Annotated in this window: 46 protein-coding genes and 1 pseudogene (1 of these 47 cut by a window edge); 30 read left to right on the top strand and 17 right to left on the bottom strand. The window is 49.7% G+C overall.

The genetic code is table 11. The annotated features are described in order from the left end of the window. The 3 genes from FIM25_RS10850 to FIM25_RS10860 all read right to left on the bottom strand — a co-directional run. Window positions 1-212, bottom strand: the beginning of a protein-coding gene (locus tag FIM25_RS10850) for a methyl-accepting chemotaxis protein (RefSeq protein ID WP_179953310.1). The gene continues 1,864 nt to the left of window position 1, outside the view; 212 of the gene's 2,076 nt are visible here — the first part of the coding sequence; it begins with the start codon at window positions 210-212; the stop codon falls past the left edge of the window. 622 nt (window positions 213-834) lie between these two features. Next, the gene (locus FIM25_RS10855; RefSeq protein WP_139449164.1) at window positions 835-1,671 is read right to left on the bottom strand and encodes an ExeA family protein; all 837 of its coding nucleotides are present in this window, start codon (window positions 1,669-1,671) and stop codon (window positions 835-837) included. Between the two features lies 1 nt (window position 1,672). Continuing rightward, window positions 1,673-2,878, bottom strand: a complete 1,206-nt coding sequence (locus FIM25_RS10860) for a DDE-type integrase/transposase/recombinase (RefSeq protein WP_139449167.1) — start codon at window positions 2,876-2,878, stop codon at window positions 1,673-1,675. Window positions 2,879-3,742: 864 nt separating this feature from the next. On the opposite strand from FIM25_RS10860, the gene FIM25_RS10870 reads away from it, so the two are divergent. From FIM25_RS10870 to FIM25_RS10885, 4 genes are read left to right on the top strand one after another with little or no spacing between them, the layout of a single operon-like run. Continuing rightward, complete coding sequence (locus FIM25_RS10870) at window positions 3,743-4,096, top strand: hydrogenase maturation nickel metallochaperone HypA/HybF (protein ID WP_139449171.1); 354 nt, start codon at window positions 3,743-3,745, stop codon at window positions 4,094-4,096. A gap of 22 nt (window positions 4,097-4,118) precedes the next feature. Beyond that, on the top strand, window positions 4,119-4,538 hold the full coding sequence (locus FIM25_RS10875) for a hypothetical protein (RefSeq protein ID WP_139449173.1): 420 nt from the start codon (window positions 4,119-4,121) through the stop codon (window positions 4,536-4,538). Further along, window positions 4,535-5,047: a 2-amino-4-hydroxy-6-hydroxymethyldihydropteridine diphosphokinase gene (gene folK / locus FIM25_RS10880; RefSeq protein ID WP_139449175.1), complete on the top strand. Its 513-nt coding sequence runs from the start codon at window positions 4,535-4,537 to the stop codon at window positions 5,045-5,047. The genes FIM25_RS10875 and folK overlap by 4 nt, the downstream gene beginning before the upstream one ends. Next, window positions 5,023-5,265: a YHS domain-containing protein gene (locus tag FIM25_RS10885; protein ID WP_139449177.1), complete on the top strand. Its 243-nt coding sequence runs from the start codon at window positions 5,023-5,025 to the stop codon at window positions 5,263-5,265. The genes folK and FIM25_RS10885 overlap by 25 nt, the downstream gene beginning before the upstream one ends. Before the next feature lie 167 nt (window positions 5,266-5,432). Here FIM25_RS10885 and FIM25_RS10890 read toward each other — a convergent pair whose 3' ends face one another. The 8 genes from FIM25_RS10890 to FIM25_RS10925 all read right to left on the bottom strand — a co-directional run bounded on the left by FIM25_RS10890 (window position 5,433) and on the right by FIM25_RS10925 (window position 17,917). Next, window positions 5,433-6,677 carry a DEAD/DEAH box helicase gene (locus FIM25_RS10890; protein WP_139449179.1) on the bottom strand — a complete coding sequence of 415 codons (1,245 nt, stop codon included), beginning with the start codon at window positions 6,675-6,677 and terminating at the stop codon, window positions 5,433-5,435. 107 nt (window positions 6,678-6,784) lie between these two features. Continuing rightward, the gene (locus FIM25_RS10895; RefSeq protein WP_139449181.1) at window positions 6,785-8,989 is read right to left on the bottom strand and encodes a GGDEF/EAL domain-containing response regulator; all 2,205 of its coding nucleotides are present in this window, start codon (window positions 8,987-8,989) and stop codon (window positions 6,785-6,787) included. Window positions 8,990-8,998: 9 nt separating this feature from the next. Further along, window positions 8,999-11,323, bottom strand: coding sequence for an ATP-binding protein (locus FIM25_RS10900; protein WP_139449184.1), 2,325 nt, complete (start codon window positions 11,321-11,323; stop codon window positions 8,999-9,001). Further along, on the bottom strand, window positions 11,320-12,486 hold the full coding sequence (locus FIM25_RS10905) for a type 1 periplasmic-binding domain-containing protein (protein WP_139449186.1): 1,167 nt from the start codon (window positions 12,484-12,486) through the stop codon (window positions 11,320-11,322). The genes FIM25_RS10900 and FIM25_RS10905 overlap by 4 nt, the downstream gene beginning before the upstream one ends. A 152-nt stretch (window positions 12,487-12,638) precedes the next feature. After that, on the bottom strand, window positions 12,639-13,571 hold the full coding sequence (locus FIM25_RS10910; RefSeq protein WP_139449188.1) for a phospholipase A: 933 nt from the start codon (window positions 13,569-13,571) through the stop codon (window positions 12,639-12,641). A gap of 100 nt (window positions 13,572-13,671) precedes the next feature. After that, the gene (locus tag FIM25_RS10915; RefSeq protein WP_179953311.1) at window positions 13,672-14,814 is read right to left on the bottom strand and encodes a response regulator; all 1,143 of its coding nucleotides are present in this window, start codon (window positions 14,812-14,814) and stop codon (window positions 13,672-13,674) included. Window positions 14,815-14,824: 10 nt separating this feature from the next. Then, window positions 14,825-16,654, bottom strand: coding sequence for a sensor histidine kinase (locus tag FIM25_RS10920; RefSeq protein WP_139449192.1), 1,830 nt, complete (start codon window positions 16,652-16,654; stop codon window positions 14,825-14,827). A gap of 9 nt (window positions 16,655-16,663) precedes the next feature. Next, a complete protein-coding gene (locus tag FIM25_RS10925) occupies window positions 16,664-17,917 on the bottom strand; it encodes an ABC transporter substrate-binding protein (protein ID WP_246052157.1) in 1,254 nt (417 codons plus the stop codon). 252 nt (window positions 17,918-18,169) lie between these two features. Here FIM25_RS10925 and FIM25_RS10930 point away from each other — a divergent pair, with 252 nt between their 5' ends. Next, on the top strand, window positions 18,170-18,535 hold the full coding sequence (locus tag FIM25_RS10930) for an ArsR/SmtB family transcription factor (protein ID WP_139449196.1): 366 nt from the start codon (window positions 18,170-18,172) through the stop codon (window positions 18,533-18,535). Between the two features lie 136 nt (window positions 18,536-18,671). After that, the gene (locus FIM25_RS10935) at window positions 18,672-19,829 is read left to right on the top strand and encodes an SO_0444 family Cu/Zn efflux transporter (protein ID WP_218961385.1); all 1,158 of its coding nucleotides are present in this window, start codon (window positions 18,672-18,674) and stop codon (window positions 19,827-19,829) included. Window positions 19,830-19,846: 17 nt separating this feature from the next. Here the strand turns inward: FIM25_RS10935 and FIM25_RS10940 are convergent, their stop codons facing one another. Continuing rightward, complete coding sequence (locus FIM25_RS10940; RefSeq protein WP_139449200.1) at window positions 19,847-20,491, bottom strand: diacylglycerol/polyprenol kinase family protein; 645 nt, start codon at window positions 20,489-20,491, stop codon at window positions 19,847-19,849. A gap of 76 nt (window positions 20,492-20,567) precedes the next feature. Beyond that, the gene (locus FIM25_RS10945) at window positions 20,568-21,404 is read right to left on the bottom strand and encodes a choline utilization transcriptional activator (protein ID WP_139449203.1); all 837 of its coding nucleotides are present in this window, start codon (window positions 21,402-21,404) and stop codon (window positions 20,568-20,570) included. Between the two features lie 409 nt (window positions 21,405-21,813). On the opposite strand from FIM25_RS10945, the gene FIM25_RS10950 reads away from it, so the two are divergent. The 23 genes from FIM25_RS10950 to FIM25_RS11060 all read left to right on the top strand — a co-directional run bounded on the left by FIM25_RS10950 (window position 21,814) and on the right by FIM25_RS11060 (window position 43,606). Beyond that, a complete protein-coding gene (locus tag FIM25_RS10950) occupies window positions 21,814-22,896 on the top strand; it encodes a hypothetical protein (protein ID WP_139449205.1) in 1,083 nt (360 codons plus the stop codon). Window position 22,897: 1 nt separating this feature from the next. Next, window positions 22,898-23,164, top strand: coding sequence for a hypothetical protein (locus tag FIM25_RS10955; protein ID WP_139449208.1), 267 nt, complete (start codon window positions 22,898-22,900; stop codon window positions 23,162-23,164). A gap of 153 nt (window positions 23,165-23,317) precedes the next feature. After that, window positions 23,318-25,786, top strand: coding sequence for a CehA/McbA family metallohydrolase (locus tag FIM25_RS10960; protein ID WP_139449210.1), 2,469 nt, complete (start codon window positions 23,318-23,320; stop codon window positions 25,784-25,786). A 508-nt stretch (window positions 25,787-26,294) separates the two neighbouring features. Next, a complete protein-coding gene (locus tag FIM25_RS17895; RefSeq protein ID WP_139449212.1) occupies window positions 26,295-26,921 on the top strand; it encodes a BMC-T shell protein in 627 nt (208 codons plus the stop codon). Between the two features lie 67 nt (window positions 26,922-26,988). Next, entirely contained in the window at window positions 26,989-28,485 is a 1,497-nt protein-coding gene (locus FIM25_RS10970) for an aldehyde dehydrogenase family protein (RefSeq protein ID WP_139449214.1), read from the top strand. Window positions 28,486-28,531: 46 nt separating this feature from the next. After that, entirely contained in the window at window positions 28,532-31,072 is a 2,541-nt protein-coding gene (cutC, locus tag FIM25_RS10975) for a choline trimethylamine-lyase (protein ID WP_139449216.1), read from the top strand. A gap of 181 nt (window positions 31,073-31,253) precedes the next feature. After that, window positions 31,254-32,183, top strand: a complete 930-nt coding sequence (gene cutD, locus FIM25_RS10980; protein WP_218961386.1) for a choline TMA-lyase-activating enzyme — start codon at window positions 31,254-31,256, stop codon at window positions 32,181-32,183. A gap of 76 nt (window positions 32,184-32,259) precedes the next feature. Continuing rightward, complete coding sequence (locus tag FIM25_RS17900) at window positions 32,260-32,895, top strand: BMC domain-containing protein (protein WP_139449220.1); 636 nt, start codon at window positions 32,260-32,262, stop codon at window positions 32,893-32,895. 4 nt (window positions 32,896-32,899) lie between these two features. Further along, window positions 32,900-34,348 carry an acetaldehyde dehydrogenase (acetylating) gene (locus FIM25_RS10990; protein ID WP_139449223.1) on the top strand — a complete coding sequence of 483 codons (1,449 nt, stop codon included), beginning with the start codon at window positions 32,900-32,902 and terminating at the stop codon, window positions 34,346-34,348. Between the two features lie 128 nt (window positions 34,349-34,476). Further along, window positions 34,477-34,761 carry an ethanolamine utilization microcompartment protein EutM gene (eutM, locus tag FIM25_RS10995; RefSeq protein ID WP_139449226.1) on the top strand — a complete coding sequence of 95 codons (285 nt, stop codon included), beginning with the start codon at window positions 34,477-34,479 and terminating at the stop codon, window positions 34,759-34,761. Window positions 34,762-34,767: 6 nt separating this feature from the next. Next, a complete protein-coding gene (locus FIM25_RS11000; protein ID WP_139449229.1) occupies window positions 34,768-35,517 on the top strand; it encodes a hypothetical protein in 750 nt (249 codons plus the stop codon). A gap of 13 nt (window positions 35,518-35,530) precedes the next feature. After that, complete coding sequence (locus FIM25_RS11005; protein ID WP_139449266.1) at window positions 35,531-36,226, top strand: phosphate propanoyltransferase; 696 nt, start codon at window positions 35,531-35,533, stop codon at window positions 36,224-36,226. Beyond that, the gene (gene eutJ, locus FIM25_RS11010) at window positions 36,223-37,050 is read left to right on the top strand and encodes an ethanolamine utilization protein EutJ (protein WP_218961387.1); all 828 of its coding nucleotides are present in this window, start codon (window positions 36,223-36,225) and stop codon (window positions 37,048-37,050) included. The genes FIM25_RS11005 and eutJ overlap by 4 nt, the downstream gene beginning before the upstream one ends. A gap of 10 nt (window positions 37,051-37,060) precedes the next feature. Next, a complete protein-coding gene (locus FIM25_RS11015) occupies window positions 37,061-37,651 on the top strand; it encodes a hypothetical protein (RefSeq protein WP_139449231.1) in 591 nt (196 codons plus the stop codon). 15 nt (window positions 37,652-37,666) lie between these two features. Further along, window positions 37,667-37,933 (top strand): EutN/CcmL family microcompartment protein, encoded by a 267-nt coding sequence (locus FIM25_RS11020; RefSeq protein ID WP_139449234.1) that lies wholly within the window; start codon window positions 37,667-37,669, stop codon window positions 37,931-37,933. A 9-nt stretch (window positions 37,934-37,942) separates the two neighbouring features. Next, window positions 37,943-38,491 (top strand): BMC domain-containing protein, encoded by a 549-nt coding sequence (locus FIM25_RS11025; protein ID WP_139449237.1) that lies wholly within the window; start codon window positions 37,943-37,945, stop codon window positions 38,489-38,491. Between the two features lie 4 nt (window positions 38,492-38,495). Continuing rightward, a complete protein-coding gene (locus FIM25_RS11030) occupies window positions 38,496-38,903 on the top strand; it encodes a hypothetical protein (protein ID WP_139449239.1) in 408 nt (135 codons plus the stop codon). Between the two features lie 53 nt (window positions 38,904-38,956). After that, window positions 38,957-39,235 carry an ethanolamine utilization microcompartment protein EutM gene (gene eutM, locus FIM25_RS11035; RefSeq protein ID WP_139449242.1) on the top strand — a complete coding sequence of 93 codons (279 nt, stop codon included), beginning with the start codon at window positions 38,957-38,959 and terminating at the stop codon, window positions 39,233-39,235. Window positions 39,236-39,383: 148 nt separating this feature from the next. Next, complete coding sequence (locus FIM25_RS11040) at window positions 39,384-40,493, top strand: 1-propanol dehydrogenase PduQ (RefSeq protein ID WP_139449268.1); 1,110 nt, start codon at window positions 39,384-39,386, stop codon at window positions 40,491-40,493. Between the two features lie 83 nt (window positions 40,494-40,576). Continuing rightward, window positions 40,577-41,902 carry a 4Fe-4S dicluster domain-containing protein gene (locus FIM25_RS11045; RefSeq protein ID WP_139449244.1) on the top strand — a complete coding sequence of 442 codons (1,326 nt, stop codon included), beginning with the start codon at window positions 40,577-40,579 and terminating at the stop codon, window positions 41,900-41,902. A gap of 95 nt (window positions 41,903-41,997) precedes the next feature. Next, complete coding sequence (locus FIM25_RS11050) at window positions 41,998-42,549, top strand: BMC domain-containing protein (protein WP_139449246.1); 552 nt, start codon at window positions 41,998-42,000, stop codon at window positions 42,547-42,549. A gap of 247 nt (window positions 42,550-42,796) precedes the next feature. After that, on the top strand, window positions 42,797-43,153 hold the full coding sequence (locus FIM25_RS11055) for a BMC domain-containing protein (protein ID WP_281279323.1): 357 nt from the start codon (window positions 42,797-42,799) through the stop codon (window positions 43,151-43,153). Window positions 43,154-43,171: 18 nt separating this feature from the next. Then, window positions 43,172-43,606, top strand: a complete 435-nt coding sequence (locus tag FIM25_RS11060; RefSeq protein ID WP_218961389.1) for a EutP/PduV family microcompartment system protein — start codon at window positions 43,172-43,174, stop codon at window positions 43,604-43,606. A gap of 40 nt (window positions 43,607-43,646) precedes the next feature. On the opposite strand, the gene FIM25_RS11065 is transcribed toward FIM25_RS11060, so the two are convergent. From FIM25_RS11065 to FIM25_RS11075, 3 genes are all read right to left on the bottom strand, one after another. After that, on the bottom strand, window positions 43,647-47,684 hold the full coding sequence (locus FIM25_RS11065) for an ATP-binding protein (protein WP_179953312.1): 4,038 nt from the start codon (window positions 47,682-47,684) through the stop codon (window positions 43,647-43,649). Between the two features lie 85 nt (window positions 47,685-47,769). After that, window positions 47,770-48,147, bottom strand: a complete 378-nt coding sequence (locus FIM25_RS11070; protein ID WP_139449252.1) for a hypothetical protein — start codon at window positions 48,145-48,147, stop codon at window positions 47,770-47,772. Window positions 48,148-48,150: 3 nt separating this feature from the next. Further along, window positions 48,151-50,589, bottom strand: a complete 2,439-nt coding sequence (locus FIM25_RS11075; RefSeq protein WP_179953313.1) for a tetratricopeptide repeat protein — start codon at window positions 50,587-50,589, stop codon at window positions 48,151-48,153. A 114-nt stretch (window positions 50,590-50,703) separates the two neighbouring features. Between FIM25_RS11075 and FIM25_RS11080 the strand changes: the two genes are divergently transcribed. After that, entirely contained in the window at window positions 50,704-51,033 is a 330-nt protein-coding gene (locus FIM25_RS11080; RefSeq protein WP_139449257.1) for a EutP/PduV family microcompartment system protein, read from the top strand. Between the two features lie 94 nt (window positions 51,034-51,127). Here the strand turns inward: FIM25_RS11080 and FIM25_RS17325 are convergent. Next, a pseudogene (locus tag FIM25_RS17325) lies at window positions 51,128-51,363 on the bottom strand (IS701 family transposase); the annotation flags it as partial.

The following is a 51,363-nucleotide window of genomic DNA, read 5'->3' on the forward strand; positions in this document are numbered from 1 at the left end:
ATGGTTTCTGCGGCATTCAGGGGTTCTTCCAGCTGGGCGCGGACTTCTCCCCCATGGCGGTGGGCAGCTTCCATGGCAAGGTTTTCCGCATTTTCCTGCAGCTGACCCGAGGCCATATGACTGATTATCCATATGGTGATGGCAAAGGCAAGGACAGCTACAGAACATACGGCAAGGAGCAGTTTCGTTTTCAGGCGCATCCGGGAAAACATGATGATACCTCTTTGGTGAAGGTTTTTGTTAAAAAATTCATTTCCGGGATTCCATGAGAAAAAATCTGTGGGCAGGGATCTTTGAAAGAATACTGTTATGATCACAATGTATTTGAAATATAGATCATAAAGCCCTTCCATGAAACCTTTTTTTAAAAGAATAAGGCTATCCGGACAAAGGGAGTCCGGATAGTCTTATGGAGGGATGGAAAAAGGGCATGGGGAGAGAATCCGGAGATTATCTGTTATTATCCCCGGACGGGGGGACTGAGTGCGGGGGAGAGCGACTCAGCTACAAAGGCATTCAACCATAATTTTATTTGAAAAAGATTGGGAATCTGTCAGAAATACATTTTTTTGTCAGTTACTCTGGTTCGGTAACAGTTTATCTCTGTTATGTTCATGGATTTTCTACAGACTGCCTTTGTTTTTATTATTATGATAGAGTTAATGAGAGGTGGTGTTGATTCTCATACACAAATCCACAAAAATTCTCACAAACAAATACCCGACAAAAATGTGACCGGAAGGGGCTATCCCCTTCCGGTCTTTCATTGTAGACAGCAGTCTACCGCACCGAGTTATCCCTTAACGCTGGAGTCCCCTCGCAGTCGCCTCCGTTTCACTCGGATCTGTTGAACCAGTCGGCGCCGTAAAACAACTCCGCCGAGATGGTTTTTTCTTCCCTGATATATGCCTCTTCCAGAGCCATGGTAGCCATATTCATAACAGCCCTGCGATTGCCCCTTGTACTGGCGGCAATAAGATCCATAGCCTCTGAACCAAAAAGATCCGGCGGTGCGCCTGCGCTCTCAAGGCGTTTTTGGATAAAATGACGGGTGTCTATTTCATCCATAGGCCGCATACTCATAATGCCGGTTAGCCTTGAACGGATAGGCAGCATGGAAGAAAGCTCCAGACGTTTTGCAAGATTTTCATCCCCCACCAGAATAAGGGATGCCGCTGCAGCCTGCCTTGAGGTCTGGAACAAAAAAGCACTGAGATCCCAGAAGGAGTCCATTTCCATGCGCTGGGCATCATCCATGATGATAACCGGGTGAAGGGGCCTTGCGGCAGTAACCATAGCTTCAATATGCTGCTGTATCCTTGCCACCATGGGCAGCCCCCTTGCACGGATATCCACACCCAGGGCCTCGGCGATGATCCTTGCAAGGCCGTTTCTGGGGTATCCCGCATAGGGGATGAAGATGGTTCTGTAGCTGTTTTTATCCAGCGAGTTCAAAAGGGCATGGGCAAGGGTTGTCTTCCCCGATCCTGAAGGCCCGCAAAGGGCAAGGCTTTTGCCTGTATTCAGAAGCCGATGGATGGTTTCCATCTGCTGCTGATCTTTTTTCGGCATGAAAGATTTTTTATGGGCATCGGTGTCGGCAAAGGGGTGTCTTTTCCATTGGAAAAAATCCTGAATGGGGAGTTTTGCCGGTGGATTTGTGTATGTCATCTTATCTCCTTGTACTCAGGGCGTTGAGGGCGGCATCCACTTTCTTTGCGGGTGTCATGTCCGGGCCATACCATACAGTTTCAAGATCCCATGGCATGAACCAGACTTCCACACGGGTTCCGGGCAAAGCCTTTGGAACATCGTAGCTTCGCTTTTTGAGGCGGATGGTGTTATTCAGATAGACCCTGCACTGGCGGCTCATGCGGAACAGGGATTCAATTTCTATCGTTTCGGGAATGAGGGTACAGGCACTGGCTGAGCTTAGTTTTTTGTTCAATGGAGAGGTTTTCAGTGATCCGTGAGGCTGCCTGTTATAGTTGCCCAACCAGGCACTGAAGGCCTGGTTCAGGCCCTCCAGGGTATTGGCTGGCGGCGTATCTCCATCAAGAAAGCCATCCCGGACGGTTCGGAAGAAGCGCTCCACCTTCCCCCTCCCCCTTGGTTTGCCGGGAGGCGTGTGGATGAGATGTATCCCCAATCTGGCACAGACGGTTTTTAAGTGGGTACTCGCATAGCAGGCCCCGTTGTCCGTATAAAAACGGATGGGTTTTCCATGTCTTCGAATGGCCTCCATCAGAGACATCATCATGATTTCAGTATCTTCTGATGTATAGAAACCGGCATGGACCACAAATCGGCTGGCATCGTCAATAATGGCGTGCAGATAGGTTTTTCGTTTTTTACCCTGGATAATGACCTTGGGACCATGCAGGAAGTCCGCCATCCAGAGCTGGCCAAAGACTTCATATTCAAAGGCTTTGGCAGGAAGGGGCGTGATATGGGGATCCCGCTGAAGATTGGCTGTTTGGGCAAAACGATAAAGACTTGCCCTGGAAGGAGTTTTTGTATCCCAGAGCTTTTCCTGAATGAGCTGCTCCAGCATACGGGAGAGGACCCATCTGGGATGCTTTTCCCGAAGCTCAAAAAGCCTGTCTTCAATTTTTTTGGGGATAGACGTGTGGGTGCCCTTGTTTTTGCGTTCACTGTTATCAAGGGCTGGCAAACCGCCTTTACGGTAGCGGTAAAGCCATTTTTTAAGGGTTTCAGGAGAAAAGGAAACAGTCTTCCCGTCCGGCTGGCGGAAGCTCTGATCCGCAAGCCGCAAAAGGGCGTTTTCAAGGGGTTCATCCAGCTCATTTCTGTGCAGAATTGGGCTGATGATGCCAAATCGCCAGACCCCGATATCCATTTTATCCCAGTTTTTCATTGAGACCTCCATGTGAAAGGTTAAACATGGAGGCTACGTACAAAACTGGCTTAAAAAACGAAATGTTAGAATTGTGTTGGTGGCTGTTCCGGCCAGCGTTTCGGGTAAAAGCAGTGCGAAAAATCCCGGGTAAAAAACCGCCAGAGGTGGATCGGAGCCTTGTCAGGGGATAGCCCCCAATCAGCGATCCGGCCTTCCTGATTCAGCCAGCTCAGGAAGGAATCTGAAAAAAATAAAGACTGCGGGCCGTTGGCCAGGTAAATTTCAATTCTTTGGCAATGGCAGCAAGCGTACTTCCCGTTTTGAAGAGCTCATTGCAACGCATGATCGTGTCCCAGGAGTGACGGATGATGGGGATCAGCGGGAAGGACGGAAAAGAAAAGGTTTTCTGCAAACAAAAATGATTGTTGCAGTAATAACGCTGGATTTTAATGGTTGCATTTGAATCGAACGGGGAGTTTCTTTCGTAGGTGCCGTAGCGGATGACAAGAGTGCTGTGACATCGGCGGCAGTGGACGGTATTTTCAAGGATAAATTCTATGTTGGCGCTGGGGCCTGTTTCTGATAATGTCATTTTTTAAATAAGAGGGGTTGGGGGTTATGGTTTTTTTGTCGAAATACTCATAACACAACCCCCCCTCTTATCCCCCCCAAAGGGGGGGAGGAGGATAAAAAAAGGCATAGGGCGGTTCCTGCTGTCCGGATGTCTTTTTTATTTTGAGCCTCCGATTTTCTCAAAAAGGCTTAAATTGTGATTCTCACGGAATGTAAGCAAGCTTGAGAATTCTGGGGCAAAAAGGTGGATATTTAAGAGAGAATCTACAGGTGGAGAAAAGTCCGGATACAGAAAAAAAGGTGAAAAATATGCATGAATTGCCGGTGATGATTAAAATTTTGTCTGTGGTATGCAGACATGCACAGAAAAATGGAGTTCGGGAAATAAGGAGTATCACCTTAGGTGTTGGGATTTTATCGGATCTTGAGCCGGAGTGGATGCAGAAGTATTTTGACAGGATATCCCAGGAAACCGTGGCGGCCGGTGCAAAGCTCCATGTGCGGCGTATTCCTGCCCTCTTTCAATGTGCCATATGTCAGGATACTTACGTCTGGGAGGACAGAAAACAGCCCATTCCAGCCTGTCCCGGATGCGGCAGATTGGGAGAAGGTCGCCTTATTGCCGGTTCAGGTTATCAGGTGCTGGAAATGGAAGCCATTTAGATAAAAAGGGAAAATGATGGTCATGCAGTGTTTTAAAAATAAAGGTGCGGATAAAATTATTTTATGTCTGCTTTTACTGTTTGTCGCCGTTGCCTGTGGACTTAAGGCTCCGCCCATGCCGCCCGGCGAGAATATGCCTGAGGCTCCTCTATCCTTTAAAGTAAGGCCGGAGACGGGGAGCTTTGTCTTATCCTGGGAAATTGAGGGACAAAGACCAGCAGGTTTCAGGATTTACAGGGCAGCCATGCGGGAAGACGGATGCAGAGACTGCCCCCTTTCCTATACCCTGCTGGCTGTGCTGGGACCTGAAGCCCGGCGTTATGCCGACAAAGCAGATACGGCCCGCGTTTTTGTTTATGAGATCCGTCCCTTCATGAGGGGTGGGGCCGAAGGCCCTCCTGCCCGTTTGCAGACCCATGCAGGGGAGGAAGATCATCCGTGAATGCAGCATGGATTTCTCTGGGAGCCAATCTAGGAGACCCTGTGATCAGTCTCCGGCAGGCTCTTGAAAAAATGCGGATTTTTGACGGAATGCAGCTGGATGCGGTTTCTGATTTTTATAAAAGTGCGCCCGTGGATTATGAAGACCAGCCGGTTTTTGTCAATGCGGTGGCACGTATTCGGACCTGTCTTGAACCTGAACAACTTTTGGAAAATCTTTTTCATCTGCAAAAGCAGGGGGGACAGGGGGAAAAGGCATTTCGCTATGGTCCCCGTTTTCTGGATCTGGACCTTCTTTTATACGAAAACCGGGTCTGCAGGGATGAAAACCTTGAACTCCCCCATCCCCGAATGCACCTGCGTCGTTTTGTTCTTAAGCCCCTTTGTGATATAAATCCTGATATGCGGCATCCTCTGTTGCATGAAACCATGGCGGATCTGTTGAAAAAGCTACCGGAAAACTCCCAGTGGGTGGAAAGGATACCATGCCCGGAATTATTGTTACCCTGATTCTGATTTATATTTTATGGAGACTTATAGTTGGTTTTTCACCCAAGGTCTCCGATGAGGTTCATGAGGAGCTTGTTCAGGATCCTGTATGTGGTTTGTATCTCCCGAAAAGTGAAGCTCTGCTGGTGAAAAAGGGGGGGCATGAAGTGCATTTCTGCAGTGATAAATGCAAGGATCTGTTTCTCATAGAAGAGAAAAAAAATGATGAAAATCTTTGACTTGAAAAAATAACGAGCATGGAATTAATGAGTCTGATTACCATTATATTTCAGCCATAACAACCTGCCCCAGGAAAATTTTAGGGGCAGGTTTCAGGTTTACCAGCCTGTATTAGTGAAGGGTGCCCCTGCAACACAGGATCATCAAATACTTGTGGTCAGGCCCGTCATCTGTTTTTTGATTTTTTGTTTTTTATTCTTTTTTTTGCATCAAAGGCTTCCTGGGTCGCAATGAGTTCCTCAAGGGACTGTTCCTGGGAAAACAAAAGGGTTTCGGTGTAGGTTGCCTTGTCCATGAAAAGCTGGGGAACGGGTTTTCCTATGAGCCTTTCAATGGATTCCAGCATCTCTTTTTCCTCCTGACTGCAAAAGGAAATGGCCAGCCCCTTGTTCACTCCTCTGCCTGTACGGCCCACCCTGTGTACGTAGTTTTCCGCCACATCCGGAAGATCGTAATTTATGACAACTTGCACATCGGGAATGTCTATGCCCCTTGCGGACACATCCGTTGCTATGAGCATTCGGCAGCGACCTGTTCTGAAGGATTGCATGGCATCCATACGCTCCTTCTGATCTTTATCTCCATGGATGAAAAGGGCAGGTATATCAACCCTGTCCATGGCCTTTGCCACCCTTTCTGCCCTGACCTTTGTACGGACAAAGACCATTATTTTTTCTTCGGGATGCTCTTTTACGTAGCGCTCCAGAAAAAAGCGCTTGTCGTCCATTTCAACAAACATCACATGGTGGGAGACATTTTTGGAAACGGGATCTTCCGGGGAAATCTGTATGCGGATGGCCGAACTTTTGACCTGCGAAAAGGCCAGTTTCTTAATTTCCGGACCGATGGTGGCGGAAAAGAAAAGGGTCTGGTGTTTATGGGTTAGTTTTTTCTTGATTGCTTCAATGTCGCCTATGAAACCCAGATCCAGCATCCGATCCGCCTCGTCCAGTACCAGGGTGCGGATACGTTCCAGATCCAGAAAGCCCTGCTTGATCAGATCAAACATCCGGCCCGGAGTGGCCACCAGAATGTCGATGCCGTCCTGAAGTTTTTTAACCTGAAGATCCTGCTCCACTCCGCCGTAAAGGGCAAAGGCCTTCACCTTGGTATGGCGGGACAGTTTTTCAAAAACATCGCCTATCTGGGCGGCCAGCTCCCTTGTTGGAACCAGAACAAGGCAGCTGATGCCATAACTGCGTTTGCTGGATTTTTTTCTGTGAATGCCGTCAATCAGGGGAATGGCAAAGGCTGCGGTTTTACCGGTTCCTGTCTGGGCTATGGCCAGCACATCCTCACCCTTCTGTATGGAGGGAATGGCCTTGAACTGGATGTCCGTGGGGCGTTTGAATCCCAGGGATTCCAGGTTGGCTTTGATTTCATCGGATATGTAATACTGTTCAAATTTCATGCTTTTTCCTTGGGATGTCTAGCAAAATGCCCTTAACGGGCCGGATACAGAGAAAGAAGGGATGCCATTTTCAGGTCATGATGACAAGGTATTTATGCTTACCTGTTCTATCTCCTCTGTATTTCCTGCTTTTTCAAAAGTTCTTCAAAAGCTTCCGCAGGCACGGGGCGGGAAAAAAGATAGCCCTGACCTTCGGTACATCCCATTTCAAGAAGGGCTTTGCGCTGACTTTCATCTTCTATGCCTTCCCCTATGGTCTGCAGAGAGAGTTTTTCCGCCAGCTGGAGGACCGTTGCCGCAATGCCCTGATTGTCCAGACGGCACCCGGGGCCGCTGATAAAGGCTTTGTCTATTTTCAGGCGGTTGATGTGGAGCTGGTGCAGAACACTTAAGGATGAGTAGCCGGTACCAAAGTCATCCATGGCTATGGAAACACCTGCCTGACATACGGCCCCAAGGGTGGGCTTGATGCGTTCCAGACTTTCTATGGCAACGGATTCCGTGAGCTCAATTTCCACACGGGCAGGCTCAACCCTGCAGTCTTCCATGGCCTGAAAAAGTTTTGTTGCAAAATCCGGTTCCCTGAACTGGGTCTGGGAAACATTGACGGAAATTCTGAAGTCTTCGGATGCAATGTTCCCAAGATTTTTGAGAAAGCGGAATGCTGTACGCATGACCCATTCTCCTATGGGAACCATCAGCCCCGACTGTTCCGCAAGGGGAATGAAACGGTCCGGCGGGATAAAATCTCCGTTGTCACTTCGCCATCTGAGCAGGGCTTCTGCTGCGGTGATTCTGCCGGTTTTCAGGTTCACAATGGGCTGGTACATGAGAAAAAGTCTCTCCGATGTGAAGGCCTGACGGAGCTGGCTGAGCATCTGCATGCGATCCCTTGCCGCAGTAACATGCTCAGGATCATAAAAGACCACCTTGCCCCGGTTAAACCTTTTGGCCTGTTTCAGAGAAACGCCCGCATTTTTAAGGATGGTGGCGGAGGAAATGCTGTTATCCGGCAGGGGAATCAGGCTGGATGTGGCCGAAAGCCTCAGGGACTCTTCTCCTATGATGAAAGGGGGAAGAAATACGTCCCTTAAGCGGTCTGCATGGATTTCCTTTTTAGGTCCCAGAAGGCCGAAAACATCACTGCTTATGCGGGCTATGAATACTTTTGCCGAGAAGTATTCCAGCAGTCTCTGGCTGATTGCCTGAAGTACAGCATCCCCGAAGTTTTGATCCAGTATGCTGTTTATGTCTGCAAAACCGTCAATATCCAGTAATGCCAACATTCTTGATTCAGCATGGCCTTTATCGATTTCCATAAGAAAACGGGCGCGGTTGGCTATGCCCAGGAGTGGATCTTCAAATGCTGTCTGGCGGATTTTCTGATAAAGACGGGCTTTTTCAAAGCCCGTAAGAATGTGTTGACAGAGAATGTCAATCAGTTGCTGCTGGAGTTTTTCCATGGGCAGGGTTTTGTCCACAAATACGGCCATGGGCCTTGTACGGGAATCATGGAGGTAAAGGCAAAGACCGTTATTGAGCTGATGTTGCCGGAGATGCAGGGTCTCTTCTATACTGTTACGGATTCTTTCGTCATTAATACAACCAAGATTTTTTCCGGTAAAGGCCCCGTACCGCCCCAGTCCTGCCAGAATGACGGGTTTTTCCCCTTCCATGATGCAGACCAGTCCGCTTGCGGGTATGGAGAGCATGGTGCAGATTTCTGTGATGACATCCTGTGCGAAATGAGTAAGGCCCTGGGCAGGTTCCCACCTTGCTGTGGCATCCAGAATCATACCCAGACAATGGCGGCTGATTTCCAGTTGCTGAATCTGATGAAAGGCCCGGATGGCTGAGGTCATGGATGTGAAAAGCCGGGTGCGGGTCAGTTCAGCCTTGGTTTTGTAATCATTTATATCGTAGCGGAGAATGGTGTCAATTTCAGGGGCGTATCCCGGCTGACCCGTCCGCAGAATGATTCTCAGGCAGGTGTTTTTTATATCTTTGCGTATGGCATGGACAAGGCGCAGGCCCGCATCTTCTGTTTCCATAACCACGTCCAGAAGAATTACGGCAATATCTTTTTCCCGTATAAGGATGGTTCTGGCTTCTTCTCCGGAATAGGCATGGAAGAATTTCAGACGGCGGCCTTCTACTTCCATATCCTTTAATGCCAGCAGGGTTACCTGATGGACATCGGGCTCATCGTCTGCAATGAGAACGGACCAGTACGATGGGGCAATCTGTTCCGTCATATCTGTTTCATCGAGAAATGTGAGGGGTTCATGATCCGATGTATAGGAATCTGACATGGTTTGTCCTTATGATTGCATGGGTTCCGTAGATGGGGATAGTTTCTGAACTGGTGCAGTAAGGGGAAGGCTAATTATAAAAGAGCTTCCCCTTTGCCTGTGTGCATCAAGTTCAATATGGCCACCGAGCAGTTCCTGAACCAGATTGAAAACTATGTGCAGCCCAAGGCCTGAGCCACCCTGTCCCAGTCTTGTGGTGAAGAAGGGATCGAAAATTCTGGTTTTGTTTTCTTCGGGAATTCCACAGCCGTTGTCTTCTATATTTATCAGAACCTGTTTTTTCTCATTCCTTTGTGCATGGATGATAATATTACCGGCACTCTCCCCATCGAAAGCATGGATGAGTGCATTGGTGATGAGATTCATCAGTATCTGCCCCAGAGGGCCCGGATAACTGTCCATGGAAATTCCCTCTGGCACAGAGACTTCCAGTCTGTGGGGGGTTTTTTTTATGGCAGGGCCCATGGTGATAATGATTTCGTCTATAATTTCTTTTAGTTCAAAGTTTCTTCGCTGATAGCTGGACTGGTCTACGGCCACTTGTTTGAAACTGTTTACAAGGTCTGCGGTCCTTTCAAGATTTCTGTCCAGAAGAGTACTGGCTTCTTCAACGGTTTCAAGAAAGTTATTGAGATCGGAACGGGTGAGGCCGGTCTGAAGTTTTCTCACAAATCGCCTTTGTGCATCCATGAGGGTACTGGATACGGTTACGGCATTACCTATGGGGGTGTTTAGCTCATGGGAAACACCCGCCACAAGGGCTCCAAGGGCAGACATTTTTTCTGATCTGAGTAGTTCGTTCTGGGTTTTCTTGAGATTTTCCAGTGCCGCATGAAGATCTCTTGTTCTTTCTGCCACACGGCTTTCAAGGAAAAGGTTGAGCTGGGCCAGACGGCTGCGCTCTTCCGCAAGAGCCATTTCAGCTCTTTTTCTGTCGCTGATATCTACTCCGGAAACAAGAATATGGCGTTTTCCGCTGATCTGTATGGGGCTTGCATTGACCAGTACGGTCAGGGTCTGGCCTCTGGCTGTCTGCTGCTTGGCTTCAAAGCTGTCCTCAATACCGGAAATGGCAAGGTTCATGGCCAGCATCAGGCGGTTTCTGTCTTCGGAGCGTTTCCACCATGGAGTGTCCACCAATGGGGTTCCTTCCACATCAGCGGCGGTCATTCCCATGGCATCCATGGCTCTTTGATTCACCAGGTCAACAATGCCTTCGGATGATACAAGTCCAGCCTGAAAGTAGCCATGGTCAAAGATCATACGGAAGCGTGCTTCGCTGTTTCGCATTTCCCGCAGAAGATTATTAAAGGATACAATAAGACTGTCCAGCTCACTATAGCCCTGTCCTTCAGGGATTTCAAGCCATCCCTCTTTTTCATGGGTGAGGGTCCGGGCCTGTTTGGACAGGGCATTAAGGGGTGAGGCTACCTGACGCAGTAGAAGTAAAAGCAGCAGAAGAAGGGCAAGGGCCGTAGTACTGCCAAAGGTCATGAGAATACCAAGGGTTTCTTTTTCAGAATCGGTCTGGGAAGAAATGGCAAGAATCAGGGAAAGGTTTTCCCGGGTATCGGGCAGCGTTCGCTGGGCGTAATGGAGGTGGTTTTTTTTGCTTACTTGAGAAAGGGGAAGGTTCATGGTGGGCCATGGCACTGGTTTTTCCATGGCAGAAAGAAGAATACTTTTGTTCCATACCAGAGCCAGTCCCTGAAGACCTGCTTCATGACGCCATCTTTCTATTAACGTTGGGTTTTCCGTCAGCCTGACACCTCCCCGGAGCATGGCCATAACCCGTCCGGTAACAGGATCCAGAAGGTGGGTACTGTAAACGAGATAATATTGGGTTGAATCTTTTGTTAAAGACAGAATAGCCCATGCATTATGGGAAAAATCATCCCTGTGGGTAATGGCGATGTCTGAGGCTTCACCGAAAAGATCAAGGCTGACATCGGCCCAGCGGGGAGTACCGGGCTTTGAGACGAATAGAATTTCAAGCAAGCCTGTGGTATCAATGCGTCTGGTGGCAAGGAGCAGGGCTTCTGCCTTTTCCCGTTCTGATTTCCTGACGGTAGTGAGCAGGGCGGTATTCAGGCTGAGGGCCTGTATTCTGTCTTCAATCATGCGACGTTGCAGACCCATGAGATGGCTGACCATCTGGGCGCTCTGGTCAAAGGTTCGCTCCCTCTCCCGCCTTTCACCTTTTTTCCCGGTCTCTATGGCAAGGTAGATGTTGAGGGAGCCTGTTATTATAAAGATCAGGCCCACCAGAACAATGATTTTATAGGAGACACCTGAAAAGAAGGCAGACCATGGGGTATGACTTGAAGGGCTCATGGCAGTTCTCCTTGCAATCCGGAATAGCGGAATGCCTGACGGCTTATTTCGTTAAGGGTTACCCTTGACATGTCTGTGTCCACAAGTTGCATTCTGCCGGAATATATACGGGGGATATAGTGGCCCTGTCCCTGAATATCCAGGGCAATGGCATCTGCCATGGCCACACCGCTGTCATCATTTATCCGCATGAGGGTAACATCCAGCTCTCCTTTTTCAAGGGCATCCAGCTCGGCCTGTCCGCCGCCCCAGCCATTGAGATGAATCTGCTTTTCTATGCCCATTTCCTTAAGGGCATCCGCAGCACCCAGGGCAATGTCCGTTGTGGTGGCATATATTCTTGTCAGATCCGGATGGCGGTCTATGGCTTCAAGGGTTGCCAGTCTGGCTTTTTTTCTGTTGATACCCGTAAAAAAAATATCTTTCGGTTTCAGACCGTGGGCAGCATTGAAGTTGATGTAGGTATCTCCCCTCAATTTACTCAGATATCCATGGTCTGGATTCAGGACCACATAGGAACCTGGGGTTTTTCGGCCATGTTCCGCAAGCATGCGTGTGCCTTCCACATGATCAAATCCCACATATAAAAGGGGGGGAGAAATGTCCCATCGTTTAATGGGGGTTGTGATGTTCTGCAGAATAATTTTTGGTTTTGGGCGGGAAAGGATTCTCTCTATTATTTTATTGTGTTCCGGTGAGGGAAGGGTACAGATAAGATAATCCGGGTTCATTTGCAGCATGTCCCGGATCAGATGCATATCCTCATGGGAAACATAGGGCTTGTTATCATAGCGGAGCCTCACATGAAGAATATAGGGAATTTTATGTTCATGCATCCGCAGGGTAAAGGCCTTGATGTTTCTTGTCCAGTAGTCAGAGGTTTCAAAGCCGGGGTAAATGATGCCAATGCGTACCGGTTCAGGGATATGGAAGGATTCTGGCAGTGGTATGGCAGGGCTTTCTACCCGCTTGGAAAAAAATGCGTTTTTATCCTTTTGTTCTGGATGTTTTTCCATGAAGGCTTCCATGGTCCAATAGCCAGAAACAGTATCTGCAAGGGTGGACAGAGGCCAGAGAAGTAGGGCTGTAAGGATCGGGAAAAGCAGGATAGTAAAAAGGGCTGAGCCGGAATAGCTATGTCCGTTCAGGGGGGATTCATCCATCTCTTCTCCTTTAAGTCATGGGGGATACCAGTCATTCAGTTTCCGGTCAGGCACGGTGTTTGGGTGCCAAGGCCTTTATAAAACGGAGGGCAGCCGTGATGCAGGTCTGGTTTTTCAGTTTTTCTGCCGGAGTGGGTAGCGGTTTTGAAGGATCAGAGCCAGTCCGTCAGAAGAATGCCTATTCCTATGCGGTTGACGGAGGTGTTGTAGTCCAGCATGCTTTCTCCGTAGCCATTGAAAAACTGAAGATACAGTTTCAGATGCTCATGCAGGGGAAAGGTCCAGTCGGCCTGAACAGCCCCCTTGTTTTCATTTCTCCGGAGGTTGTTTCTGAAAAGAAGGGAAAGATTCTGGTCATTGCCGAATTTGTATGCCAGACGCAGATCACCGTAACCGAGGTAATGGTGAATATCTGGATTATCATCCCCATAGGGGTCATCGGGGTATTGTTTTTTATCTTCGGGGATACGGTACCATGGGCGTATGGCAACCACAAAGTTGTCACCGATGGTCCAGATGCTGTTGAGGATGATACGGTTCCAGCTTCTGGACTTGATACCGCTTTGGCCGTTGGACTGATGATTCAGGGAAAGTACCAGTTGGGAAAGACGGATGCTGCCCATCTGTTGATTAAGGGTGTATGAAAGAAGCACCTCAGGTTCATGGTTGGTTTCCCGGAAGGGGCTGGAGGCATTTTTGTTGTAGGCCTGCCACCATGACCGGTTTGTATAGGCAAAGGCCAGATTCCCCCGTTCGTCCCAGAAATTACGGAAAATATAGGTTTTCAGGCTTAGCTGGAAATGAACTTCGGATTTTTCCACATCCGTTCCGGGTTCCGCAAAGATCCCGTTGGGAGAACTGTTCCATGTGAATGGAAGCAGATAGTTGGGCTTATGGGGGGTGATGGAAAAGGGGTTGGAGGTGGTTTTCATCTCCTGTTTTCGCCTCTGATCCAGAACATTGGCAGGCGACGGTATGGCAGTGTTCAGCTCTTCAGTGTTATGGGGCAGTATGTCTGCGGTGGCAGAAAAGGTGATTGTCCAGATCAAAAGAAAAGAAAAGAAAAGATGCTTCAAATTTTGCATGTTTATTCCTGAGGGTGAAAAGATTTTTAAACCTGTTCGGGTGCTGTTTTTCTGAATACCTGCGCAATGATAAGGTTATCTGCTCTTAATGGCAGAAGGGTCAGTTTCTTTGCTGCAGTGGAAAGTACAGTTCAAAGAGGCTTCCCTGTCCTGGAGTGCTTTCAATGCGGATGAAACCTTTGTGGGCTCTGATCATGCCCAGCACGGCGGCAAGGCCCATTCCTCTTCCAATTATGTGTGTTGAAAAAAATGGGTCAAAAATATTCTCAATGTTATTTTCAGAAATGCCTTTACCAGTATCTTGGATTTCCATACAGGCATAATTCATTTTTCCAGGAAGCAGATCAAGGGGAAAACGATTTTTCCCAGAGATATCCGGTCCTGATTTCATGGCAGTTCTTATGTGCATGGTACCATTTCCGTCCATGGCTTCACAGGCATTGATAAAAAGCTCGCTTAGTATCTGCTGAATCCCGTAGCAGTCTCCCATAATGGGAAGAGCTTGCTGGAGAAATACCGTTTCCATCTGGATATTTTCTGGCATGGAGCCTTTAAATTCTGTGAGAAAACGCCTGCAGCATTTATTTAAATCCATTTGGGTGTGATTGTTCTGGGTTTTTCCTGTGTAGGTCAGAATCATCCGGCTGAAGTGGGAGGCTTTTTCCACGGAAGCCATGGCCGACTCTATGGATTCAAGGGCCTTAGGATTGTTTTTGGAATAAACCGCTGCCAGCTCAAGGTTGCCCAGAACGGAATGGAGGTGGTTATTGAATTTATGAGCAATGGCGCCAGCCATACGCACAAGCCCTTCGGCTTTGAAAAGCTGACGGTTCAGGGCAGCACTTTTTTTGAGTTTTTTTCTGGCATGAAAGAGACTCAGGTGGGTGTGGATGCGGGCCAGCACTTCTGCCTCGTGAAAGGGCTTTGTGATGTAATCCACAGCACCAGCACTGAAGGCTTTTAGCTTATCTTCCAGAGCATCCAGCGCTGTGATGAAAATCAGGGGAATTTCCTCGTTGGCAGAATCGGAGCGGATACGTCTGCAAACCTCAAAACCATCCATTTCCGGCATCATGATATCCATGAGAATAAGAGCCGGTGGCCTGGCTGCAATGGCCTTCAGTGCCATGGGACCGCTGCTTACAGGTCTGGCTTCATAACCCTTGGTTTTCAAAATGGCTGTGAGTACGCGCAGATTGTCCGTATTGTCATCCACAATAAGAATGTCGCTGGGTTGTGCCATGGAGGTCCTTTCATGAAGACATTCTGGATTTAAGAAGAAAAAGCATGCGTTCATAATCAAAGTTTTCGGCCATATTTTCAAGTTCTCTGCCAAAGTTTCTGTCATGCTGTTCCAGATGAAAGATCAGATGCTGAATGTGGTCGAATTCGGCTTTTTCTATGGCGCTTTCAAGGGTGTGAAGGAGAGTTTCCGGTATTCTGGGCTGTATTGTATTGTCCTGCAGGATTTTCGCCGGAAGCGGATCTGTCTGTGACCGTAACGGTGAAGCTTCCGGTGTATGGGCTTCTACGTGACAGGGAATCAGGGGCAGGTGGAAGGAAAAGGTGCTGCCCTTTTCCTTTTCGCTGTGAACTTCAAATTCCCCTTGCATCAGTCCGATAAGGTTGTGGCAGATGGAAAGGCCAAGGCCTGCTCCTCCTGCATTCCTTTCGATATCCTTCAGGCGGTTGAATGGTTTAAACAGGGAGGGTATTTCTTCCTCTGTAATGCCGCAGCCTGTATCCTCAACGCAAAATAAAATGTGGTGGGGGTATTTTCTGTCCGGTTTAATGGATAAAGAGACATGACCGCTTCGGGTACTTTTGATGGCATTGTCCAGAAGGTTGATCAGCACCTGACTCAGCCGCAGACGGTCCATAATTATATAGCGTGGGAGGGCAGGGCTGCGGCATGCTTCCAGCTTCAGCCCCTTCTCCCGGGCCTTTGGTAGAAACATGGTTTCCATATCCGATATGAGGCAATCAAGGTCTGTCTTACCTTCACTGAGCTGTACCCGGCCTGTTTCCAGCCCCACCGTTGTAAGTACCTGATTGATGAGGTTCAGCAGATGTTCTCCGTTGCGGAGTATGGAGGCGAGCTGCTGATGCTCATTGACGGAACGGGTTTGTCTGAGTGCAAGGCGGGAAAAACCGATTATGGCATTTAAAGGCGTTCTGAATTCATGACTCATGCTGGCAAGGAAAAGTCCCTTGGCTTTGCTGGCAGATTCTGCTTCATCTTTGGCTTCGGAAAGCTCTTCTAACTTCTGTTTCAGAGTTTCATGCATGGCTTTAAGGTCTGCTGAGGTTTCATTTATGGCCATGCTGATCTCATTGAGCTCATCTTTTCCCGTAACGGGGATTTCTGCGGGAAAATTTCCTCTGCCAACCTCAAACATGGCATCCTTCCAGATTTTGAGATAGCGGTTCAACTGACTGAGAAAAAGGGTAAGGATGATACAGGCGACAAGGGAGATGGAAAAACTTAGCAGTATAATATTCTTCATGGTGTTGCGGGTCTGAGTTCTGATTTCCACCTCTACCATGGAAATAAGGTCTGAAAGTTTGGTTTCAAATTCCGCAGCCAGAAACAATGCCGCAGCATCCACACTTTTTTTGGCTTCCAGAACGCCATAGTCTTTTGAGTCAAGAACCTGATAGATGAGACCGTCTCTGGAATATTCTTTTCGGGTGAGAAGAACACCAAGGTCATGGTCCGCCCGGTCCAGCCACTGGCGGGTGCTTTGCCAGAAAGCCATGAGGCTTTCCGGTGTGGCCCGAAGAGCCTCGGTTTTCAGCAGGCTGCGGAGGTGGGTCGAATAATGAAGGTCTTTGAGCCTGCTGTCCAGTATCTGACCTGCTTCCTGCCATGCCGTATAACTGATATCTAAGGTTTCTGTTACCAGAAGTTCTGTTGTGAGGCCTCTCAAGTCCATTAGTGCTGTCATGGCTTGTGTGCATACGGCTTCTGCTTTTTTGAGGTGTTGGGTCTTGAAAAGAAAATAGGATGAAAACCCGGAAATACCCATGAATCCGGATATGACAATGCCAAGGATAAGAAAGAGGCGTGTTTTGAGTTTCATGGTACAGCCTCACTCTCCGGGCGCTTGTTTCTGTAAGAGATGTAGCTGTTCAAGGGTTTCTTCGAGATTGTCAGGGTTCATCATGAAGCGGGCGAGAATATCCGTAACGGGTTGCAGAATTTCACCGGGAGCTGTTTCCCAGAAGCGTGGCAGAACCATGGGCTTTTGATTATCAAGCTGTTTAAGAAACTTTTGCCTGAATTCGGGAAGGTGGCTTGTGTCCACATGGCTGTTGGCGGAAAATGTGTTCAGGGCCTTTGAAAATTCAAGGCTGCCTTCAGGACCCATCCACCAGTCTGCAATTATCGTGGCCTTATCTCTCTGTGGATTGTTGGCGGCAACAAAAATGGCACCGGTTTCCATCATGAGGGAGACTCTGGCATCCGGGTTGTGGGACGGCAGAATAAAGACACCGATATTTTCTTCGGCTACGCCCTGGGCCATGAGAATGGCAGAAGGATACCAGGAACCGCAGAGCACCATGCCAAAGGCTTCTTCCTTCCAGAGGTGACCACCATTGGTGAACATGCGGGTGGAAGTAGAGGTAAAATATTCTTTTTTAATCATGTCCTGCCAGATGGTCATGGCTTTTCTGACCTTTTGATCCTTAAAACAGTTTCTGCAGAATTGCAGATAATAATCCGGATCTTCACCCATGAGGAGCTGGGAAAACCATATGGTAGCATACCAGGAATGCTGCAGGGAGGATAGAATCGGGGTGATGCCGTTTTTTTTGAGGGTTTCACAGATTTTGATGAAATCTTCCCAGGTTTCGGGTATTTCAAGGTCAAGTCTTTCAAATATTTTTTTATTGTACCAGATGGGCCAGTACTCGATGCTGTAGGGAAAACCATATACCTTGTTTTCATGGGTATAGCTTTGGCGTATGGACGGCGGATAATACTCTGCATGGCGCTCCCACAATTCTGAGAGGTCTGTCACCAGATTTTTTTCCACAAGATCTCTGACCCTGTCTCCATGCCACCAGCTAAAAAGCGCCGGGGCTTCCCTTGTGGGCAGGTTGGCCACTGTTCGGCTGATAAAAAGATCTGTAGTATGGGATGATACAGCCGTAAAACGGATTCCCGTTGCTTTTTCTGCTTTTTTGGCCTGGGACTCAAAAGCCCTGTGAAATTTTGGCAGCGTTCCCTTGTCGTGGGTGAGCAGGAGAGGTGGGAGATCTTCCTGTTCAGGGGATTTCAAAAAAAAAGCAAAGGAGAAGACGATGAAGGTAAGGATTATGAATGTGGTAATTCGTATCATTTTATACACCAGAAGCTCCTTTGGCTATTGAATGATTATTTATATTTAGGGTAGTTTGCCTTTAACTTGCAAGTTTTTTTGTCATTTTGACAGGCCTGATGCTTTAAAAAAGAGCTTTGTTGTTCATTTTGTCTGTCCGCATTGATGCTTTGACCTGAATATTCTGATACGGTAAAATTTATTTTAAGCTTGCCCATTGCATGCCTGAATGAATAAAAGACCCAAGAGTATAATAGAGACAATGGAGAATCCATGGAAGATCCGACGGAAGACCTGTGCAGTGAACCCTGCTCCTACGGAAAAGATATCCGGTATGTAGCTTCACAGATGCTCCCGGATGAAACACGGATGCGCATGGCAGAGCTGTTCAAGGCCATGGGAGATCCCGGCCGGGTGCGTATTCTCGAAGCACTTCGTTTGTCTGAATTCTGTGTGATGCATCTTGCAGAGCTTCTGGATATGAGTTCTTCCGCAGTTTCCCACCAGTTGAGGGTTCTGCGTGCGGCACGCATTGTAAAATTTCGTAAGGAGGGGAAAAATGTGGTCTACAGCCTTGATGATGCCCACATTGCCGTATTATTGGATCAGGCGGAAAAACATGTGAAGGAGGCCTTGTAAATTTTCTACACTTTTCTTTCTTCCCGTCTGGTGTCATGGGGAGAAACTATATCTTTTTTACTTGAACATGTGAACAGATTGACATATGTTCATCTCTGGTGTCATTCAGAGGTGTCTATTATATATGGAGGAAGAAATGGATTGGATGGGAGAAGTTATAATGGCTAGCTGGAATGTTCTTGTGGCATCGGCTCCATACATGCTTCTGGGTTTTTTTGTTGCAGGCCTGCTCAAGGCCTTTTTGCCGGACAGCCTCGTGTCCCGCCATCTCGGAGGTCACTCCTTTGGCAGTATTTTTAAAGCTTCGGCACTGGGCGTTCCCATGCCCCTTTGCAGTTGCGGTGTACTGCCCACAGCCGCAGGGCTCCGGCAGCAGGGTGCGGGCAAGGGGCCTACGGCAGCTTTTCTGATCTCAACACCTGAGACCGGGGTGGATTCAATCGCTGTGACCTGGGCGCTTCTTGATCCTTTTATGGCAGTGATCCGGCCGATATCCGCCTTCTTTACAGCCATGGTCACGGGCGGTATTGTGCAGGTTCTGGACCGGAAGCAGATATTATCAGAAAAAAACGTGCAGGTAGGGCCAGTTCCTAGAGATTCTTTACCTGTAACCAGTCTTCAGCTCCTGCCCATGGCAGAACAGATGGCAGGTCCTGAAACATCCTGCCATGGGAGCTGCTGCTCTGGCTCAACCGGAAGCAGCCCTTCCTTTTTCCAGCGTTTTCAGGCAGGGATGGCCTTTGCTTTTGGGGATCTTTTCAAGGACATTGCCCTGTGGTTCATGGTGGGGGTGCTCATTGCAGGTGCCATTGCCGTTTTCATCACACCGGAAATGATTACCTTCTGGCTTGGAAGCCCGCTCGTTGCCATGCTGGTTATGGTGGCCATCGCCGTTCCCCTTTACGTCTGTGCCACGGCATCTACGCCCATTGCCGCTGCTCTGGTACTGAAAGGCCTGAATCCGGGGGCGGCTCTGGTTTTTCTTCTGGCAGGGCCTGCTGTGAATGCGGCTTCCCTTACCGTAATAAGCCGGATTCTGGGAAAGGGTATGACGGTGGTGTATGTGTCAGGCATTATTGTGTGTGCCCTTGCCATGGGTTTTGCTACAGATTGGTTTTATGGTTTCATGGGCGGACTGGAAAGATGGCAGACCGGTACAGCCGGTGAGGAAGGCTCTCTCATTTCTATCGTTTCTGCCCTTATTCTTCTGGGGCTTTTTGCATGGAAGGGGACTGAGGCCCTCTGGCAGCGCTGGCATGGAAATGAGGAGTGTGTCTGCGGTCACTGCCATTGAACAGGTCTTCTTGTTTTTTAGAAAAGGTACAGGATAAATCCTGAAAGTACAGGAGCTACAAGGTTATCATTGGTTTTACTGCCTCCGGGCAGGGGGATGGGAACGAGTTCCAGCAGGGTTATGGCAAGGGCTGTGCTGAAGGCAGCTCCTAAAGGCAGACTGCCTCCCCAGAAATCCAGAACATGGGGAAAAAAGGGAAAAAGAAAAAGCATGAGGACCATGGCTGTTGCAAAACAGGCCATGGAGCCTTCAAGGGATTTGCCGAGGATACGGATTTTTCCCATGGAAATCCCCACCAGAGCAGCAGCTGCATCACTCAGAATAAAAACAAAGAGGACTATAAAGGAAATATCTGCTCTTCCTGCAAAAAAAAGAGAGCAGAAAAAGGCTCCTCCAATGATGTAGGTGGAACCTGTTATGCTTCTTGATTCTCCGGCCCTCATAAGGGAGCCGAAACATATGGAAAAAAAGCTGTTGAGCTTCTGATTTCTGAAGCGCAGGATTTCCACAAGAAGGCTGGCTCCGAAAAGACTTCCCAGCACAAGGCTCACATGCAGGGATGTAAGGGGAAAAAATCGGGGGAGATAAAAGATGCCAAGGGGCATTAACAGAGCCATGAGGTGGAGAAGCTTGCGGTTTATTTCTTCAGGTGTGAGGGGCATGGGGATTTTTCCTGGTGAACGGTTCCCTTAGGGTAAGGTAGGGAGAAGGGCTGCTGGACGCAGACTTTCTGAAAGATCAGACCCGTGTGGCCCTGATCATGATTTCCGTGACAAACTGTGCACTGTTCCGGGTGGTCCAGTAATCCGCCACATACCTTTCGTAGGATTCATCTCCCAGCAGATAACCGTGTCTGCGTGCCCAGTGGCACATTTTTTCATATGTTCCGCAGATGCTTTCATGGGGACCGATGTGATAGCATGCAACCATCATATACCCGCCAAAGGTCATCTGTTCATCCTTCTTGCATTCCATCAGGGTTCTTTGCAGAATTCTTATGTTCTGGCCCTTATTTTCCATCCGGTCCCTGAAGGATGAAAAATTCAGCATCACCGGTCCTGTTATCTCATTGTTTACTGCTTCCACATGGTTGGTAAATTCAATATTGATAATGGATGCTTCTATGTCATTGTTAAAGATCTGTTCCTGATAGAGGCAGTCCGTGGCTTCCACATATTTTATGGATACCTCGTGAATATTGTTGTCAATAACCATTTCTGCCTCTATAATCAGATCGTACCAGTCTTTAACAGAAGCATATTTTCTCCGGATCTCTTCCTGTTCCCTCTGCAGCTCATCAATTTTTGACCTGAATGATGTCTGTATGGCCTTGTATACGTTGTAATGATTGCCTTCAATGAATTCCCGCATTTCATCCAGCTTGAAACCCATCTGTTTGTAGTACTTGATTACAGGCACAGCCAGTAATGATTCCTTGGTGTAATAACGGTAATTGTTGGTGTCGTCCCTTTCTGAATTGATCAGTCCGATTTTGTCATAATAACGGAGTGTTTTTTTGGAAACATTGCAGATGAGGCTTACTTCTCCTATGGAATACCTGTTTTTGTAATTCATGGAATGACCTTTCATTCAGGCATTTATACTTAACTTCATATTTTCAGTTTACCAGAGAATAGCGGATATGGATAGCTAAAATCCCGGAGTTATTGTTTTTTTTTACAGGAAATATGCATGCACAGGTCGGTCGTATTTTTAAAAATGAAAGTTGAATTGAAAAAGCCCCATGATTTTTTCACTGCATAATTATGTAATGCCATAAGGATGCTTTAAAATACCTGAGGTCCTGAATACTTAGCATTCTGATACTGTGGAAAAACAGTGTTAAAAAAGATGTTGACCTTCCCCTTGGGGGCAAGGTTATGGTCTTTCATGAATCATATATAAATTGGGCCATCTGGTGGCCGCAATGCAAGATAATGATTTTTAAATAATAGCAGTGTAAAAAATGGAGGGAGACTACCTTATGATGCAAGCATCGGTTTCAGCAAACCCGGCTGCCGTGGCAGCCAAAAGAAAATTATCTTCGGATTTTTTTAAAAAAGGCGTGTTTATCGCATTGATGTCGGGCTTTCTCTACGGGCTCTATGCGGCATTCATGACCCTTGGTATGTCTGTGGGAATCTGGGAATCCTGGTACGGAGAGGACTCCGGGCTTTCTGCCTTTGCCGTATTCTATCTGCTGGCAGCCATTGGTGCGGCCACCACAGATACCTGCAGTGCCGCCTGGGCTTTGAGCATTGCAGCCATCCGTGGACGTATCGGAGACTTTGTAAGAACCATTAAAACCAAGCCGGGCCTTGTCATGGTCTGCGGTGCGCTGATTGGTGGTCCCCTTGCAAGTACCGCTTTTGTAGTAGGTCTTCAGCAGGCCGGGGGGATTGTTGTACCCATCAGTGCGCTCTGTCCTGCCGTGGGTGCCATTCTGGCAAGATTTCTGTTCAAGCAGCAGCTGAATGCCCGCATGATGCTGGGTATAGCCATCTGTATATCCGCAAGCTTCATGATAGGTTTGACAGGTCTTGAGGATGAAGCGCCCCCCGGTCTGATGATAGGTATTCTCTTTGGTTTTATTGCAGCAGTGTGCTGGGGTATTGAAGGCTGTGTATGTGGTTACGGAACCTCCCTCATTGATCCCGAGGTGGGTATCACCATCCGCCAGGTGACAGCAGGTATGTCCAACCTGATTATCCTTGTGCCCCTTTTCGGTATGATTTCCGGTGCGGACACCTTTGGTATGCTGGGACAGTCATTTACCGATGGTTATGCCATGATCTGGTTTGCCCTTGCAGGTCTCAGCGCTTACCTCACCTTTATGTTCTGGTATAAGGGTAATGCCATGTGCGGTGCTGCTCTGGGTATGTCCTGCAACGGAACCTTTTCCTTCTGGGGTCCTTTCTGTGTCTGGATTCTTCTGGGAGTGATCATGGGCTTTGAAGGCTGGGGCATGCCGCCCATCGCCTGGCTTGCTGCCATCATAATGGTTGTCGGTATCTTCACCATATCAATGAATCCGCTGGATCTGTTCAAAAAAAAGGAGATTGCATAATATGAAACCATTAAATTATGCTATTTTAAGATACTTTACCACTGTCAAGGAAGCCTGCGCCGATGATGTGATCGGGGCCCTTAAGGGTCAGTACGGCGGCTTCAAGGCCCTTAATAAAAAAGCTGTAGTTTCTACCATTATGACCGCTGAGGCCAATGGGCTTCTGGAAGAAACCCGATTTGACATGGACGCAAACAATGAACTGCGGGTTTACTACAGGGCCCACGAAGAAGGTGCTTCAACCATCAATAAATATATTAAAGACTGATACGGTCCCCTCTGAATGCTCTGTTCATTTGTTTTTATTCCAGTTTTAAAAGACTTTTTTCACCCGTGCCGGTCATTTTCATGTCAGACGATGAAGGTGCCGGTCGGGTGAGGGAAGTCAGAAATCTGTTTTTTTTATTAAGGAGATTTGAAGATGCAGAAAAAAAGATCGGGTATGTTTTGGTCCATGCTGCCTTTTACCCTTGTAGCCCTTTTTTTAATGGCTGCCTGCGGTAAAATGTATTCTTCTCCGGCCTATGAGTCGGGAGAAGGGGTCCGTATTGTTAAAGGGCCTTCACCCATAGAGGGGGATGTTTTGAATCATCCCGATGATATTACTATTTATAATGAGCATCTGGCTCTGACCATTGCCGTGGGCAGCCCCAACTTCTGGGGAATGACCAATGGCAGTATTTCTAACCTTGCCGTTATGGAAGGTCCCGGTCAGTTTGGTGTGAACATTGTCAATGACGTTGAATTTCTTGTGAATTCATGGACAGCCAGTGGCGGCTCCCTGAAGGCTGATGCAAAAATTCTTCAGAATACACCGGAAAAGGCCGTGGTCCAGACCACCAGCACCTGGCTTGGGGATGGCAAGGCCAACGCCCTTGATGTGGTTACTACCTATACCCTTGAGAAAAACAGCCCTGTTGTAAAAATGCACACCCGTGTATTCAATCCCGGTCCGGATACCTATACGGACATGAAAAGCGGGTATTCCATGAGTGGTCTGGCGGCCTATATGTTCGGACCCTTTGGCTACCATACGCCGGATGTCCGTGCCCGGAACATCCATGTGGGGAAAAATGTGGATGAGCCCTTTGGCGACTTTGTGGTGAGCTATACAAAGGATTACGCCATTACCCTGCAAATGGATGATACGGAAATCTACCGTGGCACAACGGGATATAAGGATCTGCACCATAATTATGACCTCGCTCCCGGCCAGTCCAGGGATTTTACCGGTGAACTGCAGGTGATACCCCAGGGCCACACCACGCCATTTATGGTACGGATGATTGAGAAAAAGGAGCTTGCATCGGCAGAGGTCTCCGGTATTGTCCGGTCCGATGACGGCAATCTTTACCCCAACCCCGTGCTGGTGGTGGAAAGAAAAGGTCGTTTTAAGGGAAGCTTTGACGGATCTCAGAATTTGCCGTCCAATGAGCTCCATGAAGAAATACAGCCCTTTATCTGGCATGTGGGTGAGGCGGATGGCTCCTTTGCCTTTACTCTGCCCGTGGGTGATTATAATATTTACGCCATTGCAGCAGGTTACACCGCATCAAAGCCCATGGCAGTAAGTGTAAAAGAAGGCAAGAATATTTCCCTGAATTTTGTGGATGACTATACCATCGTGCAGGGTGGCGAGGTGGTCATGCATGTGACGGATAAGGCCACGGGCAATCCTGTGGATGCAAGGATTGGCGTGGACGGGCCTGTGCCTGCGGTAAAATATCTGGGTGCCCGTACTTATTTTACGGATCTTGAAAGCATTGGGAGGGTTGTTATTCCCCTTGCTGTGGGAGATTTTACCTTCCATGTCATGTCCGGTGCGGATTTTGTAAGCCTGCCCGAAGAAGTGAGGGCCACTGTTGGATCCGGTGAAACACTGCAGCGTTCCGCAGCCATTGAAACCCATATTTATCCGAATCTTTATAACTGGTACAGTGTGGATCTTCATCACCATACCGATATCGGAGACGGTAACACTTCCCCTGAAGATCTGGTTAAATCCCAGCTGGCAGCCCGTCTGGACCTTACCTTTGTCAGTGATCATGATTCCGTGGACAATCATCTGGCTGTCAAGGAGTTTTCCGATGCCAGAATGGTGGGCATGATTCCAAGCCTTGAAGTGTCTCCCGGCTGGGGTCACCTGAACATCCTTCCCATGCCCCTCAATGGTAAGATCATAGAGCCTTCCCTGAATGTTGGGGAAATCATTGCCCAGGCCCATGCAATGAATGCCCTAGTGATTGTGGCGCATCCTTATACGGATTATGGCTATTTCAACAACCGTGAGATTGCTCCGGGTGGTTATGATCCCAATTTTGATCTTATTGAATTGCAGCCCACCATAGATCTTTCCAAGGCTAACAATCCAGACACTAAGACTTTGGCAAAAACCATGGAACTGTGGACGGATCATCTGGCAGGTAAAAACAAGGCCTATTATCTGACAGGCGGTTCCGACACCCATGATGTGGCATCTCCCACCCTTTATTCAGGTATGATCCGGACCTATGCCAAGGTTGAGGGTAAACTTACGCCCGCAAGCTTTATTGAAGCCGTTGCAAAGGGTAACTCCTATGCCTCCATGGGGCCGCTCTTTTTCCCCTCAAATATGGAATTTGGAGGAAAGATTGCCGTTAAAGCCGGAAGTTCTCTGAAGCTGAATCTCGATGCTTTTGCGGTCAACGGCCTTCAGAGCGTTGAGATCTATACCTCAGGCAGTGAAATAGGCAGCCCTGTGGAAACAAAAACCTTCAATGGCAGTGTTAAACGGGAATCCCTTACCTTTACGGTAAAGCCTGAAGCAGCTACCTGGTACAACTTCATTGCAAGGGATATGAAGGGTAGAATTGCTGTTTCCAACCCTGTGTGGGTGGAAGTTAAGCCCTAGGGTCATGTAAGGGTCAATTTTTGTATGCGTTTGAAAATAAAGCTAAGTTCCGAGTAACTTGCGGTTAGTCAGAACTTACAGTCAAGGTTAAACAGCTTTTAGATCAGCGGTTGTAAAATGGTTTCGCCCCGTTTAAAGGGGCGGAACCTATCACCTTCATAACTGCAGATTCACCATCGCAGAATCGTCTTTACTTCTTTTTGCCTGAATTCTCTCCAGTCCCTGTTTCTTCATTATAAATGCTTGTTTATTTAAATCAAAATTGCATTTTTCTGCTTTTCGGGTAATATATCAACATATAAAAACAGTGCTTTAATAGGACCTCCTTACAGCACTTCCGAAAACAATGTTTTGTTTTCTGTCGGTCGTATTTCAGGCTTTGAAATTTTAAGCTGAACTTTGTTTAAAAAAAGCTTGACTTTCCCCTATAGGGAAAGGGTTAGGGTGTGGTTAAGAATAGTTTTTTAATAATTAACGGGTGCGGCAGCGGGGAAAGGAAAAAATTCTCATGCGGTATTACGGTGAAGAAGCCTTGGGGCTTATAGAAACACTGGGAATGGTTCCGGCAATCAATGGTGCGGACAGGATGCTGAAGGCCGCCAATGTTGAGCTGATATCCTATGAAAACGTAGGTTCCACCCTTGTGGCCGTCATGGTCAAGGGTGATGTGGCGGCAGTGAGGGCCTCGGTGGATGCGGGTGCCGCAGCTGCATCGGAAATCGGGAAGCTGACGGCCAGCAATGTCATGCCCCGGCCAATCCGGGCTGTCGGTGATATTGTATCCGTCCATGACATTGATGCGGGCATGGATGGGGAAGAAAAGGTTCCTGCATCCAGACACAGGGCACTGGGCCTCATTGAAACCTTTGGCATCGTTTTTGTGCTGGAAGCAGCCGATGCCATGGTTAAAGCCGCAGATGTGGAACTGATAGGCTATGAAAACGTTGCTTCCGGCTATATTTCCGTTCTGGTGCAGGGCGATGTGGCTGCATGCAAGTCTGCCGTGGAAGCCGGAGTAAAGGCCGTGGCTGATATGGGAACACAGGTGTACAGCTCTGTGGTGATTCCAACCCCCCACCCGGATCTTTCAAAGATTATATCCCGCTATGCCATTGAAAAACTGCTGCCCTATTAGTTGCAGATGGCAGGCAGTGCTGTGCGGCAGGAAAGAGTAATAAAGGAAAAAGAGGGGAGATGCATAAATGACCATAATAGATAATGATCTGCTCTCCATTCAAAAAGCCAGGATTCTTGCGGAAAATGCCCTGGAAGGGCAGAAAAGGCTAGCCACTTTTCCGCAGGAAAAACTGGATGAGATTGTGGAATGCGTGGCCAGGGCCGTTGTGCCCCATGTTCAGAACCTTGCGGTCATGTCTTGTGAAGAGACGGAATACGGAAGGTGGGAGGACAAGTGCATAAAAAACAGCTTTGTCTGTGAAGACCTCCCCATGCGTATGCGGGGAATGCGCTGTGTGGGTATCATCGGCCATGACAGGGCAAGTGGTCTGGCAGAAATAGGTGTTCCCGTAGGCGTAATTATTGCCATCTGTCCTGCCACCAGTCCGGTTTCAACCACCATCTATAAAACTCTCATAGCCATCAAATCAGGCAATGCCATTATTTTTTCCCCCCATCCCAGGGCCATAGGGACCATGGGCAGGGTTCTTGATATAATGATGGATGCCGCCGCATCCGCAGGGCTTCCGGAAGGATGTATCTCCTGGCTGGACACTGTAACCCTGAGTGGAACCCTTGAGCTGATGGGTCACAGGGCCACATCTCTCATTCTTAATACCGGTGTATCCAGCCTTCTTTCCGCAGCCTATGCCGCCAGAAAGCCCGTTATTTATGGTGGAATGGGGAACGGACCGGCTTTTATAGAACGCACGGCGGATATACAGCAGGCGGTCAGGGATATTATAGCCAGTAAAACCTTTGATAACGGCATCGTTTCTTCGGCTGAACAGTCCATAGTGGTGGATGGCTGCATAGACAGTGAGGTTCGGCAGGCACTTATAAACAATGGCGCATGGTTCATGTCTGAAGAGCAGTCCCGCCAGTTTACTTCCATGTTTTTCTGCTCCAACGGGAAGCCCAACCAGAGAATGATAGGACTTGATGCTCAGACCCTTGCCCTTAGGGCAGGCTTTTCTGTTCCTGAGCATGTGAGGGTGCTCGTGGCCGAGCGCACTCATGTTTCCGAGACAGATCCCTATGCAGGGGAGCTGCTTTGTCCTGTGCTGGCTTACTATGTGGAAGATGACTGGATGCACGCCTGTGAAAAGTGCATTGAACTGCTCATTGAAGAAGGTACCGGCCACACCCTTGTGATCCATTCAAAGGATGAAAATGTCATCTGCCAGTTCGCCTTAAAAAAACCCGTAGGCAGAATTCTTGTCAACACTCCGGCAAGCTTTGGTGGCATGGGTTTTACCACCAATCTTTTTCCTTCCATGACCCTTGGCAGCGGATCCGCCGGAGAGGGCATTACCTCGGATAACGTTTCTCCTATGAACCTGATTTATATCCGCAAGGTGGGGTATGGGGTGAGAAGGATGGATGATATCGAAAACTACAGATCAAAAGTGAAATATTCTTCTAAAGGGGAGATACCCCGGAAGAAAGAAGACAGTTCAAAAAGCTTGCAGACACTGCACCGTATCTTGAAAGAGGCCATTCGGGTGATGGACCGTCCTTAAAAGATATCCGAGTGAAAGTTTATCCGTAAAAAGGGAGGTAACAGCTGTGGATTTACAAGAATTTTCAAATAAACTCGCTGAAGCGACAAAAGGCCTGAGTCCGGAAGAACGTGCCTCATTGAGAAAACTTTTTGAGGGCGTCTCCGCAGAGATTGTCAAGGGAGCACCCAGCACAGTGGCCCCCGCCGCATATTCCTTAACAGGCATCCCTGACGGCCCCACAGAGCGCCATGTGAAGCTGAAGGATCATTTTTTAAAGCAGGTTCCCAGCATTACCATTCACCGCGCCAGGGCCATTACCAAAATTGCTAAAGAAAATCCCGGAATACCCAAGATTCTGCTCAGGGGTAAGTCTTTCAAGTATTGCTGCGAAACAGCCCCCCTTGTGATTCAGGACCATGAGCTGATTGTGGGCTCCCCCAATGGTGCACCCCGTGCTGGATCTTTTTCTCCGGATATTGCCTGGCGCTGGGTGGAAGAAGAAATTGATACCATCGGCACCCGTTCTCAAGATCCTTTTTATATCTCCGAAGAAGACAAAAAAGTTATGCGGGAGGAGCTGTTTCCTTTCTGGAAAAGCCAGTCCGTGGATGAGTATTGCGAAGGTCAGTACCGGGAAGCGGGTCTCTGGGAGCTTTCCGCAGAATCCTATGTTTCCGACTGCTCCTATCACGCAGTAAACGGGGGTGGGGACTCTAACCCCGGCTATGATGTTATTCTGATGAAAAAAGGTATGCTGGATATCCAGAATGAAGCCAAAGCCTACCTTGAAAAGCTGGATTACGAAAACCCCGATGATATCGATAAAATTTATTTTTATAAATCCGTCATCGATACCACCGAAGGGGTAATGATCTATGCCAGAAGACTGTCCCGCTACGCAGCAGAACTGGCGGCAAGGGAAAATGATCCGAAACGTAAAGCAGAGCTTCTTAAAATATCCGAGGTGAACGCCCGTGTTCCTGCCCATGCTCCCACTACCTTCTGGGAAGCCATTCAGGCGGTCTGGACCATAGAATCCCTTCTGGTGGTGGAGGAAAATCAGACAGGCATGTCCATCGGTCGTGTGGATCAGTACATGTATCCTTTTTTCCGTGCGGACATTGATTCCGGTCGGATGACAGAATACGAGGCCTTTGATCTGGCGGGTTGTATGCTGGTGAAGATGTCTGAGATGATGTGGATTACCAGTGAAGCAGCATCCAAGTTTTTTGCGGGTTATCAGCCTTTTGTCAATATGTGCGTTGGCGGTGTGACCCGTGATGGCCGTGATGCCACCAATGACCTGACCTACCTGCTTATGGATGCGGTACGCCATGTCCGGGTGTACCAGCCTTCCCTGTCCACCCGTGTACACAACAAATCTCCCCAGAAGTATCTGAAAAAGATTGTGGATGTCATCCGTTCCGGTATGGGATTCCCCGCTGTCCACTTTGATGATGCCCACATCAAGATGATGCTCTCCAAGGGTGTTTCCTTTGAAGATTCAAGGGATTACTGCCTCATGGGCTGTGTTGAACCCCAGAAGGCCGGTCGCCTTTATCAGTGGACTTCCACTGCCTACACCCAGTGGCCCATCTGCATTGAGCTGGTGCTGAACCGGGGTGTACCCCTGTCCTACGGCAAGCAGGTCTGCCCGGATATGGGGGATCTTGCAAGCTTTGATACCTATGAAAAATTTGAGGCGGCGGTCAAGGAGCAGATTAAATACATTACCAAGTGGTCCAGTGTTGCCACGGTGATTTCCCAGAGGGTACACCGGGATCATGCGCCCAAACCACTCATGTCCATCATGTACGAAGGCTGCATGGAATCCGGAAAGGATGTTTCCGCAGGCGGTGCCATGTACAATTTCGGGCCCGGTGTGGTCTGGAGTGGCCTTGCCACCTATGGGGATTCCATGGCGGCCATTAAAAAGCTGGTTTATGACGATAAAAAATACACTCTGGCACAGATGAATGAAGCTTTGAAGGCAGATTTTGTGGGCTATGACCAGATTCTGGCGGATTGCCTTGCAGCGCCCAAGTTTGGCAATGATGATGATTATGCTGATCTCATTGTGTCGGATCTTGTGCATTTTACGGAAACCGAGCACCGCAAATTCAAGACCCTTTATTCCGTTCTGAGCCATGGCACCCTGTCCATTTCCAACAACACACCCTTTGGACAGCTTCTCGGAGCCTCTGCCAATGGTCGCAGGGCATGGCAGCCCCTTTCCGATGGTATCAGCCCCTCCCAGGGTTCGGATTTCAAAGGACCTACCGCCATCATCAAGTCCGTTTCCAAGATGGCCAATGACCATATGAACATCGGTATGGTGCATAACTTCAAACTGATGTCCGGTCTTCTGGAAACACCCGAGGGCGAAAACGGCATCATTACCCTGCTGCGTACGGCATGTATGCTGGGTAACGGTGAGATGCAGTTTAACTATCTGGACAATGACGTACTTCGGGAAGCCCAGAAGCATCCGGAAAAATACAGGGGGCTTGTGGTCCGGGTGGCGGGATACAGCGCCTTCTTTGTGGAGCTTTGCAAGGACGTGCAGGATGAGATCATCAGCAGAACCATGCTGAAGGAGATCTGACCCTGTTTTCTCCCCTCTCCCTCTGGGCGGTGGCTGAGCTTGTCGAAGCCAGAGGGCCAGGGGTGGGGGGGAGAAAGATGTGTAAGCCAGGCAGTAATGGCTTTCTGAAGGCATACTGACTTCCGGTTTTCTGAAAAATATTCTGAGGGTAACGGGAACCATGAACAGCGCAGGTGGGGCCATGATTGAAAGAAAAGCACTGATTTTCAACATACAGAAATACAATATGTATGATGGTCCGGGTGTGAGAACGATCATTTTTTTCAAGGGCTGTCCCCTGCGCTGTAAATGGTGTTCCAATCCAGAAAGCCAGAGCCGGGGATACCAGCTCCTTTATAAAAAGGATGTCTGTGTTCACTGTGGTGCCTGTGTTCCCGTATGCCCCGTAGGTATTCACAGCATGTCAGCCCTGAAACGTCATGAACTGTCACGGGATATTGCATGCATCGGCTGTGGCCGGTGTGAAGAAGCCTGTACTGTATCGGCCCTTTCCGTGGTGGGAGAGCAGAAAACCATCTCTGAGCTGATGGATATCATTGAAGAGGACCGGCCTTTTTATGAAGTATCCGGCGGAGGTGTCACCCTCGGCGGTGGCGAGGTATTGATGCAGCCTGAAGCGGCAGCCAACCTCCTTATGGTCTGCAGGCAGAGGGGAATACATACGGCCATTGAAACCTGCGGATACGCAAAGTCTGAGAATCTGATGAAAGTGGCTGAATTTACGGATCTCTTTCTCTTTGACCTTAAGCATATGGATTCTGTCAGGCACTATGAGCTGACCGGAGTGCGCAATGAGACCATTCTCAGCAATCTGATCATGCTCCTTGAAAACAGGCACAATGTCATGATCCGGGTGCCTCTTTTGAAAAATTTCAATGACAGTGAGGCGGAAATTGATGCACTGCTGACCTTTCTTGCACCCTTTCGTGATTACAAGAATTTCAAGGGTATTGATCTTCTGCCCTATCATAAGCTGGGTGTGAATAAATACAGCCAGCTTGGCAGGGATTATCCCATGGAAGGTAAGCCGGATCTTTCGGATGATGATCTGGACCTCATTGAAAAATGGATAAAGGAAAAGGACTTTCCGGTTTCAGTGATCCGGCACTGAAGGAAAAAAACATTTGTGATCTTAAGGCAGCCTGAGGGGCATGGCAGCAGATCCCCGGTACAAAAAGGATTAGGATATGACAGCACTTGGATTCATAGAGACAAAGGGACTGACAGGAGCCATTGAGGCTGCCGACGCCATGCTTAAGGCTGCGGATGTAGAGCTTCTGGAAAAAAGCCTTGCCGGAGGAGGGCTTGTGACCATCAGCGTGGCCGGAGAGGTGGCTGCTGTAAAGGCATCCGTTGATGCGGCGGTGGCAGCGGTTGGCCGCATTAAAGGTGCCATCCTTGTTTCTGAGCATGTGATTGCCCGTCCGGATGCTGAGCTTGAACGTATTATCCTTACAAAGCCCCTTCTGTCCGGAGAAGAGTTTGAGGACAAAGGGCCGTATGCTCCGGCAGAAGAACCTGTAAGGGTTCCGTTTGAAGGGGCTGAAACCACTGAGTCTGCGGATACGCCGGAAGTGGGGGAGGAAGCAGGGCCTGTTTCCGAGGAACCCGAAGCTGAAACCGCTTCTTTTGTTGCAAGTTCTGTAAATCAGGGGGCTGTGCGCCATGATCTTTCACAGTTGAAAAAAATGAATTTGAGCAGACTGCGGCAGATTGCTGCCGGTTTGAAGGGATGTTCCATGACCCCGGAGGAAATGGAGTCTGCCCGTAAAAAAGAGCTGATAGAAGTAATCCTCAATGCTTACGGCCAGGAAAAGGAGTAAAACCATGGTTGATAGAGATTTGTTATCCATACAGGAAGCCCGTGCCCTTGTGCGCTGTGCCAGAAAGGCGCAGGAACATTATGCGCTGCTGGGGCAGGAGCGGGTGGACGCCATAGTAAAAGCCATTGCCGAAGCAGCAGCAAGCCATGCGGAATCACTGGCTGCACTGGCTGTGGAAGAGACGGGCTTTGGCCGGGTTCAGGATAAAAAGGCCAAGAATCTTCTTGCCAGTGAAAGGCTTTTTGATGCCATCAAAGACATGAAGACCGTTGGTGTTCTTAATGATGATAAGATCAGAAAGATTGTTGAGATTGCCACCCCCATGGGCGTGATTGCGGGGATTGTTCCTTCCACCAACCCTACATCCACCACAATTTATAAATCCATTATTGCCCTTAAGTCCGGGAATGCCATTGTCTTTACGCCCCATCCCAGTGCGAAAAAGTGCATCGGCAAAACCGTGGAGATTATCCGGAATGTACTGAAGGGCTGCGATGTGTCCGAAGATCTTGTCAGTGTCATGAATGTTCCTTCCATGGAGGGCAGTGCCGAGCTGATGAAGATTGTGGATCTGATTCTGGCCACTGGTGGTCCCGGTATGGTGAAGGCTGCCTACAGCTCCGGAACCCCCGCCCTTGGTGTTGGTGCCGGTAACGTGCCTGCCTTTATCGAAAGAAGCGCCAATGTTGAAGAGGCCGTAGCAAAAATATTTACCAGCAAAACCTTTGATAACGGTACTGTCTGTGCTTCGGAACAGGCCATTGTCACCGAGGCTGTGATAGCGGATCAGGTGAAGGCTGCACTCATTGCCCAGGGAGCCTATTTCCTTGAAGGAGAAAAACTGGAAAAGGTAAAAAGGGTCATGGAGCGGGCCGATGGCAGCATGAACCCGGATATCGTGGGCAGGGATGCGGGTTATATTGCAGGTATTGCAGGCATTGAGGTGCCATATGGTACGCGTCTTCTGGTTTCTGACGAGAAGGGTATTGGGCCTAAACATCCCTTCTCAAAAGAAAAGCTTACGGCCCTTCTGGGTTTCTATGTGGTGAATGACTGGAAAGAAGCCTGCGAAGTCTGCCACGCCCTTCTCAAAAACGGTGGTATCGGCCATTCCCTGGCCATTCACTCCCAGAACGAAGACGTGATCCGGGAGTTTGGTATAAAAAAACCCGTTTCCCGTATGCTGGTGAACACGCCTTCCACCCAGGGTGCCGTGGGAATTTCCACCAGCCTCTTTCCATCATTTACTCTGGGTTGCGGCACCGTGGGCGGCAGTGCCACTTCCGATAATGTGACCCCGCTGAACCTGATGAATATCCGTAGGGTGGCCTATGATCTTGGGAATATGAACTGCTGCCCGGCAGCATCTTCACAGGTGGCTCCTGTCACATCTTCCATTGATATCAATGCCGTAACGGCACTGATTATAGAGCAGCTGAAGAAAATGGCCTGAAAACTTCCCGCGAAGGGAAAAGCCTTCCCGGCAGAGGAATCTGTGGGGGAGCCGGATGATTTAAAACTCAAATTGTAATCACTTAAAGAAACATTTTAAAAAAAAGAAAAAATAAAAAGGAGAAAGACATGTCCTCACAGAATGCATTGGGAATGATTGAGACCAAGGGCCTTGTTGGTGCAGTAGAAGCCGCTGATGCCATGGTAAAGGCTGCAAACGTAACCCTTATCGGACGTACCCAGGTGGGTGGCGGCCTTGTAACGGTCATGGTTCGTGGTGATGTGGGTGCGGTAAAGGCTGCAACGGATGCCGGTGCTGCCGCAGCCGACCGTGTGGGTGAATTGGTAAGTGTACACGTGATTCCCCGTCCCCACAGTGAAGTTGAAATGATTCTTCCTAAAATTGAGGGGTAAAAAATCATGAAAGTCATTACGGAATCCTTTCTGAGAGAAAGTTTCAGAAAAGAGATCCCAGAGACTTTCAAGGTGGAGGCGGGTCAGATTCTGACCCCCTCCGCTGCCCAGCTCCTTTCCGAAAAAGGAGTCAAGATCGTCAGGGATGGGGCTTATGTGGCCGGAGAAATCCCGGAACCCCCTGAATTACCTGCATCTGCACCGGCTCCGAAATATGTGCTGGCAGGAGGTGGCGGCATGTTTGACACCAAGCCTGAACATATGACCCGGCTTTATGGCAACCGTCTGGTGCCCAAAGATCACCCGAGAATTTTTTTCCGGGGAAGGCTGGACAGTATCCAGTCCATGATTCTTCTGGCCCAGAGCCGGATTCATGAAAAGGGGTTAAAAAAACTGGTGCAGGATCTGGGGGAAGTGCTGGATCTGGCAAGGGCCATCATGCGGGCGGAAGTGCTGGATGAGGTGCTTTGCGAACGGTCCCTGATGGGGCTGAGGGAAGGGGAACTGAGGGAGCAGTCCCATAATCCTGAAAAGTATTTTGGCACAAAACATCTTCTTGTCAGTTTTGATATGGGCTGGGTACTGCTGACCCTCAATGAGCTGAGGAGCAGCATACGTGAAGTGGAAGTGCTGGCGGTAAAGGCCTTCCGAAATGAATATGAGATTGAAAAACCGGAGATTATTCAGGCACTGAACCGAATGAGCAGTGCTGTGTATATTATGATGCTCAAGGAAAAATCCGGAAAATACAGATAATATGGAGTGGGGCATGAACGAGAAGGCCATGAACACAATCCTGGAAGAAATCATCCGAAAAGTGCTGGAAGAGCTGGGCGGTCAGGCATCGGCGATGCCTGCAGCATCTGCTGCATCTGACTCCCCGGATACAGGAGACGGCATTCCTGTGGAGCTTTCGGCCCGCCATGCCCATTTGAGCGAAAAGGATGCCATCACACTGTTTGGTGCTCCCCTTACCAGGGTCAGGGATCTTTCCCAGCCGGGGCAGTTTCTCTGTAAGGAGCGGGTGCGTCTCATCGGTCCCAGGGGCGTGATTGATAATGTGGCGGTTCTCGGACCTTCGAGGGACAGCTCGCAGGTGGAAGTTTCCATCACTGATGCCCGCAGCCTTGGGGTTGAAACCCCCGTGCGTCAGTCCGGTGATGTGGCCGGAACGCCCGGCATTATTCTGGCATCCCAGAACGGGGTTGTGGGTCTGGAAGAAGGGCTTATTGTGGCAGGCCGTCATATCCATATGGCTCCGGCGGATGCCGCACGTTTCGGTGTTTCAGATAGGGACAGGGTATGTGTGCGCCTGAACAGCCAGCGTCCTGTTGTTTTTGAGGATGTTCTTGTCCGTGTGAATGAAAACTTCAGCCTTGCCATGCACATTGATCTGGATGAGGGTAATGGCTGTGGCTGGACTAAGGGTGTCATTGCAAAAATTGTCAGAGGAAAAGGGGAGTGATCGTGGACTTTACGGCCATAGATCAGAAAATCAGCGACCTTGAGAACTGCATTGCCACAACGGTTCCCGTTACAGCGGACGAGCCCCTCCTTGTGGGAGTGGATCTGGGTACGGCCTATATTGTTGTGGTGGTGCTCAATGGCAGCAGGGAACCCCTTGCCTGTGCCATGGAGTTTGCTCAGGTGATAAAAGACGGCCTTGTGGTGGATTATATCGGAGCAACTCAGATAGTCCGCAGGCTTGTGGGGCAGCTGGAAGAAAGGCTGGGCCGTTCCCTTGAGAAGGCGGCCATTGCCGTGCCTCCGGGAACCGGAGAAAAGGACTGTAAAACCCATGGCTACGTTGTGGAGGGTGCAGGTCTGGAAGTGGTGACTGTGCTGGATGAGCCCACGGCGGCCAATGCAGTTCTTGGTGTCCGTAATGGGGTGATTGTGGATATAGGCGGCGGTACCACGGGTCTTTCGGTCATTGAGGACGGACAGGTGGTGTATGTGGCCGATGAGGCCACGGGCGGTACCCATCTTTCTCTGGTACTGGCTGGCAATTACAGGATTTCCTTTGAAGAGGCCGAGGAGCTGAAAAAAAACAGGGAGCGTCAGGGAGAAATTCTTTCCGTGGTGCGTCCGGTCATCCAGAAAATGGCTTCCATTGTGAAAAGACATATCGAAGGAAGGGATATTTCCGCCATCTACCTTGTGGGCGGAACCTGCTGTCTCAAAGATATGGAAAAGGTGATGGAAAAGGAAACGGGCATACCCGTGTACAAACCGGCTAACCCCTTTCTTGTCACGCCCATGGGCATTGCCATGAACTGCGGCGTTTAAGGAGATTTCCATGGATGTCAATGAGCTGGTACGGACCATTGCGGAGGAGGTTCTCAGGCAGCTTCAGCAGAAGACGGAAAAGCCCTGCGTTCTGGTACTGGCAGCAAGGGAATCTTCCCTTATAGAAAACCTGAAAAATATCCTTGAAGGGGATGCTGATCTTGTTTTTTCAGGGGAAGATTATAAAGGCAGAGAACCTGTCCGCTGTATTCTGCCCTTTCTTTCCTGTGCCTCCATGGCGGATCTTGCAGCGGGCGGGGCTTCTTCCGGGACGGAGGCCGAGGTGCTTCGGCGGCTGCTGCAGGGACAGGAGATAGAGGTTCTGGATTTTGAGTACAGGGTCTATGGGCAAAGTGCTCCTGCGCCGCTCTATGATCTTTATGAAGCCTATGAAAAGACACTGGCCTCTTACGGGCTAAGGGAGTTTATCCGGAAACAGCCGGATACTGTCAATTTTAAAAAAAGGCTTATTACGGAAAAGGATGTGATTCAGGCAAAGGAACAGGGGGCAGGGACAATCCTGATTCCCATGGATGCCAAGGTCACGCCCCTTGCCGGGCAGTCTGCCATTGATCTGGGTATTAAGATTCTGAAACGCTAACGGGGCGGTGGTCGGATGATAATAGCAGAAGTGATAGGAAATGTATGGGCCACACGCAAAGAGGATACCTTAAACGGGCTTAAGCTGATGGTTGTCCGGAGAATGGATGCGGGAGTTCCGGGGCTTCAGGAGAGTTTTGTGGCCGTGGACTGTGTGGGGGCTGGCATTGGTGAGCGGGTGCTGGTGGTGACGGGCAGTTCTGCAAGAAAGGCCCTGCATAATCAGGAATCTCCCGTGGATGCCACCATTGTGGGCATTATTGATGAAGTGGAAGTCCGTTAGGAGGTTTCGGTGGATACACTGGGTATCGTGGAAGTAAAAAGCATTGCCGCAGGCGTTGAGCTGGCCGATGGAATGATGAAGGCTGCGGATGTGGAGCTGATCCGTGCAGCTACCATCTGTTCAGGCCGGTACATGATCTATGTGGCAGGTGAGCGCGATGCCGTGGCAAGTTCTGTAAAACTGGCCGAAGATTCAGGCCGGGCTCTGGCGGGGAGCTTTATCATTTCCAATGTATCTGATCAGGTTCTGGCTGTACTGAAAAGGGGCGAGATGGCAGAAAAAGGTTCTGCCCTTGCTGTCATTGAGTGTCGGAATGTATCTTCCGGCGTGGCTGCGGCGGATATTTCCGTGAAACGATCTGCCGTTCGTCTGGTACGCATGGTAACAGGTCAGGGTATTAACGGAAAATCATATTTTGTACTGAGCGGAGACCTGGCTTCCGTGGAGGAAGCCACAGAGGCTGCAAAGTCCGCACTGAAAAAAAACCTTGTCGAGGCCGTTGTCATCCCCAATCCGGACGCCTCGGTGCTTAAGGCGCTGACCAGCGTAATGAGGTAAAAAAATGGGAAAAACACTGGTAGGAATAAAAAATCTTGAAGAACACATCTGTAAGGATTCCTGCAAAATCTATATTGATGGCAGCATCATACTGACACCCGGTGCAAAGGATGAGCTGAGAAGCCGCGGGATTACCATCGTTTATGGTCCAAAGCCCGAAGCTGCTGCAGCCTGCCCTCCGGGATGCACCTGTGAGGTGTGCAGTGCAAAGGCTAAAGGGGGATGTCCTGCTGGATGCACCTGCCCGGCCTGCATGGAAGCAGCCCTCAGATCCGGTGCTGCGGGTCTTGAGAGCCTTATTCTGGGTATCGCCGGAATGCTGAAAACCCAGTATGGCATTAGTGATCCTGCCCAGCTTATGGCCATCAGCAGTAAGGTTGTAAAAACCATCAGGGATAATCTTCAGGACTGAATGATTCAGTTCTCTGAATGTGAAAACAGAGCATAACAAGGGAGGGTATTATTATGAATGCACTTGGAATGGTGGAAACCAAAGGTCTTGTGGGAGCCGTTGAAGCAGCCGATGCCATGGTAAAGGCGGCCAATGTGGTTCTGATTGGCCGTGAACAGGTGGGCAGTGGTCTTGTTACTGTTATGGTGCGGGGGGATGTGGGTGCCGTTAAAGCTGCAACGGATGCAGGAGCTGCCGCTGCAGACCGGGTCGGTGAGCTTGTGAGCGTGCATGTGATTCCCCGCCCCCACAGCGATGTGGAAAGGATTCTTCCCAAGGGCCCTGCTGTTTAGGGCAATTTCAGGAAGTTGAATGCAGGAGGGAATTTGATTCCTTATCCTGCCCCTTTCGCCCAGAGGGGGGCAAAAGAACACCCATGTATTCGGGTGGATGGTGCAAAAAGCAGCCGAAGACAGGCCGGAGAACCGGGAGGTTTTAAGGGTGACACAGTTTAATGGAAGAACTAAAATCTGCTATGGATCCGATGCCATCGAGACCCTTGAGAAGCTGCCGTCAAAACGGGCTTTTATTGTCACAGACCCTTTTATGGTCAAGACCGGTTTTGCAGACAGAATTAAAAGCCATCTGGATCGGGCAGGGATCAGCCATCAGGTCTTTGACGGGGTGGAGCCTGATCCTTCTTTGGAGACGGTGACCCGGGGAACCCTTCATCTCCTTCAGAGTCAGTCGGATCTGGTGATTGCTCTGGGTGGAGGCTCGGCCATTGATGCGGCCAAGGCCATTCTCTTTTTTGCCCATAAAGCCGGTCAGGAAAAGGAAAAGCCCATGCTGGTGGCCATTCCCACCACCAGTGGCACAGGCTCTGAGGTAACGGCCATTTCTGTGATCACGGACACGGCCAATGGCGTAAAAATTCCCCTGAATGATGAACTTCTCATTCCGGATATGGCCATTCTCGATGCCCGTTTTACCCGCACCGTGCCGCCCGGTGTCACCGCTGTTACGGGAATGGATGTGCTGACCCATGCCATTGAAGCCTATACTTCACGTCAGTCCAGTGCATTCACCACCATTTATTCGGAATATGCCATCAAGTATGTGTTCCGCTATCTTTTCCGGGCCTATCAGTGCGGGGATGACATGGAAGCAAGGGAGATGATGCTCCTTGCCTCCTGCATGGCGGGCATGGCCTTTAATAACAGCGGCCTTGGTATTACCCACAGCATGGCCCACAGTCTGGGCGGACTTTTCCATGTTCCCCATGGAAGAGCCAATGCGGTGCTGCTCCCCTATGTGATCCGGTTCAACAGTTTTGATGTGGGGGTACGGTACAGGGAAATTGCTGAAATGCTTGGACTGGCTGCCCATACGGTGGAAGAGGGTACCACCAGCCTCATATCGGCGGTACGCAGCATGAATGAATCCATGGGGATTCCCAACAGAATCAGGGATTTGAATATAGAAGAACATCTGTTCCGGAAAAATCTGGACACCATGGCCTCCCATGCCATGGAAGATGCCTGCACAAAGGGGAATCCGAGACTGCCATCCCATGGAGATATCCGGGGTCTGCTGGAACAGGCCTGGTAAGGGACAGGCGGTATTTTCTGCCGGAACCGGACTGCCTGTCAGATAAGAGAGGCTGGCCATTTAAACGGACAGTGGGGACTGAAATGAGAGAACAGATTGTTGAAAAAATAAAAAATGCCGGGGTTGTGGGGGCTGGCGGTGCCGGTTTCCCCACCCATGTGAAGGTGAATGCGGATGTGGACACGGTACTGGTCAATGGTGCTTCCTGTGAGCCTTTGCTCATGAGTGATCCCTACCTCATGGAAGAAGAGCTTGCCACCATGATCCGGGGCCTTGAAACTGTACTGGACAGCACCGGGGCCAAAAAGGGGATCATTTGCCTGAAGGGCAAACATGAAAAGGCCATGGCTGCCGTAAGAAAAGCTGTGGCAGAAAATGGTTCCGGTCGCCTTGCTGCATTTGAGCTTAAGGATTTTTATCCGGCAGGGGATGAGCAGGTACTGGTCCGGGAGGTTCTGGGCAGGACCGTGCCCGAAGGCGGCATTCCCCTTCAGGTGGGTGTTGTGGTCAGCAATGTGGAATCCCTTTATAATGTTGCCCTTGCCATGGACGATCAGCCCCTTGTGGATCGTTACGTCACCGTTACCGGTGAGGTGAAGCGTCATATGGTGGTGAAGGTTCCCGTGGGCAGCCTTGTTTCTGATCTGATTGCCTTTGCAGGCGGTCCCACTATTTCCGATTTCAGGGTGGTGGATGGCGGTCCCATGATGGGCCGGGTGCTGCCGGACATGGATCAGCCCGTGACCAAGACCACCAGCGGACTAATTGTGCTGCCTCCGGACCATACGGTGGTGGCCAGAAAAATCATGGATCCTGAAAGGGTGCGCAAAATCACCAACAGCATATGCTGTCAGTGTTCCCAGTGTACGGATCTTTGTCCCCGCAATCTGCTGGGGCATTCCCTGAATCCCCATAAACTGATGCGGGTGCTGGCTTCCGGCGAGCTTGGCAGTGACGCGGCCCGTGAGGCGCTTCTCTGCTCCGAGTGCGGGATCTGTGAAAAATTCGCCTGCCCCATGATGGTTTCACCGAGGGAAGTGAACGCCCAGATCAAAAAAGTTCTGATGAAGGAAGGTATCCGCTGGCAGGGCTCCGGGAGGGAACCTGTGAACCATCCTTTCCGGGAAAGCCGCTATATACCCACCAAGCGTCTCATGATGCGCCTGAATGTCATGCAGTATGACACCCATCCGGGTCTGGTGACTGGCTTTGTGCCTTCCCTTGTTAAAATTCCTCTGCATCAGCATATCGGAGCCCCGGCCATTTGTCTTGTGGCCGAAGGGGACAGGGTGAAGCGGGGAGATCTCATCGGAGAGATTCCTGAAAAGGCTCTGGGTGCCAGAATCCATGCCAGTATAGATGGCGTGGTGAAAAGCACTGCAGCAGGTGTGGTAACCATTGCCGCCTGATGTTTCTGCCCTTGTGCAGAGGTCTGCCTGATTCAGGGGCAGTATCAGGAACACAGGTGTATACTTCAGGGATTTAATCAGAGAGGGTGAATATAATGGATTTAAGAACTATAGGTTGTGTGGAACTGAACAGCATTGCCCTGGGCATGCACACCGCCGATGAAATGGTTAAGGCCGCAGAGGTGAAACTTGTGCTGGCACGTCCCACCTGCCCCGGTCGCTATCTTATTATGGTTGCGGGGGATACGGGGGCTGTGAAAAGCTCCGTGGAAACTGGCCTTGAAATTGGCGGGGAGATGATCATCGACTGGTTTGTTCTGCCCAATGTCCACAGTGCTGTGATTCCAGCCCTCAACGGAACCGGGCTGCGGGCCTCCATCGACGCTCTGGGCGTCATCGAAACCTTTACCACGGCCTCCTGCATTCTGGCCGCCGATGCCGCAGCCAAGGCGGGGCAGGTGGATCTCCTTGAAATCCGTTTTGCAGCGGGTCTTGCCGGTAAATCCTTTGTGACCATGACCGGTGATGTGGGATCTGTGAGATCTTCCGTCACCGCTGGTGTGGAAGGTGTGGGAGATTCCGGACCCGTTTACAGCCATGTGGTAATCCCTTCGCCCAGTTCGGATCTTAAGGCCCACCTTCTGTAAAGGGTTGTCTGGTTTAGTGGTGGCATGAAGCCCCGGATGAGAATACGAAGAAATAATAAGGAACAGCCCTTGCTTTTCTACCTTTGAGAAACCTTTTTTATGAAGCTTTCACCCCAACCATCTGGCTTCGAGAGCCTCAGCCACCATTCAGTGGGAGATGAAGCCGTGGGAATAAATTATTTCTCCCTTCTCCCTCAGGGAGAGGGGCCGGGGGGTGAGGGCTGAAAATGCTGACAGGAGGAAAAGAATGGTGATGGCCGATGAACCTAAACAGCGGGTCATTCAGGAATATGTTCCGGGAAAACAGGTAACACTGGCCCATGTGATAGCAAGCCCCCATAAGAGCATTTATCTGAAGCTTGGTCTTGATGATGATGCAGGGGACGCCATTGGCATTCTAACCATAACCCCCAGTGAGGGCGTTATCATCGCAGCGGACATTGCCACCAAGGCAGCTTCCGTGGACATTGGCTTTCTGGACCGCTTTGGTGGCTCCCTTGTGATCGTGGGGGATGTGGCCAGTGTGGAGGCTGCCTTAAGGGCCGTTCTCCATTATTTTGACGAAGTACTGCATTACGCATCCGTTGACATGACACGCTCATGAAAACAGGAAGGAAAGCCCATGCCGAAGACCATGAAAAGGGTGCTTCTCATCGGTGAAAACGGTGTGGGCAAGACCGCCCTCATTGAAGCCCTCTCAGGGCAGCGTCCCGCCACCCGCAGGCCCATGGCCCTTGAATTCTGCGGCCCCTTCATCAATACGCCGGGTGAGTTTCTGGAAAACCGGCGCTTCTATCCCGCCATCATCACCACCTCCGCAGACTGTGACATGGTTCTCATGGTTCAGGATGCCACCCGCATCAGCAGCCTTTTTCCGCCGCAGTTTGCGACCCTCTTCACCCGAAGGGTGCTGGGCGTGATCTCAAGGGCCGAAGCCCCTGAAAATCAGGTGGAAAGGGCAAAACGTTTCCTTCAGAACGCCGGAGCCAATGAAATTGTGTGCTGGAATACGGAAACGGGCGAGGGGCTTGAGGTGATCCGGGCTTTGGTGTTTTGAAACCGGAGTTTTTTTTGAAACATCCGCTGGATCTTATGGGTCACTGTTCCAGATTTTTTGTCAGTCCTATCACCCCGGCTATCCGTTCCTCAAAAAAGAGATCCCAGATATCCAGACAGCGCAGGGCAATGCTGTGGTTTCTCTTTTCCTGTGACTGCTCGTAAAGCCGCAGCAGAAGACCTGGCATTTCCTGAGATGGATAGGGCTGATGGGATCTCTTTTCTTTCAGAATTTTGGGGATTTCTTCAAAAACTGCAAAAATAATATCTGCCAGGGGGACAAGATCTCCCTTGAACTCCTTCAAGTCTCGAATGAAATGGTTAAAACTGTCGTCAAAGGCCTGAGACCTGATGTAGGCCCGTATGAAGGGTATCGCCTCAGAACGCTCAAGAAGACCACCTTCCCTGAAGATATTTCTCAGCTCATTCCGTACTTCCTTTTCTCCATCGTTCATAAACTGGAGAAGAAGATCCTTACATTTTTCAAAATGCTTTATGTCATGTATGAATGAAGCTGCCACGTGAGCTACCCCTCTTCTCTGTGCGAGCGTGCCGTTTCTGCACTGGGACAGTTCTTCTTCAAAAAAGTCCCAGAACAGCCAGCGTCCCGCAACCTGCCTTGCCCCCTGAAAAGCCACATCCTGGAAGGAAGAAAAAGCCATTTCAGGAATCAGATGACCGACGGTTTCAGTATGGCCTGGAATCAGAGCGTTGAAAAGAGGCAGGCCATGTGGTGAGGCAGCTATGCGTGGATCTCCCTCACAGGCCATGGAAAACCAGCGAGCTGCCAGATCCCTGTCTATATTCATAACCGGTTCAATGGCTTTGATGGCCGCCATTCTGACGGCGGGATGGGGGTCTCGGACAAGAGCTTCAATGGCGGGCCGCATGATTTCAAAGCAGTCTCCATGCTTCGACAAGATACGGCCTATGGCATCTGCGGCCACTCCACGGACACAGTTGAGACTGCGTCCATCAAGATGATGAACTTTAGTCCCATCAGACCCTTCGTTTTCCATTCTCGGATCTGGATGCTGGGTGGCATAATGAATCAGATGGCTAAGGGTTTTTTCCTGCCAGGGTTCATCGGCCCTTTCCCTGAGCATACGACAGAAAAGCAGGGCATATGCCTCGTCTTCTCCCGGAGGGTGCTGAACCAGAAAAGCCTCAATGTTTTTTATCTGCGCAGGACTCCAGGAGTCTTGCTGAGATTCAGCCTTATTTTCCGCAGGAGGCTTATAGGTAAAACCCTCCAAAATGGCTGCAAAATACGCGGGATGGGTATCTGGTGGGAAGCGAAGGGCAAGCTTTACAAATCTTTCAGGAAATCGCCTTGCCATGGAGGATAGGCTGGCCGCAAACTGGTTTATGGATGTCGTGAGGACATGCTCTGAGTTTTTTTGAATCCATTTGAGATTGTCTTTTTTCGTAACTTTTTTAGAAGAGACAATGCGGAGCCAGGCAGAGTCGCTGATTTTTTCCAGATTGGGCGTGAGTTTGGAACCGATGAATCCTCCGGAAGTAGCCCCTGACCTGAAATAAGTAGCCTCTGGAACCTCTCTGAATTTTCGTTTCAGAACCCTTATGAGATCTCTGGTGGAAGCTTTTATCCTTGAAGAATCCAGAGCAAGAAGCAGAAATTTCTGGGTTCTGCCCCAGTAGTGACCGAAATTGCCATGCTGCCATCCTTTGAGAAAATACTCGGCGTTAAATTTTTCTTGTGGGGAATGGTAATGGATAAGGGTTTCTTCCAGTTCATGGAACAGACCTTGGGAACAGTGGGGAGAGAGTTTTTTGATCAGGCGGATAGCAGGCCCCCATTTCGATTTTTTTGCGTAAGAATCCAGCCAGAATTTTTCAGTGTCGGAAAGCAGCCAGCGGATACCAACATCCGCATGGTGGGAAGGAAGATTCGCATAAAGGGACATCAGAATTTCCTGAACCACAGGAGAGGTGCTTTTTTCCAGAGAAGACAACTCTTCAAGAAGAAATTCTGTCTGTTCATCAAGAAGGATTTTTCCTGCCTGAATAAGGATTTCCAGCGCCCCGCGGGCAAAATCCGTCTGAGGCCGTCTATAATAAAAACCCTCCTTTTCCCACATGCCAAGCCGTGTCTCATCGTGTGGATCGGGATGGATGTCCGTTAATCTGACAATTTCAGGAAAAAGAAGTTTCCAGCCCTGCTCAGGGCATTGCGCGATTGTTTTTTTCAGGATTTGCAGGTCAGGTCTGTACCAGTTTTTAAAATCGTCATTTTCTTTGCGGATAAGGCGACCCTGGGTATCCAGGTGCCATGTGGAAAGTATTGTTTCAACCAGTCGGACGGCCCTCAGGGGGGACTTTGAACCCAGAGAATCCCAGCATACGGGGCTTTTCATGTGACCGCAGCGGATAAGATCCAGACGCAGTGCAAACATGGCATCTGAATCATTGGCCTCATCCCAGCATAAGGTATTCAGAATACGGCGGGGCCAGTCTTCTCCTTTGTGGAGAAAAGGACGCAGGGTTTCCGCCACCTGATCCGGCAGGGTATCTGTTACGGATCGGAGCAGAGAGAGAGCCTTGAAGGCCTCCTCTTCCTGGGAGAGGGAAAGCCAGCGCTGGATGCTGCCGGATGTGAGAAGAATGCGAACCCATGGCGCATGACCTGAAAAAACGGTTTCCAGCATATGGCCCTGCCATTTATCTTTCTTGCTCAGGTCAAGGCAATAATGACGGATTTCTTCTGAGGGTGCATCAAGCTGCCCAAGGATTTCAAGCACCAGATGCTTCATGTGGAAACGTACATGGGGAGACTCCAGAAGATTCTGGGCGGCGCTGAAAAAATCCGGAGCCGATTCTTCTGTCAAAAGGGTTAGTACCTGGCGAAGCTGCTCACGCCGGAAGAGGGATTGCTGTTCTCTGATCCCTAGCCATGTGAGTACCGTTCCATTGCCTTCATAAATGCGGGGAAGCAGACGTTCCGCAACAAGGTAATCCAGATAACGCTGGTGACAGAAGCTGATTCTCTGCCGATCCTTTTGAAGAAGTCCAAAGGAGATGAGTTTATCCAGAAGGATGGTGCTGCTGTTTTCCAGGCGGCCGACAGGAGCGGACACTTCTCCCCTTGTTTCCATATGATCCAGAAGCGGTTTCAGGAAGGCATCCATCTCTTTGGCGGAAACAGAAGCCTTTTCTTCCAGAGTGCGGCGGAGGTTTTCCAGAAAACAGCGCATCAGTTGCGTGGCGGTTTGGAAAGGCATCTGCCCTCCGTCTTCCCTGATCTTTAACCACATGGAAAGATGGAGGGGGATAGCAAGGATACGCCGCTGCTGTTTGCTCAGGCTTTCAAAATCCGGCCCGATGATGCCCCTGATCTCCTCTTCCGCAAGCGCCTCAACAGCAATTTTGACAAATTTTTCTTTTTCAGGCCCCTCCAGAAAGGCTCGGATTTCCGGATCGTTTTCAAGGTCAAAGGTACGGCAGGCAAAGACAAGAATCCTGTCTTTACCCTGTTCACGAAGGGCACGAACCTGTCTCAGCATTTCCTTGCAGATATCCATGGCTCTGCTGGAATGGGCAGCCGTCCAGCGGATGGCATCCAGCTGATCGAGAATCAGGACGGCCTTATCCTCTCCAGCCATGGCGGAGAGGGCCAGAGCCGGGGAGCCTTGCAGATCCATTTCCATTCCGTACTGTCTGGCGCTTTTGTCGGGAATCCGCCGATCCAGACGCAGGGGAAGGCAGGGAATGCCTTTTTCCCTGAGGTCTTGTGTGAGCTTATGGAGGACAGCACTTTTTCCGTATCCCGAAGGCCCATGCACAAGGATATCCTGACCCTTTTCGATGGCATCCTCTATCCGGCTGAAGATTTTGCTGCGGATAATTTCTGGCTGGATCAGGTTGGAGCCAATGGAATCCAGAAACTGCTCCTGAAGTTCCGTCACAACGGAAGCTGTCTGTGGAGAAAATATAAGAGGATTAAGGGTTTCCGCAGGAATGATTTGATCTGAAGATGGTGTAAAGAGGATGACATTTTGAGTGATAATTTGTGTAGTTTTAATGTCGCTGCCAATATTGAACATATTTTGCTGGTGCATCGTGCGGTGCCTCACTTTTTGAGAACCTGCGGAAAACCTAACCCAGATCAAAGTATTTGCCCGCTTTGGGGGAGCCTTGAAGTGTCTATTTTATTACAACATTTCCATATCCTACCACTTGGGTGCTAGTGATGTTATTTCCCGTATTGATCTGAGTCTGCTTTATGTTTGTCATGATTTTTTCCTTTGGCAGCAGTTCCATGATTTCTTTCATGAAGATTGGATCAGCCATTTTCAGCTCTAACTGCATCCTCAGCATTTCTTTAACTCCGTCGTCTTCGGGATAGTTTTCTGCCAAATTTAAGGCAGTTTTAGGGGCTGGTTCAGACAATTTATCCTTGAGCCAATGGAACAGTTTTTTTCTGCCCGTATCCAGACCCTGTTCCACAGTTTTACCAGCAGCATGAAGAAGGTAGGGGGTAAGATAGGCGATAGCACTCTGGGAAAGGCTTACGACATCCATGGTTTACTCCTTTGAATTGGGTATATGCGTCTTGATCATGATTGCCATCACAGGGTCAAGAAGTGTGTTTTCAGGTTTCTGACCGATCTGTTCTGCGGCTTTGAGGTAGTCTTGAAGCAGAGTCGCCATTAGCGGTTTGAATGGGTGGGGGTTTTGGGTGAAAAGCGGCAGAAGGGCTTGGATTCCTTCGGCAAAACTTGAGGCAGCATCTTGGTGCTTCCCTGAATCTAGTAAAATCTTTCCTTTTACCCCACAGGTCATTGCCAAATCCGGAAGAAAGGCCTCGGGCCTTGCCGCCGCGAGCTGCTTGTAAATCTCCACGGCTTTTTCCGCGTTGTAAAGGGCCTCTTCCCTGCGGCCGAGTTCACTGAGGTGGTTTGCAAGGTTATTCAGGGAGCCTGCGTACTCCGGGAGAAAGGCCTCCGGCCTTGCCTCGGCGAGCTGCCTGTCAATCTTCACGGCTTTTTCCGCGTTGTAAAGGGCCTCTTCCCTGCGGCCGAGTTCACTGAGATGGTTTGCAAGGTTATTCAGGGAGCCTGCGTACTCCGGGAGAAAGGCCTCCGGCCTTGCCTCGGCGAGCTGCTTTCTGATCTCCACGGCTTTTTCCGCATTGTGAAGGGCCTCTTCCCTGCGGCCGAGTTCACTGAGACGGTTTGCGAGGTTATTCAGGGAGCGAGCGTACTCCGGGAGAAAGGCCTCCGGCCTTGCCTCGGCGAGCTGCCTGTAAATCTCCATGGCTTTTTCCGCGTTGTGAAGGGCCTCTTCCCTGCGGCCGAGTTCACTGAGGTGATTTGCGAGGTTATTCAGGGAGGTAGCGTAATTTGGGAGAAAGGCCTCCGGCCTTGCCTCGGCAAGCTGCCTGTAAATCTCCGTGGCTTTCTCCGCGTTTTGAAGGGCCTCTTCCCTGCGGCCGAGCTCACTGAGGCGGACGGCGAGGTTGTTTTTTATGCCTGCCTGCTGGGCCAGGATGGCAATTTCTGGTTTTTTCTCATTGCTTTTTTCCATTTGCTCAAGAAGCAGCTTCGTGATTTCAACGGCCTTTTCACGGAGAGACAGAGTATGCTGGGGTAAGGCCCCTTCCAGGACAAAAAGGAGATCCGGTGTATGGGTTTTTCCCGTTTCAATCAGTGCTTCCAGCCACTCCATGGGTCTGGTATTTCCGGTATGGCTGAAATCCTGAAGGGTACGGATTACAAAGGGCACCACAGCGTACATATCCAGAGAATCCACCATGCGTTTCATGGTTTTTTTCTGTATGTCCATGGCGTATTTTCCAAAGATTCTCAGTACCAGGGCTTCTCCAAGAATATCCGGGAGCACCGGGGCAATGCCATGATCCGGAGCAGGCAGCAACATGGAGAGTCGATCCACCAGCACGCCCGGCCCGTTGGTGCAGTTTTTTCCCAGGGTATCGCATTCCTGTTTCGCCAGTTCCAGCGTCAGGGACTGGCTGAGTCCGCCGTTCATGGTGACCAGTGCGGCAAGATGGAGGAGCAAGTCCTTTTCCCCAGGCGGGCTGTTTTTTGAAAACCGGCCCATTTCCCGATCCGCCAGCTCAAAGGCCAGTTCTGTACGGGGAAGCTCCAGAACTTCCACAATGCCGGAGCGCAGGGAGAGAAGGGCGGCCATCATAAGATAGAGCGGGTCTTTCCAGGTGGGTTTGGCAAGCTCCTGATCAAAAAGTGAGTTTTCACCGGGAAGGGGAATGGGGGGCGGGTTTTGCCCATGAAGTCGGGAAAGCCTTTCCAACATGGCGGTCAGGAGCTCACGCCGATGCTCTGGGGTGTCGATGGTATCCAGCAGCATGGGTTCAGGGGGATCGAAAAGTTCTGGCACACGGGCTTCGCTGAAACCGCCCTCAAAAAGACTTTGAAACCAGCCCCCATTCTTATCCGCTTCACGTTCCAGTAGCAGGATGCGCAGGGGCGGGCCGGGTTCAGATCCTTCATTTTGTGAAAGTTCTTCCAGCCACACCTTTAAGAAGGAAGTCAGGCCAGCAGCATAATCCACCACGATTAAAACAGGCTTTTGCCAGCCCCAGTCCGCCAGATTCTGCAGGTCTGCAAATCTTTTCAGCTCTTTGCCCGTTAAAAAACCTGCCTGCCATTTGCCGGGTTCTTCTGTATCAAGATGGCTTATCAGCTCAATGGCCATGCGGGTTTTGCCACAACCTGCTCCGCCTGCAATAGTGCAAACGGAGATGGGGCGTGAGGTGTGCAGCCATTCCCACAGTTTTTTTAAGTTAGCATCACGGCCTATCAGGGGAATGCTGCGGCTGTAGGGATTGAGCAGGTCAATTTCTTTTTCCGCCCGTGGGGCACGCCTCTTCGGCGGGATCAGGGTCAGGTAGGGACGCTTGTAATCAATATGATTTCCATCGCCGGAAATCTGGATGATGACATTGCCGGAACCGTTTGCGGAAGCGTTTTGGCTGGAATCCATGGGCAGATCCTTTGCTGAAGAGACGATGACCTTGTTTTTTGACATGGACAGGAAGCATTCAGAATAGAAAGGGGATAGCATGGATGCAGGGTGCGGGCAAGGCTACACGAAGTCATGGCCCCTGAATTCTGCGGCCCCTTCATCAATACGCCGGGTGAGTTTCTGGAAAACCGGCGCTTCTATCCCGCCATCATCACCACCTCCGCAGACTGTGACATGGTTCTTATGGTTCAGGATGCCACCCGCATCAGCAGCCTCTTTCCGCCCCAGTTTGCCACCCTCTTCACCCGAAGGGTGCTGGGCGTGATCTCAAGGGCCGAAGCCCCTGAAAATCAGGTGGAAAGGGCAAAACGTTTCCTTCAGAACGCCGGAGCCAAAGAAATTGTGTGCTGGAATACGGAAACAGGCGATGGACTTGAGGTACTGAAATCTCTGATTTTTTGAAAACAGCATTTAAAAAGCGGGATTTTACCTTTTTTTTGTCATGCCAGCCTTACAGGACTTAACCCAGAAGAACCGTTTTTTAAACTTTTAGGAGTTACGCAGTTGCCTCAAAAGTCCAAGCTGGGTGCTCCATATATTTCCTGACAGCATCCCTGATAATTCTGTATTTGAGTTCAAAACAGCTGAGGCCTGTCTTGAAACTGAAGACCGAAAAACGCAAGAATGTCCTTATTGCAAGTCCGATATGATTTCTTTGAGCTTTGGCAGCTCTTACATGAGAGCGTTCCACTCCACAGAACTGTTTAAGGTTACGATGATACTCTTCGATTT

Origin of the sequence: Desulfobotulus mexicanus (genome assembly GCF_006175995.1) — a bacterium.
Lineage (GTDB): Bacteria > Desulfobacterota > Desulfobacteria > Desulfobacterales > ASO4-4 > Desulfobotulus > Desulfobotulus mexicanus.

What these genes read in the sequence shown, in the direction of transcription:
- FIM25_RS10855 (WP_139449164.1), bottom strand. Translation starts at nt 1,671, where the DNA reads ATGACATACACAAATCCACCGGCAAAACTCCCCATTCAGGATTTTTTC.
- FIM25_RS10860 (WP_139449167.1), bottom strand. Translation starts at nt 2,878, where the DNA reads ATGAAAAACTGGGATAAAATGGATATCGGGGTCTGGCGATTTGGCATC.
- FIM25_RS10870 (WP_139449171.1), top strand. Translation starts at nt 3,743, where the DNA reads ATGCATGAATTGCCGGTGATGATTAAAATTTTGTCTGTGGTATGCAGA.
- FIM25_RS10875 (WP_139449173.1), top strand. Translation starts at nt 4,119, where the DNA reads ATGCAGTGTTTTAAAAATAAAGGTGCGGATAAAATTATTTTATGTCTG.
- FIM25_RS10885 (WP_139449177.1), top strand. Translation starts at nt 5,023, where the DNA reads ATGCCCGGAATTATTGTTACCCTGATTCTGATTTATATTTTATGGAGA.
- FIM25_RS10890 (WP_139449179.1), bottom strand. Translation starts at nt 6,677, where the DNA reads ATGAAATTTGAACAGTATTACATATCCGATGAAATCAAAGCCAACCTG.
- FIM25_RS10895 (WP_139449181.1), bottom strand. Translation starts at nt 8,989, where the DNA reads ATGTCAGATTCCTATACATCGGATCATGAACCCCTCACATTTCTCGAT.
- FIM25_RS10900 (WP_139449184.1), bottom strand. Translation starts at nt 11,323, where the DNA reads ATGAGCCCTTCAAGTCATACCCCATGGTCTGCCTTCTTTTCAGGTGTC.
- FIM25_RS10905 (WP_139449186.1), bottom strand. Translation starts at nt 12,486, where the DNA reads ATGGATGAATCCCCCCTGAACGGACATAGCTATTCCGGCTCAGCCCTT.
- FIM25_RS10910 (WP_139449188.1), bottom strand. Translation starts at nt 13,571, where the DNA reads ATGCAAAATTTGAAGCATCTTTTCTTTTCTTTTCTTTTGATCTGGACA.
- FIM25_RS10915 (WP_179953311.1), bottom strand. Translation starts at nt 14,814, where the DNA reads ATGGCACAACCCAGCGACATTCTTATTGTGGATGACAATACGGACAAT.
- FIM25_RS10920 (WP_139449192.1), bottom strand. Translation starts at nt 16,654, where the DNA reads ATGAAACTCAAAACACGCCTCTTTCTTATCCTTGGCATTGTCATATCC.
- FIM25_RS10925 (WP_246052157.1), bottom strand. Translation starts at nt 17,917, where the DNA reads ATGATACGAATTACCACATTCATAATCCTTACCTTCATCGTCTTCTCC.
- FIM25_RS10930 (WP_139449196.1), top strand. Translation starts at nt 18,170, where the DNA reads ATGGAAGATCCGACGGAAGACCTGTGCAGTGAACCCTGCTCCTACGGA.
- FIM25_RS10935 (WP_218961385.1), top strand. Translation starts at nt 18,672, where the DNA reads ATGGATTGGATGGGAGAAGTTATAATGGCTAGCTGGAATGTTCTTGTG.
- FIM25_RS10940 (WP_139449200.1), bottom strand. Translation starts at nt 20,491, where the DNA reads ATGCCCCTCACACCTGAAGAAATAAACCGCAAGCTTCTCCACCTCATG.
- FIM25_RS10945 (WP_139449203.1), bottom strand. Translation starts at nt 21,404, where the DNA reads ATGAATTACAAAAACAGGTATTCCATAGGAGAAGTAAGCCTCATCTGC.
- FIM25_RS10950 (WP_139449205.1), top strand. Translation starts at nt 21,814, where the DNA reads ATGATGCAAGCATCGGTTTCAGCAAACCCGGCTGCCGTGGCAGCCAAA.
- FIM25_RS10955 (WP_139449208.1), top strand. Translation starts at nt 22,898, where the DNA reads ATGAAACCATTAAATTATGCTATTTTAAGATACTTTACCACTGTCAAG.
- FIM25_RS10960 (WP_139449210.1), top strand. Translation starts at nt 23,318, where the DNA reads ATGCAGAAAAAAAGATCGGGTATGTTTTGGTCCATGCTGCCTTTTACC.
- FIM25_RS17895 (WP_139449212.1), top strand. Translation starts at nt 26,295, where the DNA reads ATGCGGTATTACGGTGAAGAAGCCTTGGGGCTTATAGAAACACTGGGA.
- FIM25_RS10970 (WP_139449214.1), top strand. Translation starts at nt 26,989, where the DNA reads ATGACCATAATAGATAATGATCTGCTCTCCATTCAAAAAGCCAGGATT.
- cutD (WP_218961386.1), top strand. Translation starts at nt 31,254, where the DNA reads ATGATTGAAAGAAAAGCACTGATTTTCAACATACAGAAATACAATATG.
- FIM25_RS17900 (WP_139449220.1), top strand. Translation starts at nt 32,260, where the DNA reads ATGACAGCACTTGGATTCATAGAGACAAAGGGACTGACAGGAGCCATT.
- FIM25_RS10990 (WP_139449223.1), top strand. Translation starts at nt 32,900, where the DNA reads ATGGTTGATAGAGATTTGTTATCCATACAGGAAGCCCGTGCCCTTGTG.
- eutM (WP_139449226.1), top strand. Translation starts at nt 34,477, where the DNA reads ATGTCCTCACAGAATGCATTGGGAATGATTGAGACCAAGGGCCTTGTT.
- FIM25_RS11000 (WP_139449229.1), top strand. Translation starts at nt 34,768, where the DNA reads ATGAAAGTCATTACGGAATCCTTTCTGAGAGAAAGTTTCAGAAAAGAG.
- FIM25_RS11005 (WP_139449266.1), top strand. Translation starts at nt 35,531, where the DNA reads ATGAACGAGAAGGCCATGAACACAATCCTGGAAGAAATCATCCGAAAA.
- FIM25_RS11015 (WP_139449231.1), top strand. Translation starts at nt 37,061, where the DNA reads ATGGATGTCAATGAGCTGGTACGGACCATTGCGGAGGAGGTTCTCAGG.
- FIM25_RS11020 (WP_139449234.1), top strand. Translation starts at nt 37,667, where the DNA reads ATGATAATAGCAGAAGTGATAGGAAATGTATGGGCCACACGCAAAGAG.
- FIM25_RS11030 (WP_139449239.1), top strand. Translation starts at nt 38,496, where the DNA reads ATGGGAAAAACACTGGTAGGAATAAAAAATCTTGAAGAACACATCTGT.
- eutM (WP_139449242.1), top strand. Translation starts at nt 38,957, where the DNA reads ATGAATGCACTTGGAATGGTGGAAACCAAAGGTCTTGTGGGAGCCGTT.
- FIM25_RS11045 (WP_139449244.1), top strand. Translation starts at nt 40,577, where the DNA reads ATGAGAGAACAGATTGTTGAAAAAATAAAAAATGCCGGGGTTGTGGGG.
- FIM25_RS11050 (WP_139449246.1), top strand. Translation starts at nt 41,998, where the DNA reads ATGGATTTAAGAACTATAGGTTGTGTGGAACTGAACAGCATTGCCCTG.
- FIM25_RS11055 (WP_281279323.1), top strand. Translation starts at nt 42,797, where the DNA reads ATGGTGATGGCCGATGAACCTAAACAGCGGGTCATTCAGGAATATGTT.
- FIM25_RS11060 (WP_218961389.1), top strand. Translation starts at nt 43,172, where the DNA reads ATGCCGAAGACCATGAAAAGGGTGCTTCTCATCGGTGAAAACGGTGTG.
- FIM25_RS11065 (WP_179953312.1), bottom strand. Translation starts at nt 47,684, where the DNA reads ATGCACCAGCAAAATATGTTCAATATTGGCAGCGACATTAAAACTACA.
- FIM25_RS11070 (WP_139449252.1), bottom strand. Translation starts at nt 48,147, where the DNA reads ATGGATGTCGTAAGCCTTTCCCAGAGTGCTATCGCCTATCTTACCCCC.
- FIM25_RS11075 (WP_179953313.1), bottom strand. Translation starts at nt 50,589, where the DNA reads ATGGATTCCAGCCAAAACGCTTCCGCAAACGGTTCCGGCAATGTCATC.
- FIM25_RS11080 (WP_139449257.1), top strand. Translation starts at nt 50,704, where the DNA reads ATGGCCCCTGAATTCTGCGGCCCCTTCATCAATACGCCGGGTGAGTTT.